At 61.1% G+C, this 49,242-nt stretch carries 44 protein-coding genes and 4 pseudogenes; 27 read left to right on the top strand and 21 right to left on the bottom strand.

Going from position 1 to position 49,242, the window contains the following annotated elements:
* Positions 1–351: 351 nt before the first annotated feature.
* A pseudogene (locus AA309_RS19900) lies at positions 352–1,965 on the top strand (DUF1254 domain-containing protein).
* Between the two features lie 322 nt (positions 1,966–2,287).
* Here the strand turns inward: AA309_RS19900 and AA309_RS19895 are convergent.
* From AA309_RS19895 to AA309_RS19870, 5 genes are all read right to left on the bottom strand, one after another.
* Entirely contained in the window at positions 2,288–3,010 is a 723-nt protein-coding gene (locus tag AA309_RS19895; protein WP_052954867.1) for a DnaJ domain-containing protein, read from the bottom strand.
* A complete protein-coding gene (locus tag AA309_RS19890) occupies positions 3,010–3,738 on the bottom strand; it encodes a vWA domain-containing protein (protein WP_047190756.1) in 729 nt (242 codons plus the stop codon). The genes AA309_RS19895 and AA309_RS19890 overlap by 1 nt, the downstream gene beginning before the upstream one ends.
* Before the next feature lie 412 nt (positions 3,739–4,150).
* On the bottom strand, positions 4,151–4,384 hold the full coding sequence (locus AA309_RS19885) for a hypothetical protein (RefSeq protein ID WP_047190755.1): 234 nt from the start codon (positions 4,382–4,384) through the stop codon (positions 4,151–4,153).
* A gap of 16 nt (positions 4,385–4,400) precedes the next feature.
* On the bottom strand, positions 4,401–4,949 hold the full coding sequence (locus tag AA309_RS19880) for a L,D-transpeptidase (protein WP_084731431.1): 549 nt from the start codon (positions 4,947–4,949) through the stop codon (positions 4,401–4,403).
* A gap of 514 nt (positions 4,950–5,463) precedes the next feature.
* Complete coding sequence (locus tag AA309_RS19870; RefSeq protein WP_047190753.1) at positions 5,464–5,940, bottom strand: YbaK/EbsC family protein; 477 nt, start codon at positions 5,938–5,940, stop codon at positions 5,464–5,466.
* A gap of 261 nt (positions 5,941–6,201) precedes the next feature.
* Between AA309_RS19870 and AA309_RS19865 the strand changes: the two genes are divergently transcribed.
* The 6 genes from AA309_RS19865 to AA309_RS19840 all read left to right on the top strand — a co-directional run bounded on the left by AA309_RS19865 (position 6,202) and on the right by AA309_RS19840 (position 12,352).
* Entirely contained in the window at positions 6,202–6,909 is a 708-nt protein-coding gene (locus AA309_RS19865) for a FadR/GntR family transcriptional regulator (protein ID WP_084731437.1), read from the top strand.
* Positions 6,906–8,078 (top strand): PLP-dependent transferase, encoded by a 1,173-nt coding sequence (locus tag AA309_RS19860; protein WP_047190751.1) that lies wholly within the window; start codon positions 6,906–6,908, stop codon positions 8,076–8,078. Before AA309_RS19865 ends, AA309_RS19860 begins: the two co-directional genes overlap by 4 nt.
* Before the next feature lie 62 nt (positions 8,079–8,140).
* Positions 8,141–9,406, top strand: a complete 1,266-nt coding sequence (locus AA309_RS19855) for an ABC transporter substrate-binding protein (protein WP_150117659.1) — start codon at positions 8,141–8,143, stop codon at positions 9,404–9,406.
* Between the two features lie 70 nt (positions 9,407–9,476).
* On the top strand, positions 9,477–10,409 hold the full coding sequence (locus tag AA309_RS19850) for a carbohydrate ABC transporter permease (RefSeq protein WP_047190750.1): 933 nt from the start codon (positions 9,477–9,479) through the stop codon (positions 10,407–10,409).
* Between the two features lie 10 nt (positions 10,410–10,419).
* On the top strand, positions 10,420–11,259 hold the full coding sequence (locus tag AA309_RS19845) for a carbohydrate ABC transporter permease (RefSeq protein WP_047190749.1): 840 nt from the start codon (positions 10,420–10,422) through the stop codon (positions 11,257–11,259).
* A 13-nt stretch (positions 11,260–11,272) separates the two neighbouring features.
* Positions 11,273–12,352, top strand: coding sequence for an ABC transporter ATP-binding protein (locus AA309_RS19840; protein ID WP_047190748.1), 1,080 nt, complete (start codon positions 11,273–11,275; stop codon positions 12,350–12,352).
* 581 nt (positions 12,353–12,933) lie between these two features.
* Here the strand turns inward: AA309_RS19840 and AA309_RS19835 are convergent.
* From AA309_RS19835 to AA309_RS19825, 3 genes and pseudogenes are all read right to left on the bottom strand, one after another.
* Positions 12,934–13,272 (bottom strand): annotated as a pseudogene (locus AA309_RS19835) (NUDIX hydrolase); the annotation flags it as partial.
* Between the two features lie 72 nt (positions 13,273–13,344).
* On the bottom strand, positions 13,345–14,349 hold the full coding sequence (locus tag AA309_RS19830; RefSeq protein WP_047190746.1) for an inorganic phosphate transporter: 1,005 nt from the start codon (positions 14,347–14,349) through the stop codon (positions 13,345–13,347).
* A gap of 19 nt (positions 14,350–14,368) precedes the next feature.
* A complete protein-coding gene (locus tag AA309_RS19825; protein ID WP_047190745.1) occupies positions 14,369–15,013 on the bottom strand; it encodes a DUF47 domain-containing protein in 645 nt (214 codons plus the stop codon).
* A gap of 607 nt (positions 15,014–15,620) precedes the next feature.
* Between AA309_RS19825 and AA309_RS19820 the strand changes: the two genes are divergently transcribed.
* Positions 15,621–16,397 carry a hypothetical protein gene (locus tag AA309_RS19820; protein ID WP_047190744.1) on the top strand — a complete coding sequence of 259 codons (777 nt, stop codon included), beginning with the start codon at positions 15,621–15,623 and terminating at the stop codon, positions 16,395–16,397.
* 189 nt (positions 16,398–16,586) lie between these two features.
* Positions 16,587–17,024, top strand: a complete 438-nt coding sequence (locus tag AA309_RS19815) for a hypothetical protein (RefSeq protein WP_047190743.1) — start codon at positions 16,587–16,589, stop codon at positions 17,022–17,024.
* Positions 17,025–17,128: 104 nt separating this feature from the next.
* On the opposite strand, the gene AA309_RS19810 is transcribed toward AA309_RS19815, so the two are convergent.
* The 5 genes from AA309_RS19810 to AA309_RS19790 form a co-directional block, all read right to left on the bottom strand.
* Positions 17,129–20,383, bottom strand: coding sequence for an error-prone DNA polymerase (locus tag AA309_RS19810; protein WP_047190742.1), 3,255 nt, complete (start codon positions 20,381–20,383; stop codon positions 17,129–17,131).
* Positions 20,384–20,403: 20 nt separating this feature from the next.
* Positions 20,404–21,903, bottom strand: a complete 1,500-nt coding sequence (locus AA309_RS19805) for a Y-family DNA polymerase (RefSeq protein ID WP_084731429.1) — start codon at positions 21,901–21,903, stop codon at positions 20,404–20,406.
* A complete protein-coding gene (locus tag AA309_RS19800) occupies positions 21,821–22,573 on the bottom strand; it encodes an ImuA family protein (protein ID WP_047190741.1) in 753 nt (250 codons plus the stop codon). Before AA309_RS19800 ends, AA309_RS19805 begins: the two co-directional genes overlap by 83 nt.
* Positions 22,574–22,864: 291 nt before the next feature.
* On the bottom strand, positions 22,865–23,569 hold the full coding sequence (locus AA309_RS19795) for an SDR family oxidoreductase (RefSeq protein WP_047190766.1): 705 nt from the start codon (positions 23,567–23,569) through the stop codon (positions 22,865–22,867).
* An 84-nt stretch (positions 23,570–23,653) separates the two neighbouring features.
* Entirely contained in the window at positions 23,654–24,373 is a 720-nt protein-coding gene (locus AA309_RS19790; RefSeq protein ID WP_047190740.1) for a GntR family transcriptional regulator, read from the bottom strand.
* Positions 24,374–24,573: 200 nt separating this feature from the next.
* On the opposite strand from AA309_RS19790, the gene AA309_RS19785 reads away from it, so the two are divergent.
* From AA309_RS19785 to AA309_RS19720, 14 genes and pseudogenes are all read left to right on the top strand, one after another.
* On the top strand, positions 24,574–25,404 hold the full coding sequence (locus AA309_RS19785) for a substrate-binding periplasmic protein (RefSeq protein WP_047190739.1): 831 nt from the start codon (positions 24,574–24,576) through the stop codon (positions 25,402–25,404).
* A gap of 71 nt (positions 25,405–25,475) precedes the next feature.
* Positions 25,476–26,255: an amino acid ABC transporter ATP-binding protein gene (locus AA309_RS19780; protein WP_047190738.1), complete on the top strand. Its 780-nt coding sequence runs from the start codon at positions 25,476–25,478 to the stop codon at positions 26,253–26,255.
* A gap of 9 nt (positions 26,256–26,264) precedes the next feature.
* Positions 26,265–26,927, top strand: coding sequence for an amino acid ABC transporter permease (locus AA309_RS19775; protein WP_047190737.1), 663 nt, complete (start codon positions 26,265–26,267; stop codon positions 26,925–26,927).
* A gap of 10 nt (positions 26,928–26,937) precedes the next feature.
* Positions 26,938–27,603 carry an amino acid ABC transporter permease gene (locus AA309_RS19770; RefSeq protein WP_047190736.1) on the top strand — a complete coding sequence of 222 codons (666 nt, stop codon included), beginning with the start codon at positions 26,938–26,940 and terminating at the stop codon, positions 27,601–27,603.
* A 31-nt stretch (positions 27,604–27,634) separates the two neighbouring features.
* Positions 27,635–28,510 (top strand): dihydrodipicolinate synthase family protein, encoded by an 876-nt coding sequence (locus AA309_RS19765; RefSeq protein ID WP_047190735.1) that lies wholly within the window; start codon positions 27,635–27,637, stop codon positions 28,508–28,510.
* 145 nt (positions 28,511–28,655) lie between these two features.
* Positions 28,656–29,687 (top strand): annotated as a pseudogene (locus tag AA309_RS33325) (proline racemase family protein); the annotation flags it as partial.
* Between the two features lie 52 nt (positions 29,688–29,739).
* Positions 29,740–30,975 carry an NAD(P)/FAD-dependent oxidoreductase gene (locus AA309_RS19755; protein WP_047190765.1) on the top strand — a complete coding sequence of 412 codons (1,236 nt, stop codon included), beginning with the start codon at positions 29,740–29,742 and terminating at the stop codon, positions 30,973–30,975.
* Positions 30,976–31,017: 42 nt separating this feature from the next.
* Positions 31,018–32,508 (top strand): aldehyde dehydrogenase family protein, encoded by a 1,491-nt coding sequence (locus tag AA309_RS19750; protein ID WP_047190764.1) that lies wholly within the window; start codon positions 31,018–31,020, stop codon positions 32,506–32,508.
* Positions 32,508–33,542, top strand: coding sequence for a proline racemase family protein (locus AA309_RS19745; RefSeq protein WP_047190733.1), 1,035 nt, complete (start codon positions 32,508–32,510; stop codon positions 33,540–33,542). The genes AA309_RS19750 and AA309_RS19745 overlap by 1 nt, the downstream gene beginning before the upstream one ends.
* Positions 33,543–33,554: 12 nt before the next feature.
* A complete protein-coding gene (locus AA309_RS19740) occupies positions 33,555–34,322 on the top strand; it encodes an SDR family NAD(P)-dependent oxidoreductase (protein WP_047190732.1) in 768 nt (255 codons plus the stop codon).
* Between the two features lie 20 nt (positions 34,323–34,342).
* Positions 34,343–35,098 (top strand): SDR family NAD(P)-dependent oxidoreductase, encoded by a 756-nt coding sequence (locus AA309_RS19735; protein WP_047190731.1) that lies wholly within the window; start codon positions 34,343–34,345, stop codon positions 35,096–35,098.
* 183 nt (positions 35,099–35,281) lie between these two features.
* Entirely contained in the window at positions 35,282–35,728 is a 447-nt protein-coding gene (locus tag AA309_RS19730) for an Lrp/AsnC family transcriptional regulator (protein ID WP_047190730.1), read from the top strand.
* A gap of 196 nt (positions 35,729–35,924) precedes the next feature.
* Entirely contained in the window at positions 35,925–37,079 is a 1,155-nt protein-coding gene (gene alr / locus AA309_RS19725) for an alanine racemase (protein WP_084731435.1), read from the top strand.
* Between the two features lie 12 nt (positions 37,080–37,091).
* Complete coding sequence (locus tag AA309_RS19720) at positions 37,092–38,372, top strand: D-amino acid dehydrogenase (RefSeq protein WP_047190729.1); 1,281 nt, start codon at positions 37,092–37,094, stop codon at positions 38,370–38,372.
* Positions 38,373–38,445: 73 nt separating this feature from the next.
* Here the strand turns inward: AA309_RS19720 and AA309_RS19715 are convergent, their stop codons facing one another.
* On the bottom strand, positions 38,446–38,994 hold the full coding sequence (locus AA309_RS19715) for a cupin domain-containing protein (protein WP_047190728.1): 549 nt from the start codon (positions 38,992–38,994) through the stop codon (positions 38,446–38,448).
* A gap of 153 nt (positions 38,995–39,147) precedes the next feature.
* On the opposite strand from AA309_RS19715, the gene aptA reads away from it, so the two are divergent.
* Positions 39,148–40,485: an omega-aminotransferase AptA gene (gene aptA, locus AA309_RS19710; RefSeq protein WP_047190762.1), complete on the top strand. Its 1,338-nt coding sequence runs from the start codon at positions 39,148–39,150 to the stop codon at positions 40,483–40,485.
* Between the two features lie 170 nt (positions 40,486–40,655).
* Here aptA and AA309_RS19705 read toward each other — a convergent pair whose 3' ends face one another.
* Positions 40,656–40,811 carry a DUF1127 domain-containing protein gene (locus AA309_RS19705; RefSeq protein WP_084731433.1) on the bottom strand — a complete coding sequence of 52 codons (156 nt, stop codon included), beginning with the start codon at positions 40,809–40,811 and terminating at the stop codon, positions 40,656–40,658.
* A 1,142-nt stretch (positions 40,812–41,953) separates the two neighbouring features.
* On the opposite strand from AA309_RS19705, the gene AA309_RS19695 reads away from it, so the two are divergent.
* Positions 41,954–43,036, top strand: a complete 1,083-nt coding sequence (locus tag AA309_RS19695; protein ID WP_084731426.1) for an alpha/beta fold hydrolase — start codon at positions 41,954–41,956, stop codon at positions 43,034–43,036.
* Between the two features lie 99 nt (positions 43,037–43,135).
* Here the strand turns inward: AA309_RS19695 and AA309_RS19690 are convergent, their stop codons facing one another.
* Positions 43,136–43,510: a DUF6894 family protein gene (locus AA309_RS19690; RefSeq protein WP_047190725.1), complete on the bottom strand. Its 375-nt coding sequence runs from the start codon at positions 43,508–43,510 to the stop codon at positions 43,136–43,138.
* Between the two features lie 272 nt (positions 43,511–43,782).
* On the opposite strand from AA309_RS19690, the gene AA309_RS19685 reads away from it, so the two are divergent.
* Entirely contained in the window at positions 43,783–44,538 is a 756-nt protein-coding gene (locus AA309_RS19685; protein ID WP_052954868.1) for a dienelactone hydrolase family protein, read from the top strand.
* Between the two features lie 179 nt (positions 44,539–44,717).
* Here AA309_RS19685 and AA309_RS19680 read toward each other — a convergent pair whose 3' ends face one another.
* From AA309_RS19680 to AA309_RS36640, 3 genes and pseudogenes are all read right to left on the bottom strand, one after another.
* Positions 44,718–46,433, bottom strand: coding sequence for an adenylate/guanylate cyclase domain-containing protein (locus AA309_RS19680; protein ID WP_047190724.1), 1,716 nt, complete (start codon positions 46,431–46,433; stop codon positions 44,718–44,720).
* A 177-nt stretch (positions 46,434–46,610) separates the two neighbouring features.
* Positions 46,611–46,664, bottom strand: coding sequence for an integrase core domain-containing protein (locus AA309_RS37800; protein ID WP_425286894.1), 54 nt, complete (start codon positions 46,662–46,664; stop codon positions 46,611–46,613).
* Between the two features lie 8 nt (positions 46,665–46,672).
* Positions 46,673–46,786: pseudogene (locus AA309_RS36640) on the bottom strand (IS3 family transposase); the annotation flags it as partial.
* Between the two features lie 221 nt (positions 46,787–47,007).
* Here AA309_RS36640 and AA309_RS19675 point away from each other — a divergent pair.
* On the top strand, positions 47,008–47,271 hold the full coding sequence (locus AA309_RS19675; RefSeq protein WP_047190723.1) for a DUF6894 family protein: 264 nt from the start codon (positions 47,008–47,010) through the stop codon (positions 47,269–47,271).
* A 138-nt stretch (positions 47,272–47,409) separates the two neighbouring features.
* On the opposite strand, the gene AA309_RS19670 is transcribed toward AA309_RS19675, so the two are convergent.
* Together AA309_RS19670 and AA309_RS32265 are read right to left on the bottom strand one after the other, a co-directional pair.
* Complete coding sequence (locus tag AA309_RS19670) at positions 47,410–47,835, bottom strand: cupin domain-containing protein (RefSeq protein ID WP_047190759.1); 426 nt, start codon at positions 47,833–47,835, stop codon at positions 47,410–47,412.
* 392 nt (positions 47,836–48,227) lie between these two features.
* Positions 48,228–48,644: a response regulator gene (locus AA309_RS32265; protein WP_052954865.1), complete on the bottom strand. Its 417-nt coding sequence runs from the start codon at positions 48,642–48,644 to the stop codon at positions 48,228–48,230.
* Between the last annotated feature and the right edge of the window lie 598 nt (positions 48,645–49,242).

Below are 49,242 nucleotides of genomic sequence, written 5' to 3'. Positions count from 1 at the left end.
AATTTCCAGACACCCTCTAGAGCATCGGACGATTTGTCGGAACCGCCCGGTTCCCAACTCTGCCCAGCGGACCGGGAGTAGGCGTCGAGGATGCGCATTTTCGTCCGATGCTCTAGCCATGGCGGGCCGTCGCTGACGCGGAGCGCTGCCTCGGCCGCGACGACAGGGGGTGCGACCTCTGGAGACCCGCACCACGGGTCGTCTCAATCGGCCAAGCTGCTGTCCTGTCCGGTCAAGCAAGCTGTCCCGGGCCTGTTTAGAGTGAAAGCGCGCCTGCGGTGCCCCGGCGAGATGCCTCTTCCCGGGAGCCGCACTCCCGCACCCTTTCGAACCCGTCTGAGGATCGCAGCCATGAAAGCAACGTCACTCACGCTCTCCCTGATCGTCGTCAGCGTCCTCACGCTTGGACATGAGACCGCGGCCCAGACGCCCCCCGCCATTCCTCCGCAGATCAGCACGCCGGACAAAGTCGAGACGCGCCTCGGCATCCTTGAATTTAAGGACGGCGTGCCAAGCAAGGCGACGCTGGACAAGGTCTACGACAACCTCGACGCCACCTACGCGTATCGCGCGTTCATGGACAACATGCGCGGCGTCAGCATCCATGCGCTGCGCAAAGGCATGCGGGAGATCGGGGTAAAGGACAATGAGGTGCTCGTCTTCTCCGAGCTGATGGACGCCAAGTCCCTGTTCCTGACGGCTAACGCCGACACGATCTACGTCATGGGCGCCCTCGACCTCACCCACGGCCCCGTGGTGCTGGAGGCGCCCCAAGTTTCTGGGTGTCGTGCAGGACGCCTGGTTCCGCTGGATCGTTGACCTCGGCCTGCCCGGCCCCGACCGCGGAGAGGGCGGCAAGTACCTGATCGTGCCGCCGGATTACAGCGGTCCGCTGCCGGACGGCGGGTTCTTCGTCGCACGCGCCCGGACCAACCACATCCTGTGGTTCGGCCGGTCGTTTCTGGAAAACCACAGCGACCCCAAGCCGGTGGTCGAGACCATCCGGACCTCCACCAAGGTCTATCCCTACGAGCCGGGCGGCGTCGGCACCCCCATTGCCGAGTTCCTGGAGGGCAAGGCCAAGCTTGGCCGGGTTACGCCGCCGCCATCGACCGTGTTCCATGAAGGCAGCGGCAAGGTGATGAACACCATCCCGCCCAATGACTGGAGCTACTTCGAGATGCTCAACGAGGTGGTGCAGCAGGAGCCGGCCACCTCGCTCGACCCGGAACTGATGGGGCCTCTGGCTGCCATCGGCATCGTCAAGGGCAAGCCCTTCGCCCCCGACGAGCGCATGAAGACGATCATGACCGAGGCGCTCGCCGTGGCCAACGCGACGGCACGCAGCCTGTTCATGAGCCCGCGTGATCCGGGCTGGTTCTACTATCCGAACTCGGCGTGGTTCAACTATCTGTTCGACACCGGCTACGAGTTCGAGACGCCGATCCCGCTGGTCACGCCCGAGGGGGCCAAGCCGTTCCCGGCCACCGGCTACCGACGATGGATGCGCGCACGAACTTCTTCTACGGCGTTACCGGCATCACACCCGCCATGGCCATGCGCCTGCCCGGCATCGGCTCGCAATATCTCTTGGCGATGTTGGACGCGGACAAGAACCACTTCGATGGCGCCAAGACCTACAAGGTGACGCTGCCCAAGGGCATCCCGGAGGCCAACTTCTGGTCGTTCACCGTGTACGATAACATGACGCGCTCGATGCTCGACACGCCGCAGCGTTATCCCCGCGCCGGCAGCCAGAGCTATCCGTCACCGGCCGCCGAGCCGGATGCCGACGGCGCGACGACCATCTACTTCGGCCCGACGCAACCGGCGGGCGTGAAACGCGGCAACTGGATCCAGACCACGCCCGGCAAGGGCTGGTTCACGATCCTGCGTCTCTACAGCCCGCTTGAGCCGTTCTTCGACAAGAGCTGGCGACCGAGCGAGATCGCGTTGGTGCGCTAGGAGCCATTAGAGCGTCGGACCTAAAAGTGGACGCACCCCGGCGGGTTCGAGATGACTTCAGGATTACTGAGGTGCAGAACTCATTGGATCCGACTTCTCGTCCGATGCTCTAGAGCATCGTGCGGAACCGGAGGTCCGCGTCAGTGAAAAGTGGATCCGGTTTTCCGCAATCAACGATGCTCTCGTTTAAGGAGAAAGCATCGGACCCAAAAGTGCAAATCCACTTTTCTCGTCCGATGCTGTAGAGCTGACGCTCGTTGAGCGGCCGGAATTTCAAAGTTTGACCCAATGGAGAATTCGAAAGCATCACCTCCGTGACGGATCACCTGTCATGCCGGCTCAACAGAATGTCCTTGGCTTGGTTGACGCGAGCTGCGAGATAGGTCGAACCGCCCTGATCCGGGTGGAGCTTCTTCATCAGGGTCCGGTGTGCCTGCCGGATTTCATCAGGTGTGGCCCCCGGTCTGAGGTTCAGGATCTGGTAAGCCTCCTCGGGTGTCATGACATTCGATGCAGACTGACGGTCTGACCGTGGCTGCTCCTCATGCCGAGTGTCTTCCCGAGTGCCTTCGCGCCAATGAGGAAAACGACGGTCGAGATAGGCCTCAAGAAGGCGAACGCCGTCCGGGTCGCCGGCATGACACTCCCTCAGCAGATCCCGCAGGCGTACTGTATCGAGTGAGGCCAGTTGCCGTCCGGCAAAAGCACCCGCAAGCACGCAGCCTTCAATGGCGCCGGTGTCGTGATCGAGCGTCATTTCGAGCAGCCGCGAGCGCACACGCGAAATACTGCCGGAGGCCCGCTGCGTACGCGAGCCGAAACTGGGGAGATTGAGGCGGCTCCAGCCGAGAAGCCAGGCTCCGAGACTTCCGATCAGCAGGGCCAAGTCGATCCGCCCCCGCACGGCGAGCAGTCCGGCAACGCCGAAGGCCACAATGCCGCCGATGATCTTGAGGACCTTCGCAAGGGTGGCAGGGTTCGCATGCGCAAAGTTGCTCAGAAACCACCACAGAACGGCAACAGCCGCGATGCCATACAGCAGCATCACGGCTTGCGTCCGGTGATGGCGGTGAGCAGGCCCCGGGCCTGCGCGCTGCCGGCAGTCAACTGCGCGAGGCCCTCGACGCCGCTGGCCGCGTAGGCGGCGGCGGCGCGCAAGAGTTCGGACAGGGTGTGGGGGGCTCCTGCATCGAACCGGGCATAGGCGCCGCCGCTCAGACGGGCGATCTCCTGAAAAGCGCGGGCCGCCTCCGGGTCATGCCCCTCGTGGAACATGAAGGTCTTGACCCCGAGGAGACCAAGCTCGCCCGCGACGGCACAGAGATCGTCGATCGGCTCCTCCATGGCATCGCCGACATAGACGAGTACTTTCACTGGAGCTTGGCGCGCCTCTGTCCGGACGTGACGGAGCACCCGCCCGATCTGGGTTTGGCCACCCCGGCAACTGATCTTTGTCATGAGATCGGTGAGAGCCCGCGGATCGGCCACCCAGCGGGAGGCGCGGCACTCACCGAAGCCTCGGAAGTAGACCAGTTGCACCGAGAGGCCCCCGGCATCACTGGTTGCGGCGAACATCTCGCCTTGCACACGACAGGCGAGATCCCAGGTAGGCTGTCGGCTCATGGTGGCGTCGAGAGCGAACACGAGCCTCGCCCGGGGCGCCTTGCCCGCGAGCGGTCCAAGACGCTTTGCCTCCGCCAGGAAGGTGTCGATCATCGAAGCTGGACTGCCAGCAGTTGTGGGCGGTTGTGTGAGATCCTTCTTGTCAGTCATTGTATCTCCCTCCCCAAGGATGTGGGGTTCGTGGGAGCGGCTGTAAATCCTGAGAACAAAGGCACAGTTTCATATGGCCTGGTTCGGAGACCTGCACAGATGGGGAGGACAGGTAGGTAGAGTAATCGATGCATCGGGCGATGAAAGTACTGCGAAACGGCTTGTGAGTTGAAGTAGTCGGAATGTCTCCCAATGAACCCTTTGAGACGCTTGCTGATGGTCCACTTTCTCCTGTGACGCGGAAGTTCGCTCAATGCATCAAGTTGCTGCCTCCGTCGGACCACGAATGCATTCGTGATCCTCGGTGGGTCCGCACCTCCGCAAAAGTCTGCGCATCTTCGGCGAGCCTGTCCCTGCAAGGGTGAATGGCTTTGCGTAGTTATCAGCCGGTGGAGATTGCTGGGATGGATGTTCAATGCTTCCCGGTGATGACACTCAGTATGCTCTTACCTGAAGTCCCGTGTGGCGACTTTGATTGCCGGAATACTCTCTTGAGCATGCCGGGGCTCGGGTGGCGGCGGAGCGTCAATCCGATCGAGCGGTAGTCCTCCACGATCTCGCGGCCCTCGGTCATGGGAACAAGATCGACCTGCGGCTCAACGATCTTGGATCGGATCGTGCGGCCTCGCTCGTCGGCGGCCGCCAACAGCGGATCACTTCAATCATTGTGTTGGGGAACTGCCAGCCATGATCCCGTCCTTGAGCGGATCGAAGCTGATCAGGCGGCTGTAATTGAGCCCACCGCCGTGCGCGCTGCCAAAGGCCGTTCCAATAGGATCGAAGCCGGTGACTTCAATCCTGGTGTTGCCGAGGCTTTCGGCCTGTACGAGATTGAAGAGAATACGGGCATTGGTCGGCGACAGTCGGATACAGCCGTGCGAGGCCGGCGAACCCAGACGGCCCGTGACCCGGCTCCCATGAATGGCGTGCCCGGCATCGGTGAAAAAGATCGAGTGCGGCATGGGGGCGTTGTCCCACTCCCGGGAGAAATGCTCCCTGGACAGGCGCGATGGCGTAAACGCTCCTGTGGGCGTGGAATAGTCGGTCGTCCCTGTCGAGACGGGCCAGGAATAGCGCTCCACTCCGTCGACCAAGACGGTCATGCGCTGCGTCGTCTTGTTCACCGAAATGGATATTTCGGCGCTCAACGCGGGAGCGGGCAGGGCGATGGCTCCGAGGAGGAGCCATGTGGATGGGATCCATTCTCGCATCGGCTGCCTCCCTGGGGTGACAACGTCCTCAACGGGGGACGCTCCTAAGATGATGATCAGAAACGGCTGAGGTTCCCGATGCTGCTCATTTTGCAGCCGGGCGACAACTCGACGGGGCAAGGCAGGCGAGCCCCTTTCCACAGTTGTGCTGAGTGACAGATCGGCAACGGGTTGGCTGAGTGGCGGCTGTTGGGGTGTCTATGCGTACTGCCTCTTTGCCGTTACCATTGCGATTTGTGCGTTCAGTTCATCGGCCCTGGCGAATTCCTGCACACTCTCGGGCGACCCCGCTGGATTGCCTTGGCGAGCCGGCAGAGCCTCGATGAAGCCATCGGCGTCGCCCACGCCTGCCGCTGGCGCTTTCCGGTCCTGTCCGGGCACGCGAACGGCCGCCTCACCTTCACGGCGCGTCTTGACCCGGCCAGCTCGGAGCCTCAGGTGGTCTTCCCGTCCTTCTGTTTGACCCAATTCGGACATTCGAGAGTAATGCCCGGACTCATCCGTTCAAGCGGTCTCAGCCTTGCGCTGTGGGCGTCTGGCAGATATCCACCCAATCTGCGCCGGCAAGATCCGCCATGCGTTGTGGAGAGATGCGCACCGCTGCGTGGATCGCGCCCGCTGCGGGCACGACCTCGTCGAAGGCCTTCAACGAGATATCACAATAGATGGGCAGAGGCTGAGCTAACCCGAACGGGCAGACGCCGCCTACCGGATGCCCCGTTATGGCCTGAACCTGCTCGGCATCCAGCATCGAGGCTTTGCCGCCAAAGGTCACCTTGACCTTGCGGTTGTCCAGGCGGATGTCGCCTCGGGTTACAACCAGAAAGGTGCGCTCGCCCACGCGAAGGGAAAGCGTTTTGGCAATCCGTCCCGGCTCCACGCCGTGAGCCTCGGCAGCCTGGGTGACGGTAGCCGTGCTTGTGTCCATCTCGATGATCTCGATATCCGGGGCATTCTCGGCGAAAAAAGCACGAACGGATTCAAGGCTCATGTTTGGGGGCTCCTGAGCAGGTGGGAGGGAATGACAGAAATAGACGAGGTGGTCAGACGAAGAAAAGCCTGCCGGACGGATTTTAACGCCGCAGACCACTGGGGGGCATCGTCAGGCGAGACAGTTTGCGCCGCCGCATCGCCCGATGCGGTCCCTGTAGCTTGACAGGGTCCAACCATTCCTCCAGCTTAAAGTTGTCAGACCAATTTACTGATCGAAGGTGCCTTGGCCCCTTCGTAAAACCGGAGGTTCGGACGCATGATGCAACCGGACTGGAGGCCGCAGCCTCCTCGTGCAGCATCCGCCAGGATGTCGATGGTGATGAGGGCTGTTGCCGAATATATCGGCCGTTCGGATCTTCAACCTGGCGATTGCCTGCCGGCCGAGCGCGTGCTGATGGCGGAACTTTCGGTCGGCCGCTCCACCCTCCGCGAGGTGATCCGTCACTGGCAGGCCCTGGGTGTCGTAGAGAGCCGCAGGGGAAGCGGCACCTACCTGCTGCGCCGGATTTCGCCCGAGACCATGCACCTTCCGCTTGTCGTCAACACGGGGGGCAACGGCCTTCTGCAGATGATGGAGGTACGGCGCGGACTGGAGGTGGAGGCGAGCGCTCTCGCGGCCATTCGCGCTAGCGCAGCCGATCTGGAATTAATTGAGTCGAAGCTCCTGACCATGGAAGCCGTCTTCCGCGAAAATGGTTGTGCCGGTCCCGAGGATCTGGAGTTTCACCTCTCGATCTACGATGCCTGCGGCAATCCTCTCTTCGGCCAGCTGCTCTCCCAAATGCGCGAGAGCGTGCAGACGCTTTTCGCCATGTCCCGCGTGCGCACCGATTTCGCCTCGCGCTCCTTTCCGTTCCACCGCGAGCTGTTCGAGGCCATCGCCGCCAAGGACCCGGACGCGGCCCGCGCCAAGACGCTCTCGATCCTCGCCATCGTGGAGGAGGATATCAAGGACATGATCACATGAGCACTTCTGCCGATCCGATAGCCCGCGCCATGGCTGTTCTCGCCCATGACGGAAACCACGCCTACGATGCCGTCGTGCCGCCGATCGCGCAGACTTCACTCTTCACCTTCGGCTCCTATGCGGAGATGGAGGAGACCTATCGGGGCCAGAAGGTGAGGCCCACCTACACTCGTGGCTTCAATCCTACGGTCCGGTTGTTCGAGGAAAAGGTGGCTGCCCTTGAATATGGCGAGGATGCCATCGGCTTTGCCAGCGGCATGGCGGCAATCTCGTCCGCTGTCCTTGCCTTCGTCCAGCCCGGCGACCGGATCGTGTGCGTGGAGCATGTCTATCCGGACGCGTATCGTCTCTTTGAGACCTACCTCAGGCGCATGAGCGTCACCGTCGATTATGTCGACGGCCGCGATCTCGATGCGGTAAGGCGCGCTCTGCCCGGGGCGCGCCTTTTTTACATGGAGAGCCCGACGAGCTGGCTCATGCACGTCCACGACGTGGCGGCGCTTGCGCGGATCGCCCGCGACAACGGCGCGATATCGATCATCGACAACAGCTGGGCGAGCCCGATCTTCCAGCAGCCGCTGACACAGGGCGTCGATCTCGTGGTTCATTCCGCCTCGAAATATATCGGTGGCCACAGCGACGTGGTTGCCGGTGTGGTGATCGGATCCAAGCAGCTCGTCGGAGAAATCCGCTCCCGCACCTATCCCTATCTCGGCGGCAAGCTGTCTCCCTTCGACGCCTGGCTTCTGCTGCGTGGCCTTCGCACGCTGCCGTTCCGCATGAAGGCGCACGAGGCCGCTGCGCTCCATGTGGCGCGCAAACTGGCGGAGCGCCCGGATGTGGTGACGGTCCACCATCCGGGTCTCGGCAACGCGCTGCCTGGGGGATTGCAGGGAACATCCGGCCTCTTTTCGTTCGAGTTTGACGACAGCGTGGACATTCCAAAATTCGCGGATGCGCTGCGTTTCTTCAAACTGGGCGTCAGCTGGGGCGGGCATGAAAGCCTTGTGGTTCCCGCGCAGGTCGTCAGGGTGCAGGCGGCAGGTCCCAACTCCGCCATCGACTTCGGGGTCTCGGAGCGCGTCGTGCGCCTTCATGTCGGTCTCGAAGGGCAGGATGCTCTTGTCGCCGATCTCTCCCAGGCCATCAAGGAGGCGAAGATGAGCTAGACGAAGCCTCAGATAGGAATGGCCTGACAAGTCCGAAACAAAGGAAACACAGAGGGAAGACCATGATTCAACGCTTGTTACTCGCCACCGCGCTCGCCACCGCCTTCACCGGCAGCGCTCTTGCCCAAACGACCCTGAAACTCACGGAAGTCATCACCAGTCCCGAGCGCACGGAAACGCTCAAGAGCATCGTCAAGACCTTCGAGGACGCCAATCCGGGCGTTAAGGTCGAAATCACGTCCTTGCCGTGGGGACAGGCTTTCGAAAAATTCGCCACCATGGTCTCGGCCGGCGATACCCCCGATGTCGTCGAGATGCCAGACCGCTGGCTTTCGCTTTATGCCAACAACGGCGCCCTGGAGAGCCTCGAGCCTTATCTGAAGGCATGGCCGAACACGGCAGGTCTCACCGACAAGACCCTGGAGGTCGGCCGCACCGTGAAGAATACCGCTTATATGCTGCCCTACGGCTTCTATCTGCGCGCGATGTTCTACAACAAGAAGCTCTTCGAGCAGGCGGGCGTGAAGGAGCCGCCGAAGACGCTCGAGGAATTCGAAGAGGCTTCAAAGAAGGTCTCGGCCATTCCGGGCAAGTACGGTTACTGCTTGCGTGGCGGCCCCGGTGGCCTCAACGGCTGGATGATGTTCGGCGCCACCATGGCGGGAGACAACACCTTCTTCAAGCCGGATGGAACCTCTACCGTGAACGAAGAGGGCTGGGTGAAGGGCATCACCTTCCTCACTGATATCTACAAGAAGGGATATGCTCCAAAGGACAGCGTCAACTGGGGATTCAACGAGATCGTCGCAGGGTTTTATTCCAGCACCTGCGCCATGCTCGATCAGGACCCTGATGCGCTGATTGCCATCGCCGAGCGCATGAAGCCGGATGAGTACGGCGTAGCCCCGATGCCGAAGGGGCCGGCCGGAAAAGCCTTCCCGACCATCGGCTATGCCGGCTGGTCGATGTTTGCGAGCAGCAAGAACAAGGAACTCTCTTGGAGGTTGCTCGCTACGCTCGCCGGACCTGAGGGCAACATCGCCTGGAACAAGAAAACCGGTGCTCTGCCGATCTACAAGTCAGCGGAGAACGATCCGTTCTATTCCGGCCCGCAGTTCAAGGGATGGTTCGAGGAGCTGGCGGACAAGAATGTCGTGCCGACCATCATGCCAACCTACCTGCAGGAATTCGCCTTCTTTGCCGACTCGCTCGCGGTGAAAACAACCCAGCAGGCACTCCTCGGGCAGCTTTCTCCGAAGGACATGGCGGATCAATGGGCCGATTACCTGACCAAGGCCCAGAAGAAGTATCTCGCTTCGAGGAAGTAAGGACCTGGGCGGCGCGGCTCTTATGAGCCGCGCCGTTTCTTTTTCGGCTGCGCACAGGGTAGGAGTGCCGATGACAACCGTGCCCTTGTACGAGGAGTCTGCACATCGCAAGCACACTCCCTGGCGTCGGATCATGCTCGCGGTGGAGCCTTACATCTATATTGCTCCATCCGTGTTACTGATCACCATGATCATGCTCGTCCCGCTGGTCATCGGATTGTCCTATGCCTTTCGCGACATCCAGCTGATCAATCCCTTCAGCGGCGGCTTCATCGGCCTAGAGCATTTCCGGACTCTCTGGACGGATGCGGCCTTTTGGCATTCCATGAAGAATACGCTGGTCTGGACCTTCGCATCGGTCGTGCTGCAATTCGCGTTCGGCCTCGTGCTGGCGCTGCTGCTCAACAATCCCTTCCCAGGACGCGGCATCGTTCAGGCGCTGGTTTTTCTTCCCTGGGCCGTTCCGACCTTTTTATCGGGCCTGAACTGGGCATGGCTCTTCAATCCGGTCGTGGGCCCACTGCCGCACTGGATGGCCGCCCTCGGGATTCTATCTGCCCCCGAAAACATCTTGTCCGATCCGAGCCTGGCCATGTGGGGGCCGATCGCAGCGAATGTCTGGTGGGGAATACCATTCTTCGCCATCACACTTCTGGCGGCTCTCCAGTCGATTCCGCAGGACATCTACGAGGCTGCTTCCATCGATGGAGCTGGCCCGTGGCGGCGCTTTACCGACATCACTCTTCCGTTCCTGGCGCCCACCATCGCGATTACCGTGCTGCTGCGGACGGTGTGGATCGCAAATTTTGCCGACCTCATCATCGTGATGACGAACGGCGGACCGGCGGACCAGACCCAGATCGTTTCCAGCTACATCTTCACCCAGGCCTTCCGGCGTCTCGATTTCGGCTATGCGTCCGCAGTCGCAATGGTCCTTCTCATCCTCCTGCTGGCCTATTCTTTCGTCATCATCCTGCTGCGGCAGGCTATGCTGAAACGATGAGAAACGCTCCATGAAGTCCTCCGCTTACAGCAGGTCTTATCGGTTCCTTCACTACGGGCTGCTCGCCTTCTATGTGATCTTCGCGCTCTTTCCCCTGTACTGGCTGCTGAAGGTCTCGGTGACGCCCAATGACCTTCTCTACAGCGAAGGCATTCGGCTGTGGCCGTCCCGTCCATCGCTTGCGCATTACACATTCGTGCTTGCCCACAGCGATTTCCCTCTGTTCTTCAAGAACAGCGTGATCGTCTCAGGCAGCACTGCCGTTCTCGTGACGCTCGTTGCGGCGCTTTCAGGCTATGCGATGTCTCGGTTCGATTTCCGCGGAAAGATGTGGCTCGTTGGGCTCATGCTCGTCACCCAGATGTTTCCGCTCGTCATGTTGGTGGCCCCGATCTTCAAGCTCTTCTCGCCGCTCGGCCTCACCAACAGCCTCACCGGGCTGGTCATCGTCTATACTGCCTTCAACGTGCCTTTCGCGACTTTCCTGATGCAGTCCTTCTTCGATGGTATTCCGAAAGATCTGGAGGAGGCTGCCATGATCGATGGAGCGTCGCGTTTTCGCGCCTTCCAGCAGATCATTCTGCCGCTTACTCTCCCAGGCGTTGCCGCTACCTTAGGTTTCGTGTTCACCGCAGCCTGGAGCGAGCTTCTCTTTGCTCTGATGCTCGTCTCCAAGGCAGGGGCCAGTACTTTCCCTGTGGGGCTTCTGAGCTTCGTGTCGAAATTCTCGGTCGATTTCGGGCAGATGATGGCGGCCGGTGTCCTGGCCCTGATCCCAGCCTGTCTCTTCTTCCTCCTCATTCAACGGTATCTCGTCCAAGGCCTCACGGCCGGCGCGGTCAAAGGGTGAAGGTTCGCATCACATGGCTTCCATCGAAATCCAGGGTGTCGGCAAATCCTACGGGGCTATGCCTGTTCTCCATCATGTCGATCTGTCGATCCAGGATGGGGAGTTCGTGGTGTTGATCGGGCCGTCGGGGTGCGGCAAGTCCACGCTCCTGCGCATGATCGCGGGACTGGAGGGCATCACCAGCGGCGCGATCCGCATCGGAGGGCAGGTGGTGAACGAGCTTGCCCCGAAGGACCGCGACATCGCGATGGTCTTTCAGTCTTATGCCCTTTATCCGCACATGACCGTGCGGGACAACATGAGTTACAGCCTCAGGCTTCGGGGAACGCCCGTCGAGCGCATGACCAGTGTCGTTTCCGCTGCGGCGTCCAAGCTCGGTCTCGATGCGCTCTTGGACCGCAAACCCCGCACTCTCTCGGGTGGTCAGCGCCAGCGCGTCGCCATGGGCCGCTCCATCGTGCGGCAGCCGAAGGCATTTCTCTTTGACGAGCCCTTGTCAAATCTTGATGCGCGGCTGCGCGAGCAGATGCGGGTTGAGATCAAGAAGCTCCACCGGGAGCTCGGCACCACGTCGATCTATGTCACGCACGATCAGGTCGAGGCCATGACCCTCGCCGACCGCATCGTTGCCATGAACGGCGGCGTCATCCAGCAGGTTGGAACGCCGCTGGACCTTTACGAGCGCCCGACGAACCTGTTCGTGGCTGGATTTATCGGCTCACCCGCCATCAACATCCTCGAGGGCAGGTTGCGTTGCGACGGAGAGCGGCGATCCGTCGAGATCGGATCGGGGGAACGAATTTCAACAGCTCCGCTTGCCCACGGCCATGACGGCCAGGACGTGAGGGTCGGGATCCGCCCCGAAGACGTTCAAATCTCCCCCAAGGCGGACGGGGGCCCGACCGCCCATGTCGAACTGGTGGAGCCGATGGGGCTGGGAACGATCGTCCATATCAGAGCAACACATCATGCTCTGAAGGCATTTGTCCTGGAACGAGTCGACTATCCCGTCGGCACGAGCATCTCTTACGAATTGCCCGCGTCCAAGCTCCACATCTTCGATGCCATGACAGGGCAAAGATTCCCGGAGTAAGTGCTTTCCAACTGCGTTCTGCGCTGCACGTCGTTCAAAAACCGGCCCGCGAAGCTCCGGCCTCGGAATGTTCCGGAAGTAGGCTGAACTTCTGCAAAGGCGCAGTGAACAGACCTTGACAGGAAGCGCTGAACGATCGTCTTTGCCCTGATGCGGACCTTGCGACGCATCCCGAATGGCGGCTGAATGCCTACTCACCACTCCAGGCTTGCCGAATACAACTATCCAAAAGCACGGGCCGCATGAGCGTGTTGATACCTGAGAAGCGACTCTCGAGCTCCGACCGGCCAAAGGCAAGCGACGCCCGTGCACCTTCCGGGTGATGAAGGTGGCTTTAGCGATGCCGCACCGTTGCGCAATGAGCTTGGCCGCGCCTTCTGCCAGAAGAGCCAAGTTGGACATGCCTCTGAAATCTTTGGCAGCTTACCGGGGCAAGCCGGACGTCGGTTTTCTTTCATCAATTTGATACTTTGCGCACAACAGCCCCGACTGTCAGAGGAGTAGCCGTCGGTAGAACGCGCGCAAGCGTCGCGGATGCGCGGTAAGCTTCGTCGCCGGGGCCGTCCGTCAGAGGTCCAGCTCTATGCAGTATCCTTGGTGGTGAGAAGCAGCTTCGCTTTCCAGAGAATGCCCTTCAGCTCCGGTTCCTCAACTGCCGCAGCCGCAGCCGCTGGGTCGAACCACCGCAAACTGCGTTGGCCCTTCTCCGGCCAGCGCTTGCGCTGGCTTTTCACCTCAAGCGGGAAGACCTCCACCTGACACGGGACCACCTCGCCGCTCTTGAGCCGTTTACCATAGCGATAGGTGCCAATCGGCACCTTGCCGACTTCGCCGACCAAACCAGCCTCTTCCAGAGCCTCACGCGCTGCCGAGGCATGCGGTTTTCGCCCTTTCATGGGCCAGCCCTTCGGGATGACCCATGAAAGGGCAGGCAGGCGTACTGAATGACGGGCGGCTGCAGCAAATCTGGTCAGCTCCTGCGATAGTCATTCTTAATCAAATACGCCTGCGGCAGCGTAGGCTGCGGCGCCGATCAGGGCTGACGCCGGCAGCGTCACGATCCAGGCCACGACAATGTTGCTGGCCACATTCCAGCGCACGGCCGAGACCCGGCGCGCGGCTCCCACGCCCACGATCGCTCCTGTGATGGTATGGGTGGTGGAGACCGGGACCCCCAGATAGGTCGCCATGAACAGGGTCAGGGCTCCGCCGGTCTCGGCGCAAAAGCCCTGCATGGGGCTCAGGCGGGTGATCTTCGACCCCATTGTATGGACGATCCGCCAGCCTCCGAACAGCGTGCCGAGCCCCATGGCGGCCTGGCACGTGATGACCACCCAGAACGGCACATGGAACTCCGTCCCGAGATGGCCCTGGGAAAAGAGCAAAACGGCGATGATCCCCATGGTCTTCTGGGCGTCGTTGCCCCCATGACCCAGCGAGTAGAGGGCCGCTGAGACGAATTGCAGGGTCCGGAATGAGCTGTCGACAGCGAAGGGCGTCGCCCGGATCAGAGTCCAGGACACGATCAGGACAAGCACGAGAGCCAGCACGAAGCCGGTCAAGGGTGAAAGGACGATTGCTGCTGCGGTCTTGCTCAGCCCCGCCCAGACAACCGCGCCGCCGCCAGCTTTCGCGATGCCTGCCCCGACCAATCCGCCGATCAGGGCATGCGAACTGCTCGACGGAATCCCAGCCCACCAGGTGATCACGTTCCAGGCAATGGCGCCGGTAAGGGCGCCGAAGATCACCCGCGGATCGACGACGTCCGGGGCAATGATGCCGGTTCCGACCGTCTGGGCGACGTGCAGACCAAAGAACAGAAACGCGATGAAATTGAAGAAAGCGGCCCAGAAGACCGCATATTGCGGGCGCAGGACCCGGGTCGAGACAATGGTCGCGATGGAATTGGCTGCGTCGTGGAGGCCGTTGAGGAAGTCGAACAGGAGTGCGACGCCAATCAGTCCGACGAGCAGGGGAAGGGCAAGGGGAGCATCCATGGGGTGGTTCCGGCCCTTGTCAGACGTGCTCGATCACGATGCCGTGGATCTCGTTGGCCACGTCATCGAAGGAGTCTGCCACGCGCTCGAGATGGTCATAGATTTCGGTTCCAATGATGTAAGCCATCGGGTCGGACGAGCCGTGGGTGCGAAAGATGTGCTTGAGACCCTCCTCGTGGAGGTCGTCGGCCCGACCCTCGATCCGGGTGATCTCCTCGGTGAGGCTCATGAGACGGCTGGCGTGCTTGCCGACCGATGACAGAAGCGGGACGGCCTCGGCGGTCAGTCGGGCCCCCTGGATGATGATCTCGCCCATCTCCCGCATGGCCGGATCGAACGTGCGAACTTCGAACAAGGTGACGGCCTTTGCGGTCTGGTGCATCTGATCGATGGCGTCGTCCATCGAGTTGATGAGATCCTTGATGTCACCGCGGTCGAAGGGCGTGATGAACGTCCGCCGGACCGCCAGAAGCACTTCGCGCGTGATCTCGTCGGCCTCGTTTTCCCGCTCCTTGATCTCGCGGCAGTACCGGGGGACGCCCTCGCCACCTTCCAGAAGGCGCCTCAGCGCTTCAGATCCGGCCACGATGACTTGGGCATGGCGTGCGAACAGTTCGAAGAACCGCTCTTCTTTTGGCATCAAAGCCTGGAACCAGCCGAGCATCGGAGCCTCCAAGGTTGACGAAGTGACAGCCTAACATCGCTGCTCGGCGCACAGTTCCCCTGGCGGGGTCGATCCTGCTGCCGACCTGCCAGAAACTTGGGCTCGGGGATCAACGGAGATTGGCTCCCTCCAGAGTGGTGGGGCGGCCGCCTCACTCGTCGGATAAGACTGGAAAGGTGGCCCGACCCCGGCTGCTGGAAGCAACAGAGTTTCTTTCAGGATCAGGCTGGCCGATATAACTTGCAGGTCCGTCGCTCTAATGCCGATCTTTTGCTCTGCTCGCGATAGGCGGCCGCTTTGTTGGGGCGTGATTCACCCACGGCGCCTGACTGCCGACGCAGCTTCTCGCCCACCAAATACCGAAGGAGGCCGTTGGCTGCTATTCCATAGAGCGTCCTCTGCGAAATTCATCTGTAGTCCGTCGAGGCTTCGGCGTCTGGGACGGTGTGAACCCGGAATGTCTCTTAATGGCATTCTCGGACGAAAAAGCTTGGTCCGCTTAGTGGGCGACAAGGGGACCTTCGTAAAACCCATCCTGCCCAGTTCACCTCGATGGGCATCGCCGGTATAGCCCTGACGGCAATTGACGCGAGCGGGCTGATCCGGGATGTCGACTTGGCGAGACGAGAAGAACCAGAAGGCGAGAGCCCGGCTCGAAAGGCGCCTTTCCGAGGCCTTTCCCGCCTGGGTTCTGTCGCATGCACTCAGGCAGCCACTGATCCCGCCGACCCAGCGGAGAGCCGTGGAATCGTACTGGCGGCATCGACCGCTCCTTGCCGACAGGCTGGCGCGGGCGCTTGCGGCCAAAAGCGGACAACCCGCAGGATGGCAGTGGCGTCTCGGACGTGACAGAGAATCTGGTCTGCCGATGTCCTTCCGCATGCCGCCTGCTCCCTATAGGGAGACCGCCTTCACACGAGGGCCAGGCCATTGCTGCGTCTGCGGGCAGCCAGTTTACAGATTGGGTTGGCACCGCGATCTCTGGGGCGACGACAAGCCGAACAGGAACGCCACCTGGCATGCCGCCTGCGTTGTGGCCTGGCAGCTTTGGACTGCGCCGACCGAGCATGTCAGGACGCTGAAACTGCGCCAGAACAGGAGATGCGCAACGACCGGGCGCCGCCTCTTGAGGTCTGCTGAAGTGGATCACCGCGTTCCGCTCTTCGCAGTCTGGTCCGAGCATCGCTCACGAACCTGGCCCGAGCTCCTGGCTTTCTGGGGCGCCCCTAATCTCCAGGTGATCAACAAAGCGGCTCATCTTGAGAAGTGTGCCGAGGAAGCGGTGGAGCGGTCCCGGCGTCGCGTCGCCGTGTCAGATCCAGTTGCCAACGATGCTGGGTCCCGTAATCTTGAGGTCGATAAGGTCTGCCTAGACCCTTTGTAGGAAGACCGAAGTTGGCACTCCCCGGACCGAAGAGCCGGGTCGGCTTCGACGGCCAAAGCGGATGTTCGTTGAGCGGCCGGAATTTCAAAGTTTGACCTGAAGGCGACTTTGAGTTCAGCGAGGTTTGAGGAAAGGTGCTAGAATTCCCGGCAATGCGGTTGCACCCGACCATTCCGGTGGATCTGAAGCATGAGCGATCAGTGGCAATACCAGTTGCGGCTCTACTTAGCTGATGAGCTTGCCGAGGCTGCACGACGCGATGCAGGCGCTCCGGTACTCGGAGCGCTGCCCCGCATCCTGGCAAAGCACGGCGCGACGATGAAATGTCAGCTCGACGCCTTTGCAGGCTATGTTGCGGAGGCTGAAGCGCAGGGGATCGACGGCTACCCTCTTTATGCATGGACCAAGGCGACCATCGAGGATCCCGTAAAAAAGGCGAAGCATCTCAGGTCGTTTGCTCTCCACGTCAAAGACAGAGAAGTGTATCCGAAGGAGGAAGCTGACGCCCTTGAGGCTGATTTACAGCCCTTGGTGGATGGCACACGGATCACACGATTGTCGCGCCACGACACAAACCCCGCCAATAATCCGCAGATGCCAGAACGCTTTCGCAAGCCCCAAGCGTAGTTGGTTTCAGCCGCCAGAGGACGCTCGGTTGCATGGCCGAATGTCCGCTCAGGCAGGGGACACCGGACGCTCCGTTAAGGGCAGGGGATTTCCTGGTTTGATCCTTAGCGGAAGTCTCGCGTTGCAACTCTGATCACGGGGATTTGACAGTCCTCCGATACGTCGAGTGTTGGTCGTTCGGGAGCACCTTGCGTACCCATGCGCAACGTTTCGCGCATTCCAGCTTTGGCTTCGTCCCCGCGGCCATGTCTCAGGCGCAGCTCGCCGCCACGATCTCCAACTGAGCGTAAAAGATCCGACAGGTCGATGAAGTGTTCGGCGATGAGATGGGTGACGCGGCCTTCGCGCTGGAGCCGCCCCCGGCATCCGATCATGCCCGAAGAGAGGATCAGCCGCCGATGCTTCTCGAACACGGCAGACCAGATCACGAGATTGGCGACGTCGGTCTCGTCCTCGATGGTCATGAACGTGACGCCCTTGGCGGAGCCCGGCTTCTGACGCACAAGAACAAGCCCTGCCGCCGTGATCCGCTGCCCGTCCCGGGCGCGGTGAAGATCCCCGCAAGAACTGATCCGACGCCCGGTGAGCTCCTGTCTGAGGAAGGAGAGGGGGTGGCGGCGGAGCGTCAATCCGATCGAGCGGTAGTCCTCCACGACCTCGCGGCCCTCGGTCATGGGAACAAGACCGACCTGCGGCTCAACGATCTCGGGTCTGATCGTGCGGTCTCGCTCGTCGGCGGCCGCGAACAGCGGCATCACCTCGTTCGACAGGCCTTCGATGGTCCAGAGCGCCTTGCGGCGTTCCACACCAAGTGAGCCGTAGGCATCGGCCTCGGCAAGGTGCCTGAGGGACTTCACTGGAAGCCCAGCACGCCGCCAGAGATCCTCAATGGACGAGAACGGCTGCTCCGCGCGGACGATCGGGATCAGGGCGCCGTCCGCATTGGCAAGGCCATGCACCATCCGAAATCCGAGGCGCACGGCAAAGCGCCGTGGGTTCCTGGCCGGCTCCAGGGTGCAGTCCCAGCGCGAGTGGTTGATGTCGATGGGCAGGACTTCGACCCCGTGAGCTTGCGCGTCCCGCACCAACTGTGCCGGCGCGTAGAAGCCCATGGGCTGGGAATTGAGGATCGCGCAGCAGAACACGTCCGGATGATGGCACTTCATCCAAGAGGAGGCATAGGCGATCTTGGCGAAGCTCGCCGCATGGCTTTCGGGAAAACCATAGGAGCCGAAGCCTTCGAGCTGCTTGAAGGTGCGTTCGGCAAAGGCCGCGTCGTAGCCGCGAGCGGTCATACCTTGGATTAGCTTCTCACGGAACCTGGAGACGCCAGCCGTGAACTTGAAGGTCGCCATGGCGCGCCGGAGCTGATCGGCTTCCGAGGGTGTAAACCCGGCGCACTCGATCGCCACCCGCATGGCCTGCTCCTGGAAGAGCGGCACGCCGAGCGTCTTCTCCAACACGCGCCTGAGTTCGGGCCTTGGATATTCCGGCGCTTCGCGCCCCTCACGACGGCGCAGGTAGGGATGCACCATGTCGCCTTGGATCGGCCCTGGCCGGACGATCGCCACCTGGATGACGATGTCGTAGAACGTCCTCGGCTGCATGCGCGGCAGCATCGCCATCTGGGCACGGCTCTCGATCTGGAACACGCCGATCGTGTCGGCTCTCCGGATCATGGCGTAGGTCTTTTCGTCCTCGCCCGGGATCTTAGCGATGTCGTAGTCCTCACCCTTGTGCTCGCGCAGGAGATCGAAGGCTCTCCGCATGCAGCCCAGCATGCCCAATCCCAGCACATCGACCTTCATGAACTTCAGGGTGTCGATGTCGTTCTTGTCCCACTCAATGACCTGGCGGTTTTCCATGGCAGCCGGCTCGATCGGCACGAGATCATCGAGGCGGTCCTGCGTGAGCACGAACCCGCCCGGATGCTGGGACAGGTGACGCGGGGCACCAATCAGTTCGCTGGCCAGTTCCAGCGTCATGCGCAGGCGCGCATCGTCGAGATTGAGGTTGAGTTCCTTGGCCTCCTTGTCCGACACGCCGTCATTGCCCCAGCCCCAAACGAGACCGGCCAATCCTGCAGTCACATCCTCGGGAACGCCAAGCGCCTTGCCGACCTCGCGCACGGCGCCCCGGGCACGATAACAGGAGACAACCGCCGTCAGGGCCGCGCGATACCGGCCATAGGTGTCGTAGATCCACTGGATCACCTCCTCGCGCCGCTCATGCTCGAAATCGACGTCGATGTCCGGCGGCTCGCGCCGCTCCTGTGAGACGAAGCGCTCGAACAGGAGATCATGCTCGGTCGGGTTGATCGACGTGATGCCGAGCACGAAGCACACGGCGGAGTTCGCCGCCGAGCCGCGTCCCTGGCACAGGATGCCGCGAGACTTGGCGAACGAGACGATGGCATGGACCGTGAGGAAGTAAGGCGCATACCCGAGTTCCTCGATCAGCCCCAGCTCATGGCGGCAGGTGGCGGCGACCACATCAGGGATGCCGTCGGGATAGCGCTGCCGGGCGCCCTTCCAGGTCAGCCGCTCCAGCTTCTCCTGGGCCGTCTCGCCAGCCTCCGTCTCGGAGGGGTATTGGTAGCGCAGCTCGTCGAGCGAGAAGGTGCAGCGTTCGAGGACTTCACGCACACGATGGAGCGCTTCTGGATGACGCTCGAACAAGCGCCCCATCTCGATCGGATCCTTGAGATAGCGATCGGCATGACGTTCGAGGCGGCAGCCGGCCTCGTCGATGGTACAGCCCTCCCGGATGCAGGAGACCACGTCCTGCAAGCGGCGACGATCCGGATGATGGTAGAGCACATCGCCCATGGCGACAGTCGGCACTCTGGCTGCCTGCGCCGCTTGCTCGATGGTATGGAGCCGCAGGTGCTCGTTCGGCGCAAAGCGCCGGATCAGCGCCATATAGGCACGGTTGCCGAAGGTCTGTCTGAGACGTTCGAGGTTCTGATCAAGCACATCGTTTGCTTCATCGCCGAGGAGAAGGGCGAGGAGGCCCTCGTTCCAGACCGCCACATCATCCCAGGTGAGATGGCATTGTCCCTTGCCGCCGCGGCTCTTGCCGAGACTGAGCAGCCGGCACAGACGCGAATAGGCGGCGCGATCGGTCGGGTAGACGAGAAGCGACGTACCGTCCATGAGATCGAGCCGGCAGCCGACGACGAGACGGACGCCTGTTTCCTTAGATGCCTCGTAAGCGCGGACGACCCCGGCGAGCGAGTTGCGGTCGGTGATGCCCAGTGCCGTGATGCCGAGGATCTTGGCCTGCTCGAACAGTTCCTGCGGGCTTGAGGCCCCGCGCAGGAACGAGAAGTGGGTCGTGACCTGAAGTTCCGCGTACATCGGTTAAACAGAACGTCTGGTCATGCGAAGAACCCGTGCATCCACCAGCGTCCGCCTTCAGCGGTGGGCGCGTCGCGGAAGATCCAGAAGCGGCCGCCTTGCTCCGTCTCGACGCGGTAGTAGTCCCGGGCGGCAGAACCTTTGTCGCCGTTCCACCACTCCGGTGTGATGCGCTCCGGCCCATCGGCCTTGGCGACCTTGTGACGAACTTTGCGCCAGATGAAGAAAGCGGGTGGGTGATCGGGCAGGAGGGCGGTCGCCACGACGGGCTCCGGCGGATCGAGCAAGCGCGTGGGTCGCGGCAGGTTCTCCGGCCAGACCGAGCCTGTCGGCGGTGCGAGCGCCGAGATCCTGCGCGCCATGCGTTCCGGCACGAGGCTTTGGACGGGCGTGAGACGATAGACTTGTCTCATGCCGATGCGAGCGCCGAGGCGATCGACGAGTTGGCCCATGTCCGCTTCGATCACCTCATCGCCAAGGCCGCGCGCCTGAACCTGCTTCTCCGTCATAGGTTCGACCTTGCTCGCGACAAGGACGATCTCCTCGATGCCGAACCCTGGATCGACAGTTTGAAGCCGCTCGTCGAAGAGCCTTGCGAGATGGACTGCGTCCCTGTTGGCCTTGGCGGTTCCGACCCGCAGGCAGGCGCTCTTCTGATCGACGCGCTGGCAGATGAGATCGATCCGACGCGCGCCTTCGCCGCGGCGTTCCAACTGCCGGCACAGATCCTTGGCAAGACGCAGCACGACGGACTTGAGATCCTCAAGCCGGCCGATTGGCTCTGCGAAGGCGACGGAGGCTGTCAGAGTGTCCTTCGGGATCAGTGGTGTGATCGGCTCGAACGCATGACCCATGACCTGATCGAGCCTCAGCGCCACGTCCCGTCCGAAGCGACGGACCAGAGGAGCACGCGGCATGGCGGCAAGCTGGCCAATCCGCTCGATGCCAAGTCGATGCAAAGTACTGAGCTTGTCGGCAGCGATCCTCAGGGCGCGGATCGACAGGGGCGCGACAACATCCACGGTACGGCCCGTCGGCACGACGCCACCTGCGCCGAAGCGGGCCACCGCCCAGGCCGCTCCCGGAGCATCCGCTACGGCCGCTTTGGCGGCGATGCCCTGCCGCGTCAGACGGCTCGTGAGATCGTTGAGCAGTTCCTCCTCGCTGCCGAACAGATGCGCCACGCCGGCAATGTCGATCCAGAGTCCGTCCGGCGGATCGGGGGCAACCACGGGCGAGTACCCGATGGCCCAGCGTGCCAGCTCCCGCAACGAGGCCTCATCCTCCTCCGGTGTGGCCTCGGCCACGTGCAGGTTCGGCACCAGAGCCTGCGCCTGCGCGAGTGCCATGCCGGCATGCAGACCAGCTTCCTGCGCAGCGGTGCAGGCTGCGCGGATGACGCGGCGCGAGCCGACCATGTGCACGGTCACAAGCGGATCATGACGCGACGGCTCGCCGGTCCGCCGCCTGATCCGATCGGTCGGCCAGGTCGGCAGGTAGAGCGAGACGACCCTTCGCATCGCAAGCCTCCAGAATCCAGGTACGGGGTGCAGCGCCTCGGCAGCGCAGAAGTTCGACCTGCCAGCGCTCCCGTCCGAGGCCGGGTGCCGGCATGAGTTCGGATGGGGCAGGGGCGATGCGCCAGCGGGTCACGGCGGCGGTCGGAAGATGAACCAAGTCCTTCTCGGCGACTGTCCACCAGCGTCGGATCACCAGGGCAGTGACGCCTGTGGCCTCAGCCGCCAGTTGGAGACGTCGCGAGGCTGTCAGGCCCATCCGCGTGACTTCGCCCACGACGGCCGCCAGTCCTTTCTCGCGCAGGCCTTCCTCGATGAGCGGCAGGATCTCCCGGTCGCTCTCGGCCTCGGCATAGATCACGCGGTCCGGATGAAGACCTGCGCGCAGGAGACCGGGAGCGAACAGATCGCGACGCGTGAGGCACCAGAGCACGGGCCCCTTGAGGCGGGCTGCGATCCCAGCCGTGAACAGGGTCGTGCAGCCCGCGAATTCGGAGGCAAGCCCCGCCTCGATCATCTCGTGCAGAGCACCCCGGGCGAGGCCGCCTCCCGGCAGATGACCGTCGAGGTCACAGAGCCCAAAAGAGAGGGGCTTGACCCTGTGAGAGCAGCCTTCGAGCCGGGCAATCTGGAGCCGTAAATCGGCAAGCCTGTCCTGTTGCCCGGCATGCATGATTCCGTGCCCATCCAAGTTCGCGTTGAGGATGTTCCTATTATGTTCTCGTTACGTCATGAGTCAAATGCACGCACCAGTAGTTGTGAATTTTGGGGAGAAGGGTGTTACGTGCTGCCTCTAGCAGCTTCAAAGGGATCAGCTTCCGAGCGGCATGCGGATATTCAACAGGGCAGGAGGACTTCCACTGATGCCCCGGTTCGGACATCGAGAGCGCGCTCGGACGCAAGTACCGTTTGGAATTCGTCGCGACTTGAGGCTTAGCCTCGCAGAGGCGACCTCTAAGGGTGTTCAGACCGATCGCATCAGGCCACCATCAACGCGGAGGTTCTGACCTGTGATATACGCTGCACCCTCTGAAGCGAGAAAGGCGATGGTCGCAGCGATCTCCTCGCTCTTTCCATACCGTTGCATCGGAACGGACTGCCGGCGCTCTTCGGTTGCCTGCAGACTATCGATCCATCCCGGAAGGACATTGTTCATCCGGATGTTTTCGGCCGCATAGGTATCGGCAAACAGCTTCGTGAAGGAGGCGAGTCCTGCGCGGAAAACGGCGGAGGTCGGAAACATCGTCGACGGTTCGAAAGCCCAGGCAGTCGAGATATTGATGATCGATCCGGACTTCTGTGCCTGCATAATCGGCGTGACAAGGCGCACGGGCCGGATCACGTTCATGAGGTAAATGTCCATGCCCTTGTGCCAGTCTTCATCGCTGATCTCCAGAATTGGCGCCCGGGGGCCATGACCTGCACTGTTCACGAGGACATCGATGCGACCCCAGTTCGAGAGTGTCAGGTCGACCAGCTTGCGGAGGTCGTCATTAGATTGGTTCGACCCGGTTACACCGACGCCCCCGAGCTCATGAGCCAGAGCCTCGCCTTTTCCCGATGATGAAAGAATAGCGATCTTATAGCCTTCGGCTGCAAGCCGTTTCGCCGTTGCGGCGCCCATGCCGCTTCCGCCCGCAGTGACAACTGCAACTTTTTCTGATGCCATGACGACAAACCTATAATGTGAAGATCCATTGATATCCTCCACGCCCATTGAGACCGTGGAAGCCGATACTCATCTCCGGTCTTGCTATTCTGCTGCCTTCAACGGAGTCAGTGAGACATCGGTCGTGTAGTTCTCCCGCATGAAGCTGATGAAGTTATCCTGGAATTGGCGGGTATGAGCGTGCGCCAGTTCATCCGCGAGGTCGACGTTCTTTGCCGCGATTGCATCCAGCATCAATTGATGCTCGTCGGTCAGAAGATAGCCGTCATGAGTCCGCTCCAAGTACTCGAAGTGCAGATGGAGCATCCGCTGACCTTGGTTCAGCAGCCGCTCATAGAATGAGGCGAGGTACGGGTTCCTGCCCGCATGAGCAATTGCCATGTGAAATTTCTTGTTTGCCTCAGACATCTGCAAGTGGTTTCCCGTCCCGACTGCAGCTTCGAACTCCTTCTGGCGGCGTGCGATAGTCTTGAGGTCTGCATCCGTGCGGAGCGCCGCTGCCAAGCGTGTGTTCATCCGCTGCGCAATGTCGAGCGCCTCGACATACTTCGGGAAGGTCGCGATCTCGATCGGTGCGACGATCGTGCTCCGGTTCGGAAGCGTGACGACAAGCTCGTCACCCGCAAGCCTGATGAGGGCCTCGCGTATAGGCGAGCGGGACATGTTGAACCGCTCAGCCAATGTCGTTTCGTCAAGGAGCTGGCCCGGCGCCAGCGCCAAGGTCAGAATCTCGTTGCGCAGCGTCTCGTAGACATTTTTCCGGCCGCTGCCCCTGGCGCGCGAAACCTCTGAACTGTCAGACACTTAAGTCTCTCCCCGATTACCCGACCCATAGGGCCAGAAAAACCCTGTGACGGCAATGTACGATTTCCACTTGACTTTGTCGACTGCGTGTCGACAACTTAACTCAGTCGACAAAAAGTCGACACGGACAGAGTAACAGAAGATCGGTCTTAACCGGCCATTGGAACCGCGCTGCTTGCGCATTTCGGAAGAGGAAGAAAATGCTCTCAACGATGCTTTCACCCGTTGCCCGGGCGCTGCCCGCGCTTGCCCTGATGGCAGGCCTTTCAACGACCGCCGCGTTTGCACAGACTACCGAAGGCTACTGGCAGGGTGTCCAAAAGGCAGGCACCTTGCGTTGCGGCGCCGCCGTTGCCCCGCCTTATGTCATGCGCGATCCCGCCACAGGGGAGTATTCCGGGTTCTACGCCGATCTCTGCCGCGAACTCGCCGAGGTTCTAAAGGTCAAGCCGCAGTTCGTCGACACAACCTGGGATAATATCGTCGCTGGTCTCCAGGCTGGCAAATGGGACGTTTCGCTGGCGCTGAATCGAACCCCGCCGCGTGCCATGGCGGTGCAGTTCTCCATTCCTGCGATGGAGTATCAAATTTCTCTCGCCTACAACAAGAACAACCCAAAAATCCCTGCTGGCGCGAAGTCCGTCGCTGACATCGACAAGGAAGGCGTCACGCTCGCGGTCATGTCTGGAGCTGCCCAGGACAAGGCGATCTCGGCCGCGGTTAAAAAGGCAACCGTTCTGCGCCTCCCCGGCAACGACGAAACCCGCCTCGCCGTGGTCTCGAAACGCGCCGATATTCTTGTTGATGCCTCCGATACCAACTTGTTGTTCACCCAGTCCAATCCCGAATGGGTCGCGTTGAATCCGACGCCCGCCCTTGCCAAGCAGGGCGTCGCGTTCGGCCTGCCGCGTCAGTTGTCGACCGCCGACGTCGAGGTCGTGAACATCTTCCTGGAAGAGAAAGTCGCGACCGGCCACGTGGATGAATTGATCCGCAAAGCTGCCGACAAGGTCCTCAAGGGCACGAACTAGCTCCCCCAGGAGCCGGTTCGGCCTGCGGGCAACCGGCTCCTCCTTTCCGGCTTTGACTTTCAGGATCGGCCATGACCATGTCATTCAGTCCTCCACTTGTAAAAGTTGAAAGTCTTCACAAGAGCTACGGCCCGAATATACAGGTGCTTAAAGGGCTAGACATCGAGATGAAGCCAGGCGAGCGGGTCGTCGTTATCGGCCCGAGCGGTGGCGGGAAAAGCACTCTCCTGCGCGTGATCATGGGCCTCGAAAAGATCGACAGCGGGTCGATCACGTTCGGGGGCAAGCCTTACATATCCTCGGCAGGTCGCGACAAGAAGACGATCATCGACACTGAGGTCCGGCGTTCGATCGGCATGGTGTTCCAGCACTATACGCTCTTTCCCCACCTGAGCGTCCTCCAGAACCTCATTCTCGCTCCATGCAAGGTACGAGGAGAGAAGAAGGAAATCGCGATCAAGCGCGCCCAGGCGCTCCTCGAGCGCTTCGGCCTCGCGGCGAAGGCCAACAGCTATCCTGCCCAGCTTTCCGGCGGTCAGAAGCAACGCGTGGCGATCGCTCGTGCTCTGATGCTCGATCCGAAGCTTATGTTGTTCGACGAGGTGACATCCGCTCTCGACCCGGAACTCGTCGCGGAAGTCGAGCAGGTCATCCTGCAGCTCGCCGCTCAGAACATGCCGATGATGATCGTGACCCATGACATGTGGTTTGCCAGGAACATTGCGTCTCGCGTCATCTTCTGTGCTGGCGGCGCCGTGGTGGAGGACGGCCCGCCAGAACAGGTACTGGGGTCTCCGAAGGAAGAGCGTACGAGGGATTTCATCGATCGCGTGTTTCATATCCGGCAGTAGGAGACGGAGATGAACTATTCGTTCAATTTCAATGCTGTCTCGTTCGAGCCACTCCTCAAAGGCCTTATCGTGACCTTGGAGCTGACGCTCGCGGCAAATGCAATCGGCCTGACTTTCGGATTTCTGGTCGCGCTTCTCATCATGAGCCGGATTGCAGCGATCCGGCTTCCCGCGATGCTGTCCGTCGAGTTTTTCCGCTGTACGCCTGCAATCGTTCAGATCGTATGGTTCTTCTACTGCGTGCCGATGCTGTTCGACGTCTATCTCGACTCGATGACCATGGGCATTCTGGCACTTGGACTCAACCTGACTGCGTTCAATGCGGAAGCCTATCGCGCGGCGATTCAAGCAGTTCCCCGCGAGCAGCTCGATGCTGGGATCGCGCTCGGTCTCAACCCGTTCCAGCGTGTGCTTTACATCGTCCTCCCGACGGCGTTCCGGGCTTCCATTCCCGTTCTCCTCACGAACGGCATCGGCATCTTTCAGCAGAGCGCTTTGGTTGCCATCGTGGCCATCCAAGACCTCATGTATCAGGGCAAATCGCTTGCGACCGAGACCTATCGGCCCATCGAGACCTTCACGGTGGTCGCCCTCATCTATTTCGCCGTCTCCTTCCCGGTGACCCAGATCGTCGGCTACCTCGAACGCCGCCGCCAGCTGCTGATGAGCTAGGAGATTCAACATGGAACTCGATTTTTCCATTGTCGCTCGGTTCCAGAATGCACTCGCGCTCGGCCTATGGACGACGATCCAGCTGACCCTGATTTGCATCGTGCTGGGATGCGCCTTAGGGTTCCTTATTGGGCTTGCGCGTACGTCGCGTAGCGCAGTCGTGCGCGCCGTCTCGAGCGTGTACGTCGAGTTCTTCCGCGGCACCCCGGTGTTGATTCAGTTGTTCTGGATCTTCTTCTGCCTCCCGCTGATCCTCGGCGTCGAGTTGCCTAACTTTGCGTCAGGCATCATCGCTCTGACCCTGTACATGGGGGCGATCACCAGCGAGACGTTCCGTGCGTCGCTGAAGTCGGTTGGACGCGAGCAGCTCGATGCCTGCATCGCGCTCGGCCTTCCCCGGCGGGTTCAGGTGACCAGCGTCATCCTTCCGCAGGCGGTTCTGCGCGCCATCCCTACGCTGTTATCGAACTGCGTCAGCCTCTTCAAAGAAAGCGCTCTCGTGTCCGCAGTTGGAATCGCCGACCTGATGTTCATTGGCCAGAACATCTCGAACAATACGGCGCGGCCCGTCGAAGTGCTCACTATCGTAGCGCTCATTTACTTCATCATCGCATTTCCGCTCGCCCGGGCCGTCTCCCTCGTCGAGCGCAGGATCTTGGCGAAATTGGCGATCTAGAACAACCGACTTCATGAACAGGAGAAATCTCATGAGACTCAAAGGCGTCATGCCGGCCCTCGTCACGCCCTTCGATGCTGACGGCGAAATCGACTTCAAGGCTTTCGAAAAGCTGCTGACGAAACTCCGCGCTGACGGGGTTTCCGGCTGGGTTCCCTGCGGGTCGACCGGCGAGTACAACGCTTTGACCTCGGACGAGCGGGTATCGGTTCTCCAGTTCGTCAAGGAATTCGCCAACAAGGACGAACTCCTGATCGCTGGCACGAATGCCGGTTCGACCTGGGAGGTCATCGAGCACACCAAGCGTGCCCGGGCCATCGGGTATGATACCGTGCTTTTGTCGTCGCCGTTCTACGCCACGCCGGCCCCGAACGAGCTCATCGCGCATTACCAGTCGGTCCTCGATGCGGTTGACGTCAATATCGTGCTCTACAACTATCCGCCGAAAGTCGGCGTGGAGGTCGGCCTCGACGTGCTCGATGCCTTCGTCGACAATCCCCGCATCCTCGGCATCAAGGAATCGAGCGGCAATCTTCTGCGGGCCATCGATATCCGGTCGCGCTACGGTGACCGCTATCAGGTGACTAACGGCTCCGACGATCAGACACTCGACTTTTATCTCTGGGGCGCGACGTCCTGGATCTGCGGTCCGGCGAATTGCATGGCCAAGGCCTGCGTCGATCTCGTCAACATCATCGAGGCCGGCGACTGGCTTGCGGCACGTGACAAGATGCAGGTGATCTATGGGGCAATGTCGAGCCTCGAAAGCGGCAAGTTCGTCCAGAAGGTGAAGTATGGCTGCGAACTGGCCGGAACGCCCGTCGGCGTCGGCCGCAAGCCATTGCTTGAACTGACCAGCGAAGAGAAGGCGGCCTTCAGGAAGGCAATGGAACCGGTACTCGGCTGAACGCGGCCGTCGAGAGCATTGGTGCAGGAGAGCTGCCTGTGCCAATGCCTTAGGTAAGCGTATGCATTTTCAGCTCGTTCCCGTAGTCGCAGCCAGGTTCCCGTCTCGAAAGACGAAATCGTGCGTACAACATGGAGCCAGATCGATGCGCTTCAATAAAGTCCTGTCCGTGGTTGACTGTCATGCGGAAGGAGAAAGCGGCAAAGTGATCATCGGAGGCGTCGGACAGGTTCCCGGCGAAACGATGTTCGACAAGCGCGTCTATCTCGAAACCCACATGGACGATATCCGGAAGATGGTCCTGTTCGAGCCTCGGGGAGCGGTCTGGCACAATGCCAACATCGTCCTCCCTTCCAATCACCCCGATGCCGACATGGGATATGTGATCCTCGAAACGACCGAGTATCCGGCGATGTCGGGCTCGAATACGATGTGCGTGGCGACGGTCCTTCTCGAAACCGGTATCCTGCCGATGAAAGAGCCCGTAACCGAGTTGACTCTCGAGTCTCCCGCGGGCTTGATCAAGGTCCGTTGCGAATGCTCCAACGGGAAGGTGACAGGCGTCCGGCTCGTGAACCGGCCCGCATTTTGCTACTATGTCGATCGTCACATTGAAGTCGCTGGTCTCGGCACCGTCAGGGTCGACATCGTCTACGGTGGAATGACTTACGCGATGGTCGACGCCGCCGAGCTCGGTTTCTCGATTGGGCCTTCTGAAGCACGTGAGTTGTGCGAGAACGGGCAGAAAATCAAATCTGCAGCAGTGCAACAGCTCGCCGTCGAGCATCCCGAAAACCCTGCCATACCGGGAATAACGAACACGCAGTTCATGGGACCGCTTCGCCGAGCAAATGGCCAACTGATCTCGAGAAACTGCGTAGTCGTGTCACCGGGCCGCTGCGACCGCTCGCCATGCGGAACCGGCTCGTCGGCCAGACTGGCCCTGCTTCATACCAAGGGTCTCATGGAGTCCGGCGACACCCTCATCCACGAGTCGATCACCGGGAGCCGCTTCATCTGCACGATCGATGGTCTGGCAACTGTCGGAAAGTACAGCGCCGTCATACCGGCGATCACTGGTCAGGCATGGATCACGGGTCTTTATCAGATGGGCATGGATCCGACGGACCCTTACCCCGAAGGTTTTACCGTGGCCGACACGTGGATGACCGCCGTTTGCACGCCGTGCCACGCACTGTCCGAGAGCAGGAAACATCATGAGCAACACCATGGGCCATGTCGTGGTTGTAGGCGCCGGCATCATCGGCGTCGCCATCGCGTTCGAGCTTCAACGTCGTGGGCGCAACGTCGTCCTGATCGACCGGGGCGCTCCGGGGCAGGGCGCGTCGTACGGGAACATGGCCAGCATAGCGGTGACGGAGTTCATGCCGGCCTCCCGGCCCTCGATCTGGGCCCAGATGCCAAAGTGGCTGCTCGACCCGGAAGGGCCGGTGAGGATCAGGCCGTCCTATCTGCCAAGGCTCTCTCCTTGGTTCCTGCGTTTCCTGGAAGCGAGCCGTCCCTCCCGCGTCCGGGAACTGGAGGCCGCCGGTGCGGTCCTTTGCTATCGTGTCCATGAGGACCTCGGGTTCCTTCTCAAAGCGACGGGCCTTAGCGACATGCTCAGCGCCGAGGGATGTCTCAGTCTCTATGCAGACGAAGCCGAATTCCGCGCCGACCGGGAACATATCGAGGTTCTGGAACGGTTCGGCTTCCGGCACGAAATTCTTGGCGGCAATGCCATTCGTGACCTGGAACCAGCGCTGACGACGAAGATCGCCAAGACGGTCCTCTTTCCCGACAACCGCTCTATCAGGGATCCCTACCAGCTCGTGCTGAAACTCAGCGAGAAATTCCTGTCGTTGGGCGGACGGATCGAGCAAGGCGAGGTCGTGGGCTTCGACAGAAGCGACGGCGTCAGGGCTGTCCGCCTCAAGGACGGCCGTTCCATCGACGCTTCACAAACCGTGCTTTGCGCGGGCGCTCATACCGGCAGACTATCCCGCCTACTCGGCGAACCGATCCCGCTCGAAACGGAGCGCGGCTACCATACCCAGATCATGGATCCCGGCATCTCAATGCGCCATTCTATCATATGGCCGGCAAGGGCGTTCATGGTCACTCCCACCGCCGGAGGAATCCGTGTCGGCGGTACGGTGGAGATGGCTGGCCTTGATGCCGCTCCAGACTACCGGCGGGCGAAGGTCCTGGTGAAGCGAGCGAGGGAAGCTCTGCCCGAACTCCGCGCCAATGAGGTCACCGAATGGATGGGGCACCGTCCTGCGCTGCCGGATACGGTTCCCATCATCAGCCCGTCCGCGAAGCACCACGGCGTGTTCTACGCCACGGGACATGGACACCTTGGCCTCACCTATGCAGCCACGACCGGCCGCCTCATTGCTGACCTTGTTACGGGCGTCGAGCCTCCCATCGATCTCAAGCCATATCGTGTGAATCGGTTCTGACGGCTGGCCGGACCAACGCGACAACATTGAACTGGAATGATCATGCGCAGCGAACTCTACATCGACGGAAAGTGGGTCTCGCCAGTGAAGGGCGGAACCTTCGACATCATCAACCCGGCCACCGAGGAAGTGATCCACAAGGCTGCAGCAGCGGGCGCCGACGACGTCGACCTTGCTGTGAAGGCCGCACGTCGCGCCTTCGACACGGACGGGTGGCCGAAGCTCCCAGGGCGCGAACGTGCGAGGTATCTCAGGGCTATCGCCAACGGCATCCGCGCTCGACAGGAAGAAATCGTCCGCCTGGAAGTCATCGACAACGGCAAGCCGCTCCCGGAGGCAGACTGGGACGTGACAGACGCAGCCGGCTGCTTCGATTTCTATGCGGATCTTGCGGAACAACTCGACAACAATCCGGAAGAACCGATCACACTTGCAGATGCCCGCTTCACCTCGAAGGCCGTGAAAGAGCCAATCGGCGTCGCGGGTGCGATCATCCCCTGGAATTATCCGCTTCTCATGGCTGCCTGGAAGGTCGCACCGGCGCTTGCAGCAGGCTGCACCGTTGTTCTTAAGCCCGCCGAGCTGACGTCGCTGACAGCCCTCGAGCTTGCAGCTGTCGCGGACGAAGCGAAGCTGCCGGCGGGTGTCTTGAACATCGTCACTGGTGCCGGCTCAGTGGCAGGCCAAGCAATCATAGATCACAAGGGCGTCGACAAGCTGGCCTTCACGGGGTCCGGCCCGGTTGGCTCGAAGATCATGGCGGCTGCCGCCCGCGACATCAAACGGGTCAGCCTTGAGCTTGGTGGAAAGTCTCCGTTCGTTGTGTTCGATGATGCGGATATCGAAAAGGCCGTCGAATGGATCATGTTCGGCATCTTCTGGAATCAGGGACAGGTCTGCTCGGCCACGTCGCGCGTCCTGGTGCAGGAAAGAATCTATGACAACCTGATGGCCCGCCTCGTCGAGGAGACCAAGAAGATCACGATCGGCAACGGTCTCGATGACGGGGTTCTTCTGGGGCCGCTGGTCTCGAAGCGCCAATACGAACAGGTTCTCGCTGCGATCGAGGCGGCAAGAGCAGCCGGAGCGACGGTCGCTTACGGCGGACAACGCCCGGAAGGATTCGAGAAGGGCTACTATCTGCAGCCGACAATCCTGACGGACGTTCCGTTGGAAAGCGATGCATGGCGCGAGGAAATCTTCGGTCCCGTCGTCTGTGTCAGACCGTTCTCGACCGAGGAGGAAGCGATCGAACTCGCCAACGACTCCCGCTATGGTCTCGCCGCCGCGGTTATGTCGCAGGACGATGTCCGGGCCGAGCGGGTTGCCGCCGCCTTCCGCGCCGGCATCGTCTGGATCAACTGCTCGCAGCCAACCTTCACCGAAGCCCCATGGGGCGGCTACAAGGAGTCCGGCATCGGCCGTGAACTTGGGCGGTGGGGCTTGGAGAACTACCTCGAGACCAAGCAGATCACCAAGTACGTCAGCGAGGATCCATGGGGCTGGTATATCAAGTCGACGGAGAAGGCATGATGAACTGGGACCGTTCGCTCGATCTACTCCAGGTGCATTGCCAGGGCGAAATCGGCAAGGTGATCGTCGGTGGCGCTCCGGAGATCCCCGGCGCGACCATGCTCGACAAGATGAACCACATCAACAATGTGGACGACAGTCTCCGGCGCTTCGTGACCTTCGAGCCTCGCGCGAGCGTGGCGATGTCGGTCAATCTTCTCATCGAGCCGACACGCCCCGACGCGGATGCCGGCTTCATCGTCCTGCAGGCCGACCGTGCCCATCCGATGTCGGGCAGCAACTGCATCTGCGTGGTGACCGCCCTGCTCGAAAGCGGCAGGGTTCCGATGCGCGAGCCGGAGACGATCATACGGCTCGACACCCCCGCTGGCCTCATTATCGCGCGTGCGACATGCCGGAACGGCCGAAGCGTGTCGGTCAGCCTCGACAACGTGCCGAGTTTCACTGAGGCCCTCGATAGGATCGTCGAGACACCCCGATGGGGTCGCATCATGGTCGATGTCGCTTTCGGCGGCGTCTATTATGCCATCGTCAATGCCGATCAGATCGGACTCGACATCGCGCCGGCCAAAGCGCGCCAACTGGCCGAAGCCGGAATCGAACTCAAGTCTCTGCTTGCGGAACAGGTGACCGTAAAGCACCCGGAGCTGATCGGCGTTGATGAGATCGCGTACGTGATGTTCAGGGGGCGTGATCCGGATGGTGCCGTCCGGACCTGCACGACCCTGAAACCAGGCCGCGTCGACCGCTCGCCATGCGGGACAGGCAGTTCGGCAAACCTGGCGACGCTCTTGGCTCGCGGAGAGATCTCGGTCGGAGCCCGTCGGACGTCGCGCTCAATCATTGGGGGCGAGTTCGTCGCAGAGGCTATTGGAGAAACCGAGATTGGCGGGCGTCGCGCCGTGCTGCCGAGGATCACCGGCCAGGGCTGGATCTATGGACGAGAGACACTCCGGCTTTCCGATGATGATCCATTCAAAAGCGGTTTCGCCCTGTCTGACAGCTGGGGCCCGCGGGTCGATCTGCTGGGTTAGAGGCGCAACGATATGCCTGGATCCCATCGTATTCTTTCAGGACAAAACATTCTTGTGACCGGTGCTTCGGGAGGAATAGGCTCAGCTATTGTGGAGCGCCTGGCCGGGGAGGGGGCACGTCCGATCATTCAATATGGCCGCGACAGAGCCGGCGCAGAGGAGCTGCTGGCTCGGATCCAGGGGCATGGGTGGATTGTTCAGGCTGACCTGTCCGATGCCGAGGGTGCATTCCGGCTTTGGCGGGATGCCGCAGAGCGATGCGGCCGCATCCACGGGCTGGTGAACAACGCGGGCATCCGCACGGAAATTTCGATCGAGGCTGAACCTGACGTTTGGCAGGCGGCGTGGCGAAAGGAGTTCCAGGTGAATTTCTTCGCCGCCGCCGACCTCTGCAAGGAGGCGCTCCGGCATTTCAAGGCGCATGGCGGCGGGACAATCATCAACATGGCGAGCCGCGCCGGTCAGCGCGGCTATGCGGCCGACGCGATGCCCTATGGCGCGACCAAGGCGGCGCTCATCAATCTCACGAAATCCATCGCGCGGAGCTTCGGCCCAGATGGCATCGTGGCCGTGGCAATTGCACCCGGTTGGGTGCAGACCGAGATGGCCGAGGACTTCATTTCGAAGTTCGGCAAGCAAGCCGCCGTCGCTGACATTCCGATCGGTGAAATGGCGCTGCCCACTGAAATTGCCGAACTCGTTTCCTTCGTGCTCCGTCCTTCCCAGCGTTCGCTTAATGGCGCTACGCTCGACGTGAACGGCGGTAGCTACATCCGATAATCAAGGCCTGGGAGAGATCAATGAAAAGGTTCGAGGGCAAGGTCGCGATCGTCACGGGAGGCGGCGGTGGTATTGGCTCGGCCATATCGCGGAGATTCGCGGAGGAGGGAGCTTTCGTTGTCGTGACCGACGCGAAAGGCGCCGCTGCAAGCGATGTTGCCGCTGGTATCGAAGAGAACCGCGGCTCCGCAATTGCCATTGCCGTGGACATTTCAAACGGCGACGATTGCGCCAACCTTATCGAGCAGGTTTTCAGCAGGACGGGACGGATCGACATCCTCGTCAACAACGCCGGAATCAACCGGCGCGGAAACCTTCTCGCGCTGACGGAGGATGACTGGTACACGACTTTCGCTGTCAACCTGCACTCGATGTTCCATCTGTGCCGTGCCGCCATACCTCATATGATCGAGGCAGGCGGTGGCGCGATCGTCAACACCGCCTCCCAATGGGGGCTGTATCCGGCACCGAACCACATCGCCTATAACACGAGCAAGGCAGCGGTCGCAGCCTTTACCCAGAACTTGGCACGGGACTATGCTCCGCAGAAAATCCGAGTGAATGCAGTCTGCCCCGGGGAAATCCACACACCAATGCTCGAAGCTGGCGTCAAGAGATCGGGCAGAACAATCGCGGATCTCGACAAGCTCGTCCCATTCGGCCGCATCGGAAAGCCGGAGGAGGTTGCGGCGCTTGTCGCCTTTCTCGCATCCGACGAAGCCGCATTCATGTGCGGCTCGCTGGTCGAGATCACCGGAGCCCAGGCAGTTGCCTGAGTAAGCGGCAGCATCATGGACGTTTGATCCGCGCACACTCGCACTCGACCCCTCACCAGGCATGCTTTAAAAGCTTCCTCTGTGGCCGAACGCAGATTTGGATCCTGTGCGAACGGACCATTGCTAAGACAGGGTCGCGCATCGACACTGAGGATCGGCGACACTGCAAACTCTTGGGCGGCCATGGACGCAATAGACCAGCGCATCATCAGCATCCTCCGGGCGGATGGGAGGATCACGAACGCAGACCTAGCAGAGAAGGCTGGCCTGTCGCCGTCAGCCTGCCTGCGGCGCGTGCGACTTCTCGAGGAGAGTGGCACGATTCGGGGTTATACAGCGCTGATCAACGACCGGGCTACGGCATCCGAAACGGTCGTCATCGTGCAGATTTCACTTGAGCGACAGACGGACGAGTACCTCAGACGCTTCGAGAAAGCGGCCCGCCAGTGTCCCGACATTCGGGAATGCTATCTCATGACCGGAGCCTCGGATTACCTTCTTCGCGTGGCCGTCCCTGATGCGGCCAGCTACGAGCGCATTCATACGGATGTCCTCTCCTGTCTGCCTGGTGTGGCTCGAATCCAATCGAGCTTCGCAATTCGCACTGTCATCAAGCCACGGGACATGTAGCGTCCGGCGCCAGCACGATTGTCTGCTTGTCTGCCATCTCCAGCGCCGGCTAGAGCTGTCTTCGGTGGCGAAAGAAAATTCAATTCTGTCGAATATCGTGCGGCAAGGACGCTGAAGATCCGTGATCAATGCGACTCTTCAGCAGGATATTCGCTGAAGACTGCATCACAGTAGAGTACCTTCTTTGGTGGCTCACATGCAGACGCTCCGGTTACTCAACCAAGAACAAGTCCGCCAACACCCATCGACGTCAGTTGCTGACCGCGCTGGCGCGATACTCACTATCGACGTGGCTGCTATCGCCGAGAACTACCGGCTTCTTCAAGAGCAGGCCCAACCGGTTATCTGCGCTGCTGTCGTCAAGGCCGATGCTTATGGGCTGGGCGCGGAAGAGATCGCTCCGACTCTGGCGAGAGCCGGATGCCAGCACTTCTTTGTCGCCCATCTCGAAGAGGGGATCGCACTCCGCCGAATCCTCGGAGCAGGCGCGACTATCGCAGTCCTCCATGGCCCTCTGTCGGGTACGGAAGCTGACTTCATCGCCCATGATCTCGTGCCGGTCCTCAACAGTCTGGACCAGATCAGCCGTTGGGCCACCACTGCCTTGGGATCCGGTGGGAAGCTACCTGCCGTCCTGCAGGTCGACACAGGCATGGCCCGGTTCGGCCTGAGCGAAACCGACATCCGTGTCCTCGTCGATGATCGCCAGCAGCTGAACGCTTTCGATTTGCGGCTTGTGATGAGCCATCTGGCCTGCGCGGATGAACCAGATCATCCGGCCAATGCTATGCAACTCGCCTTGTTTCGGCAGATTCGGAAAATCCTGCCGTGCCGCCGGATGAGCCTGGCGGCCTCTTCCGGAATCTTCCTGGGACCTGAGTATCATTTCAATCTCGTCCGTCCGGGCGCGGCCCTCTATGGAATTGCCCCGCAGGCTGTCGGGCCCAACCCGATGCGGCCAGTCGTCCGTCTGCAAGGCAAAGTGGTGCAGGTTCGGGAGGTGCCGACGAATACGCCCGTCGGTTACGGCCACAGCGCCAAAACCACGACATCCTCCCGACTGGCCACCGTCGGCCTCGGCTATGCGGACGGATTCCTGCGCAGCCTCTCCGGTCACGGCAGTGCCTGGTTCAACGGCAGCCAATTGCCCATTGTTGGGCGCGTGTCCATGGACAGCATCATCCTCGATGCCACCGCTCTTCCGGCCGGTTCGTTGCTGCCGGGAGCCATGGTCGATCTGATCAGTCCCGACCAGGACCTCGATGCCCTCGCGCGGGATGCCGGCACGATCGGCTACGAACTGCTCACCAGTTTGGGATCCCGCTACCACCGTCAGTACATCCATTCGTGAGGATCACACACCATGCGCGTTCTCGTTCTCGGCAGCGGCGTCGTCGGCGTCGCATCGGCCTATTATCTCGCCAAACAGGGTCATGAGGTGACGGTGGTGGATCGCCAGCCCGCCGCCGGCATGGAGACCAGCTTCGCCAATGCGGGACAGGTCTCCCCCGGCTACTCCGCACCGTGGGCCGCTCCCGGTATTCCGATCAAGGCCATGAAGTGGCTGATGATGAAGCATCGACCTCTGGTGCTCTGGCCGCGCACCGAGTTGCGCCTCTGGGGCTGGCTCGCGCATATGCTGGCCAACTGCAGCGAGGAAGCATACCGGCGCAACAAGAGCCGGATGGTCGCTCTCGCCGAATACAGCCGGGACTGCCTGCGCGACCTGCGGCAGGAGACCGGCATCACCTACGATCATCGAGAGAAAGGACTGCTCCAGCTCTTCCGCACGCAAAAGCAGCTTGACGGAATCGGGGATGACACGGCTGTTCTCGATGCCTATGGCGTTCCCTACGAGATCCTGGATCCCAAAGGATGCGTCGGCGTCGAGCCGGCGCTGGGTCTCGTCAGGGACAAGGTTGCCGGCGGCCTGCGTCTCCTCGGCGATGAGACTGGGGATGCCCACCTGTTCACCCAGCGGCTCGCCGCGATTGCGGAGCATCTGGGTGCCCGGTTCCGGTATGGCACATCTGTCCAGAGGCTGCTCAAGGAAGGCGGTCGGATCTCCGGCGTTCAAGTGACCGGGGGTGAGGTGCTTGCCGCGGACACCTATGTGGCGGCGATGGGCAGCTACACGCCCCAACTGGTGAAGCCCTTGGGCATCCACCTGCCGGTGTATCCGGTGAAGGGCTATTCCTTGACGATGCCTATCGTGAACGCAGATGCCGCCCCTGTCTCGACCGTGATGGACGAGACCTACAAGGTCGGGATCACGCGCTTAGGCGACCGGATCCGGGTCGGTGGCACAGCAGAGCTAGCAGGCTTCAGCCAGCGCCTGCGGGCGCCACGGCGGGCGACGCTGGAGCACTCGGTCACGGACCTGTTCCCGCAGGGTGGCAACGTCAAGCAGGCCAGTTTCTGGACCGGGTTGCGGCCAATGACGCCGGACGGCACACCGGTGGTCGGCCCGACGCGATACAGGAACCTGTACACGAACACGGGCCATGGCACCTTGGGCTGGACCATGGCCTGCGGCTCCGGGCGCGTGCTCGCCGACCTGATCTCCGGTCGGACGCCGGAGGTGTCCCACAAGGATCTCGCCGCCGATCGCTATAAGGATGAATGGCGCTTTCAGGCCGCATGAATCTCTGCTTCGGCTGCAATCAATCCTGAAAAACCAGCACACCTCGAAGGCTGCTCTGTGATAGGGAGCAGCCTTAGAATGTCGGCGGCGTACAGGCACTCACGACTTCGCAAGCCACGGGGCCAACGCATCGAAAGCGATGCGGCCTCCAGCTTTCAAAGTAATAGGCATCGCCAGGCCCCAGAATCCGACGCTCGTCATCCACGGTGACTTCCAGGCGCCCGCTCAGGATAATGCCACCTTCTTCCCCCTGGTGCGTCAGGGGAACCTTTCCGGTATCTGCGCCAGGTTCATAGCGCTCCTTCAGGATCTGGAGCGCACGACCGAACAGGTTGTTGCCGACCTGGCGGAAGGAGATCTTGCCCTTTCCGATCTCGATCAGCTCATCGGAGCGATAAAAGGCCTGCTTCGGCTTCTCTGGTTCCAGAGCGAAGAACTCGGCCAGACCAATCGGGATGCCATCCAGAATGCGCTTGAGCGCACCAACCGATGGATTGGTCTGGTTGGATTCAATCAACGAGATCGTCGAATTGGTGATGCCTGCGCGCTTGGCGAGCTCGCGCTGGGACAGGTTGTGCAGCCCCCGCACATAGCGCAGTCGGCCGCCTAGATCGAATTCCATCTCAGCACCGCGATCCGTGTGTTTCGGTTGTTCGACATAAGACAAACACACTATAGTGGAGTTAACAATATCAGATACTTAGCTGAGCAAAGAAAAGGACTTGTTGGCCTCTCTTGATCCTGACCATGATCCGTCATCGAAAGGATCATGGTCATGAACGCTCCTCAAAGACACAACAGCTTTCGGCTCGACAGTTACTGGATGCCCTTCACGGCAAATCGCCAGTTCAAAGCCTCGCCTCGTCTGCTCGCGAGGGCGGAAGGGATGTACTACACGAGCGATGACAACCGTCAGATCCTCGATGGCACCGCAGGCCTGTGGTGCGTCAATGCCGGTCATGGGCGGCGCGAAATTGCTGAAGCGGTCGGACGCCAGCTCTCCACGATGGACTACGCCCCATCGTTCCAGATGGGACATCCGATTGCGTTCGAGTTTGCCGAGCGTCTGGCCGCCATTGCGCCGGGTGGGCCGAGTGCAGACCTTGACCATGTGTTCTTTACCGGATCAGGGTCCGAATCCGTCGACACCGCTCTGAAGATGGCGATCGCTTATCAGCGCGCCATTGGCCAAGGCACGAGAACGCGCCTGATCGGGCGAGAACGCGGCTATCATGGCGTGGGCTTCGGGGGCGTCACTGTCGGCGGCATCCTGAACAATCGCCGCGTGTTCCCGCAGCTTCCCGGTGCTGACCATCTGCGGCATACCCATGACCCGGTTCGCAATGCGTTCGTGAAGGGCCAACCTGAACATGGTGCAGAACTCGCGGATGATCTCGAGCGCCTCGTGGCTCTCCATGGGGCGGAAACGATTGCAGCCGTCATTGTCGAGCCGGTTGCAGGCTCGACCGGCGTTCTCATCCCGCCCAAAGGTTACCTCGAACGCCTGAGAGCAATCTGTGACCGCCATGGCATCCTGCTGATCTTCGACGAGGTCATCACGGGCTTCGGACGTCTCGGTGCGCCGTTCGCGGTTGACTACTTCGGCGTCGTTCCCGACCTCGTGACCACGGCCAAGGGCCTGACCAATGGTGCCATTCCCATGGGTGCCGTGTTCGCCAGCCGTAAGGTGCATGATGCCCTGATGCAGGGGCCTGAAAGCCAGATCGAGCTGTTTCACGGCTATACGTATTCAGGCCATCCGGCAGCTTGCGCTGCGGGACTGGCGACCCTTTCCATCTATCGCCAAGAAGGACTGCTCACCCGGGCCGCCGAGATCGAGTCCTATTGGCATGAAGCGATCCACACGCTGAAAGGACTGCCGAATGTCATCGACATTCGGACCATCGGTCTTATCGCGGGCATCGAGCTGGAAAGCCGCGCCGGAGCCCCAGGGAGCAGGGCGTACGATGCGTTCGTCGACTGCTTCGAGAAAGGGCTGTTGATCCGCGTCACAGGCGACATCATCGCCCTGTCGCCGCCGCTGATTATCGAGAAGCCTCAGATCGACGCCATCATTGAGACCTTGTCTGATGCCTTGAAGCGGGTTGCATGATCTGCGTGCTAGTTAATGAGTCTGAGCTCAGCGCGTAACGAATGGAGGCCGTGTCCGGATCGGGACACGGCCTCTAATTTTCTTGGCTCTGATAAGTGGACAGGTGCGGTCCCGACAAGCGAACGCGCGTCATAGGGCGGGCGCGTCTTGAGGACGAGGACCGTAGCTTCTTATGCGAAAGCACTCTCACGGGCGACACGGGCGATATCGAAGCGGGCAATGCCCAGATCGGCCAGTTCACGGTCGGAGAGCTCCGACAATTCGCTGACAGTCTGACGGTAGAGCTTGTAGGCGCGGATCTTCGACAGGATGTAGGTAACGAACATGGAAAGCCCCAGCAGTTGGCCGGTCACCATGACCAGCGATCGTTGCTCTTGTTGCAGTGCTGCATATAGTGATGCACAAGCGCCCAGGGAGCGGGGTTTCCTGATGGCTGTTATGCTTTAGTAGCATACCACTCGATCGAGTAGTGATGACACCCGACAAGGGCGCAGGGCAACTTTGGCTTACTCTCCTCGCCTTTTCGACCCTGTTGCGAGTTCACGGCGGTCAGCGATCTCTCCGCATCTTGTGATCTGCTCAGCTTGACGGACGAATGACCGGTTTGGGATGCTTCGCTGCTATTGGAAGATACGCAGCGGATAGGGCGAACGAACGACCAATTCTGGCACTTTTCGGACCTTGATCCTTGGTCAGCTTTCGAGCGGTAAGCGGACATTCAAACGGGGAGGGGAGTTTTCGCTTATGACCCCCGGCCTGACCTTGGGCCCACTGACCAACAGGGGCTGGGCTTTCGATCATCGCATCAGCGGAGAATCACGAGCAATATTCTAGCCGATGAAACCTCCTTGCCGTCGCCCCGTGTTACCGTCTGGAGTTCTTTCATCAGCTGAAGGAACTTCAGCTCGCTGAGGCGCTTACAGGAGGTGAATGAGTGCGTTGCTCTGGGGTAGGCGCGGGACGATTGCTAAGTCAGACGAAGGTGCCCCATGCGCCACAAGTTCCAGGTTGGTCAACCCGTTGTGCCGGCAAGCCCCCGCCAGGACCGCCATCACATCTACTACATCATCCAGTTAATCCCTGAGACCTCTCACACTCCGCAGTACCGTGTCCAAGAAGTGACAACCGGGGTCACGTGCGTTGTTCTCGAAACGGATATCAACGCGGTTGAAGCTCAACCGACGTGAGGCCGGTGCCTTGCCCCTGAGAAGCGGTCGTCCCTGAGGAATGGCTTTGAGCCAGATGGACCTCAATGGGATTTCCGCAGTGGCTGTGTGGGCGGAGCTTCATTGAGCCCACTCTACTTCTTGGATTGATTCTAAGCCGACCTTCACGGCTATGGCCTGAGATTGAGAAAGGTCGCTTTTAATGTCGCGCTGGCTCACAGCGACGATCTATCCTTGTGCAATGCAGCAACCCATCCGCAGGCCCGGCGTTGTCCGTCCTGGCGTCCGAACGGAGAAAGTGCATGCGCAACCTAGAGGCAGAGGCCAACCTGAGACCATCCTTTGCTGACGGAACGGCTGGAGCCGGCAGTGTCACGCGGGATGATGCCCCTCGACATGGCCTTGGCCGAGATTCTGCCAGCCCACGCCGGTGGCTCGTTCCCGCTCTGGCGGGCGCGGCCGCCGCTCTGGCGGCGGCGGCCCTGTACAACCGCAAGCAGGCCCAGGATGCCGAGCGCCGTTATCCGCCCATCGGCGGATTCCTCAAGATCGATGGTGTGCGTCTGCACTACATTGAGCGCGGCCACGGCGATCCGCTGGTGTTGATCCACGGCAACGGCACGATGATCCAGGACTTCACCGTGAGCGGCCTCATAGACCGGCTGGCGGACCGCTACCGCGTTATCGCGATCGACCGCCCGGGCTACGGCTATAGTTCGCGCCCGCGCCAGCTTTGGACCCCGCGCGCCCATGCCCGGTTGTTCAAGAAAGCTCTTGCGCAGCTCGGGGTCGAGCAGGCGGTGGTCTACGGGCACTCCTGGGGCACCCTGGTCGCGGTGGCCCTCGCGCTGGAGGCTCCGGAACTCGTGCGCGGCCTCGTCTTGGGCTCGGGCTACTACTACCCGACCCTACGGGGGGATATCTTTCTTCTCTCGCCTCCGGCTATTCCGGTGATCGGCGATGCCATGCGTTACACCATCTCTCCATTGCTCGCGCGTGCGATCCTCCCAGGCATGATTGGGCGGGTGTTCCAGCCGGCTCCGGTACCGGAGCGCTTCGACCGTTTGTTCCCGAAGGCGCTGATGCTGCGCCCCCTGCAGCTTCGCGCGGCGGCCGAAGACGCGGCGCTCATGACTCCATCAGTGATGGAGCTGGAAGAGCACTATAGGGAGCTGAAGGTTCCGGTGACGATCATCACGGGCGCGGACGACCAGATCGCGGACGTCGGCCGCCAGTCCGAGCGCCTGCACCTGGAGCTGCCCGGCAGCGAGTTCATCGCCCTCCCGGGCCTGGGCCACATGGTGCATCACCTGGCTCCGGACGCTGTCGCTGATGCTATTGATCGCACCGCGCAGCGATCCCGCCCAGTGCAGAGCCTGGATTAGGATGAGCCTTCGTTGTTCTCTGAGCCGGCTGTTGCAGCCTTCTGCCCGTTCAATCGCTGCAACGGGTCGCTTATCAAGTGATGAAGGAGACGGCGCTGTTCACGCGCGGGCGCGATCCATCCGGCGAACTGTCGTAAACACCGCCACGGTCAGCACCTGCTGACCGTGTTCGTCTAGGACCTGCACTCCGACATCGGAGGTACACCCCCGCAGCATGTTCTCGCGGCTCAACTCATTGGCAGCGCGGGCAGCCTGGTGTTCAGCAGCGTCCGGGCTTTCAAGAGCGGTACCGTCAACATCGCGCGTGAAGCAGTTTCCTTCCCACATATCGAAGTAGAAGTGAGGCATTGCGCAGTCCCCTTGGATGCCCTCCAACGCCTCAAGGGGACGTTTGTTCGCTGCGCCATAAAACCCTTCCGCAGAAATCCACGGGCGTGCCGTCGCAGTCTTGCGCAGTCTTGCTTTGGGATACATGCGAGACTCGAATATCCCTGAATGGCACTGGGCGGACCTTGTCCGGATTTCTGCATTCGCGGCGTGAGCGGACCTTCGCACAATCGCCAGCGGACCTCTACGCTTGCACAACTGGTCAGATGATAGCCATGAGGCTCGGAAAGGGGCAAAATCACCGCGGGATGGAAGCTACGGCCCAGGGATCTGGGTATGTCAGGTTCGCCTCCGTCTCCCAAAACCTGCAGGAGATTTTCATGCGAACGATGATGGCAGCGGCGCTCTGCGCCTTGGCGATGACCGCGAATGCGCATGCGGCGATCAAGGAGGAGCCGGTCACCTACCAGAACGGGACAACCACCATGAAGGGATTCGTCGTCTACGATGATGCAGTTCAGGGCAAGCGTCCCGGCATCGTGATGGTGCACGAATGGTGGGGGATCACCGATCACATTCACAATGAAGCGCAAAAATTCGCGCAGCAGGGTTACACCGCCCTCATCGCGGACATGTACGGTGATGGCAAGGCCGCTGACAATCCGAAAGACGCCGGCGCGCTAGCGACTTCCGTGATGAAGGATCCGAAGGTGATGGAGGCGCGCTTCAACGCCGCCCGGACCCAACTTGCCGGACATCCGTCGGTCGACCCGACGCGCATCGGCGCCGTCGGCTACTGCTTCGGCGGCGCTGTCGTGTTGAACATGGCGCGTGCCGGTGCCGACCTCGATGCGGTGGCCGGCTTCCATGCCTCGCTCGGCCTCAACACCCCTGCGCCGGCACCGGGTACTGTCAAGGCGAAGATCCTGATCCTGAATGGTGCGGACGATCCTTTTGTGAAGCGCGAGGAGTACGAGGCGCTCAAGAAAGATCTCGATGCAGCGAAGGCAGAGTACCGGGTCATCGAGTATCCGGGTGCGGTGCACGCTTTCACGAATCCCGAAGCCACAGAGCTCGGCCAGAAGTTCAGCCTGCCACTTCGGTACGACGCCCAGCGGGACCGCGAGGCGAAGGCCGAGGCGTTGAAATTCTTCAACGCCAACCTCCAGAAGTAACGGGCGTTGCCTCGCGCCGCGGCGTCAGCCGACGCTACGGCGTAAGGCCTCATGTGATCCGAACGTCCACATGTGCGCAGTGAGCAGACCTCCAGACGACGACCTTTAAGGACCGCGGTTGACCCGATCCGGACGTTCGCGATCTGGTAAGCACGTTAGAGAAGGTCTGACACGGAGGTTCATGGAGGCAGCCCTGCGTCCTCCAGACGGCGCCGCAACTGCTGACGCAGCAATGGGTCACGATAGCGCTCCTGGAAGAGGAACCGTGACACGGTGAAGTTCGGCTTGCTCGCCAGTGCTTCCTTCACAAGCCTACCGGCCTCTTCCGGCCGGCCGAGGGCCATCAGGGCCGCCGCCCGATACAGCCGCGAGCGGAAGGTCTGGAACACGAGCCTGCCCAGCGCCTCAAGCGCCTCCTCGTAGCGGCCCAGTGCGTAGTCGGCGACGCCGCGCTCCTCAATGCACCACACCGGCAGGAGTGGATCGAGCGCCTCCGCCTCGTCGAGCAGCCGCAACGCCTCCATCGGCTCTCCAATAAACGTCGAGACGGCCGCGCACCGGGCCTTGATGTAGGCATCGGACGGGTTCAGCTCCATCGCCCGCCGCATCAGCCTCGCCGCCTGATCGAAGTCGCCCTTGAGCAGCTCGAAGAAGGACGTGATCCGGTTGGCTTCGGCATCGCAAGGATCCAGTTCCAGCGCCCGGCGGATGTCGCGCTCGCCGCTCTCGGGAAAGCTGAACTCCGGGAGATCGGAAGCCGCGCACACCCGCCAGGCGTAGGCCGCCGCGTAGCTCGGGTCGAGCTCAATGGCGCGGGTGAACCACTTCACCGCCTCGCGGGAGTGCTCCTCCAGCACGCCGCCGAGACGATGGTGCTCGATGCCGCGCAGCAGGCACTCGAACGCGGACATGTTCTCGGGCGGCTTGCGGCGGGCCGTGATCATGCTGGCGTCTTCCATACGGCCGAACACGGTCGCCGCGATCCTCGCCGCGACGCTGTCGAGCAGGTCCAATACCTCCGTGAACGGCCGGGTGATCTTGTCGCTCCATACCACCGAGCCACTCTCCGTCTCCGTGAGCGTAAGACCGATCCGCACCTGATCACCGAGCTTCCTGACCTGCCCCTCCAGGACATACCGGACACCCAGCGTGTTGCCCACGTTGACCGGGTCCGGGCTGGCGTCGGCAAGGGCAAAGCTGGCGCTGCGGGAACTGACGAACAGCCGCCGGAAGCGGGCCAGTTCGACGATGAGTTCATCCGTCAGCCCTTCGGCCAGGAACCGCTGGCCCTCGTCCCCGCCCATGACGCGGAAGGGCAGGACCGCCAATGACAATGGGCGCTTCTCCCCGGCGGTTGGAACCCGTGTCGGCGCGGATTGCAGTCTGTGCCGCGCCATCTCCTCCCGCACCCGGTAGATGCGGATCGGCTCCGACAGGTTCTTGAGGCGCCGCTCGCCGAGGTCCTCGAAGGCGAGCGGCGAGTTGCGCCGGATGTTGTCGAAGAAGGTCCCGCTCACGCAAATACTGTCCGGCTCCGCCTCCTGTTGAATGCGGGTTGCAACATTCACCCCGTCGCCGACGAGATCGTCATCCCGAACGACAACGTCGGCGAGATGGAGCCCGATACGCAGCTTCAGCGGATTACCATCTGAGCTACTGGCCAGCACATTGCGGATTTCGGCCGCGCTGCGCAGGGCGTTGATGGCGCTTCCGAACTCCGCCAGGCAAGCATCGCCTGCCGTGTTGAAGACCCTCCCGCCAAGGGAGGAAACGTTCTCCCTGATCAGCTCTTGGCAGCGTGCCACTTGCTCCGCAGTGTGCTCTTCGGCGGTTTCCATCAGGGACGAGTAGCCGACGATATCGGCAACCATGATCGCGGCCAAGCGGCGTTCCATGCCGAACTCCCAATGCTAGTGCGATCCGGGCTCCTTCTCCACTGCGGCGCAAAGCAGAAGCCGCTAGCTGACCTGACTGGGATTTTGAACCAGGCGGGTTGAGAGTCTACTGCATGATTGCGGATGTGGGTAGCTGGGATGCGAGCGCCTGCAGTGTCATCGGTGCGGGCGGTAGCCCTAGGCTGAATGGGGCCGCACGCGATTGTAATGATCCTGCCAAGCGCCGATCACGACCCGAGCCTCTTTCGGGCTGAGAAGATCTCCAGCTTCAGGCGCTTGGCCTCCTCGATCTGGAGCACGCCGTATTCCTTGCACCAGCGGTAGTAGCTCTGCTCAGAGATGCCGGCCTCCTCCATGGTCGTGTGGGACCGGGAGCGTAGTCCAGTCGATCTCAAACCCATGTGTCATGAGGCCAACCGTATCGTGATGGTCAGAGGTTTCAAAGACACTTGGCTAGTCCCTCGCGCGACGACAGTCCGCATAACTCCGACAAACGCGTTTATGGAACAGAGGTCGACACACTGAACACGGTCCTGGCTGCTGTGTTGACCCCGCACACCAGATGGAGGTCGCGATGCCCCGCTTTTATTTCGACGTGCGGAATGGGGCGAAGTTCACGCCCGATGATGCGGGCGTCGAACTCGACAGCCTGGAGGCTGCTCAACGCGTGGCCGCCGAAGCAGCGGCCGAGGCAGCGGCCGAGATCGGGCAGGATCGCTTACTCCAGGAGGACGCCCAGGACGTCAGGGTCGAGGTGCGGAACGAGCATCGTCAGCGGGTCCTGACCGTGACGGTGTCGCTGGAGATCCATCGGGTCGAGCCGCCCCCGTGCGCGTGAGGCGTTTGGTTCCATAACGCTGAACGCGCGACCGAGAATGTGATGCGTAAGGCTGTTAATGGAATGCGCAGCCCTGGCTCGGCGGTGCCTGTTGCATGTCACTCTCTAAATCAGGGCTGTCACTTGGTTAGGCCGACATCAACATGACAATGTGGCGGATCCGACGCCACTGCCGATGTTGGTAGCCCTATCCGTCTTGCCCTTCCCGCAGGTGTAGAAGTCGCCTTCCTTCACGGTATAAGGTTCTTTCCCGGCTTTCTTGATGCTGAACTCGCCCGCCAGGATGTAGCACAGCATGTCCGAGTTCATCACCGCCTCCGTGGGATCAGCGGCCCCGGGTTGATACACGACGTCGACGACCTTGATGCTCTTGTAAGCCTCCATCTCCGAGGGGATCTCGCCGATCTCCACCAACCGGCGCCTTGGGCTGAGTTCCCTGCCTTCATTGGGACCGTAGTTTGAGGCTCCTGCGGCCTTGGCGGACCTTGCCAAAGCGAAGAGCGGTGCCACGACGGCCGCTGACAAACCAAGGGTTACTGCATGGCGACGGTTAAGGTGCCCCATGGCTTCCTCCCGCCCAAGAGGCCGCCCCAGCACCACAAGTATGCACCCGATCCAGCGCAGGGACCAATATCTCCTCGGCGGCCTTCAAGCCTCGAATGCCGATCACGCCGCGGTCAATCGTCTTCCCGTTCTCGTCTTTCCGGCCATTGAAGAAGGCATCCCTCTGCTCCTTGGAATCTTCAGGATGGTACTGGCTTCAGTTTCGATCCGTCGTTTCTCGGACCAGGTGTTGACTGGCTGGCCAGGGAGTTCGGAGACGGCGGAGGTGTCGCGGGAGGAGGTGATGGTTGGCGTTTCATCCTAGATACCGGTGAACGGAAGGTTCCCAACCGCAGGGACGCTGATGCTACGCGCTTCAGGAGTGCCCATCCCGCAAGTGAAAATGAGATCGCTCAGGCCGCCTTTGACCTGCGGAACGGGAGCACACAAATCGGCTCTGGATTTTTCAACGCTTGAAGCACCTCAAGAACTCTCATAGGAGCCTCCGGTGGGACTAGCACGACTTGCTCAGACGATATCTTAGCCGGGTCGGGCATAGGTGAAATCAGCAGCACGGGACGATCAGGATGATGCTCGCGGTACTCATCTGTTAGGATCCATCCACACACGAGTCCTGGCAGGCTCACTTTGCTCACAAGCCAATCAATCTCACCTCCCAACTGACACAAGGTCAGCAGAGCCCTTTCTCCGGTCGATGTCGCAATTACCTCAAACCCGCCGGCCCGAAGAAGCTGAGTGAGCAGTTCGCGGGTGATCGCATCATCTTCAACGACAAGGACCGTCGCCTTGGATCGAGAAGCGGAGAGCATTGCGGTTTCTCCTGCATGATGCTGGAGTCTCCGCCTGACCAGATTAACGCCGGCTTAATCGAGCAAGCCCTTTTGAGGGATCCTCACAAAGGGTTTCGACAGCCTTTGAACATTGTGTGTCTCCGCAGCTTGCCGGAGAGGTAGGTAGAACTATGTTACTGACCGGTATGCGACAGTACCAGAGAAAGACCGGAACAGCCGACTTCACTAAACCAGGACAGAGCCAGGCCATTAAGACCTGAAATCATTTTGCTGAATGGGTTAGGAGCATCGGAGTTGGTGACCGTGAACTTCGCCCTAATCACGCATGGCGTCATACATTCAAACGGATTGCCAACCGTGCCGGGATCAGTGAGCGGATCTCAGACACCATCACCGGACATGCTTCCCTGAACGTAGCGCGTTCATATGGTCAGCCGACACTGGTCGATATGGCAGAGACGCTGAGTCGTTTCTCTTGGAACAGGACTTGAGAAGAAGTTGATCAGGCTCACGGCAGAAGCCTCAGTAATTACTCAAGCCGTCCTATGCCCCCATGCTGAGGCTTACCCAACCCGCGCCCCGTTGAACCTGCAAGCCTGACTACTCCCAAGCGATC

This window comes from Microvirga vignae, assembly GCF_001017175.1.
Lineage (GTDB): Bacteria > Pseudomonadota > Alphaproteobacteria > Rhizobiales > Beijerinckiaceae > Microvirga > Microvirga vignae.
This window is presented reverse-complemented; position numbering and strand designations above follow the sequence as displayed.

What these genes read in the sequence shown, in the direction of transcription:
- AA309_RS19690 (WP_047190725.1), bottom strand. Translation starts at nt 43,510, where the DNA reads ATGTATCCCAAAGCAAGACTGCGCAAGACTGCGACGGCACGCCCGTGG.
- AA309_RS19805 (WP_084731429.1), bottom strand. Translation starts at nt 21,903, where the DNA reads ATGCGAAGGGTCGTCTCGCTCTACCTGCCGACCTGGCCGACCGATCGG.
- AA309_RS19815 (WP_047190743.1), top strand. Translation starts at nt 16,587, where the DNA reads ATGAGCGATCAGTGGCAATACCAGTTGCGGCTCTACTTAGCTGATGAG.
- AA309_RS19780 (WP_047190738.1), top strand. Translation starts at nt 25,476, where the DNA reads ATGACCATGTCATTCAGTCCTCCACTTGTAAAAGTTGAAAGTCTTCAC.
- AA309_RS19850 (WP_047190750.1), top strand. Translation starts at nt 9,477, where the DNA reads ATGACAACCGTGCCCTTGTACGAGGAGTCTGCACATCGCAAGCACACT.
- AA309_RS19785 (WP_047190739.1), top strand. Translation starts at nt 24,574, where the DNA reads ATGCTCTCAACGATGCTTTCACCCGTTGCCCGGGCGCTGCCCGCGCTT.
- AA309_RS19730 (WP_047190730.1), top strand. Translation starts at nt 35,282, where the DNA reads ATGGACGCAATAGACCAGCGCATCATCAGCATCCTCCGGGCGGATGGG.
- AA309_RS19765 (WP_047190735.1), top strand. Translation starts at nt 27,635, where the DNA reads ATGAGACTCAAAGGCGTCATGCCGGCCCTCGTCACGCCCTTCGATGCT.
- AA309_RS19675 (WP_047190723.1), top strand. Translation starts at nt 47,008, where the DNA reads ATGCCCCGCTTTTATTTCGACGTGCGGAATGGGGCGAAGTTCACGCCC.
- AA309_RS19750 (WP_047190764.1), top strand. Translation starts at nt 31,018, where the DNA reads ATGCGCAGCGAACTCTACATCGACGGAAAGTGGGTCTCGCCAGTGAAG.
- AA309_RS19695 (WP_084731426.1), top strand. Translation starts at nt 41,954, where the DNA reads ATGCGCAACCTAGAGGCAGAGGCCAACCTGAGACCATCCTTTGCTGAC.
- AA309_RS19685 (WP_052954868.1), top strand. Translation starts at nt 43,783, where the DNA reads ATGACCGCGAATGCGCATGCGGCGATCAAGGAGGAGCCGGTCACCTAC.
- AA309_RS19820 (WP_047190744.1), top strand. Translation starts at nt 15,621, where the DNA reads ATGTCGACTTGGCGAGACGAGAAGAACCAGAAGGCGAGAGCCCGGCTC.
- alr (WP_084731435.1), top strand. Translation starts at nt 35,925, where the DNA reads ATGCAGACGCTCCGGTTACTCAACCAAGAACAAGTCCGCCAACACCCA.
- AA309_RS19880 (WP_084731431.1), bottom strand. Translation starts at nt 4,949, where the DNA reads ATGCGAGAATGGATCCCATCCACATGGCTCCTCCTCGGAGCCATCGCC.
- AA309_RS19855 (WP_150117659.1), top strand. Translation starts at nt 8,141, where the DNA reads ATGATTCAACGCTTGTTACTCGCCACCGCGCTCGCCACCGCCTTCACC.
- AA309_RS19800 (WP_047190741.1), bottom strand. Translation starts at nt 22,573, where the DNA reads ATGCATGCCGGGCAACAGGACAGGCTTGCCGATTTACGGCTCCAGATT.
- AA309_RS19795 (WP_047190766.1), bottom strand. Translation starts at nt 23,569, where the DNA reads ATGGCATCAGAAAAAGTTGCAGTTGTCACTGCGGGCGGAAGCGGCATG.
- AA309_RS19680 (WP_047190724.1), bottom strand. Translation starts at nt 46,433, where the DNA reads ATGGAACGCCGCTTGGCCGCGATCATGGTTGCCGATATCGTCGGCTAC.
- aptA (WP_047190762.1), top strand. Translation starts at nt 39,148, where the DNA reads ATGAACGCTCCTCAAAGACACAACAGCTTTCGGCTCGACAGTTACTGG.
- AA309_RS19830 (WP_047190746.1), bottom strand. Translation starts at nt 14,349, where the DNA reads ATGGATGCTCCCCTTGCCCTTCCCCTGCTCGTCGGACTGATTGGCGTC.
- AA309_RS19775 (WP_047190737.1), top strand. Translation starts at nt 26,265, where the DNA reads ATGAACTATTCGTTCAATTTCAATGCTGTCTCGTTCGAGCCACTCCTC.
- AA309_RS19810 (WP_047190742.1), bottom strand. Translation starts at nt 20,383, where the DNA reads ATGTACGCGGAACTTCAGGTCACGACCCACTTCTCGTTCCTGCGCGGG.
- AA309_RS19840 (WP_047190748.1), top strand. Translation starts at nt 11,273, where the DNA reads ATGGCTTCCATCGAAATCCAGGGTGTCGGCAAATCCTACGGGGCTATG.
- AA309_RS19770 (WP_047190736.1), top strand. Translation starts at nt 26,938, where the DNA reads ATGGAACTCGATTTTTCCATTGTCGCTCGGTTCCAGAATGCACTCGCG.
- AA309_RS19825 (WP_047190745.1), bottom strand. Translation starts at nt 15,013, where the DNA reads ATGCTCGGCTGGTTCCAGGCTTTGATGCCAAAAGAAGAGCGGTTCTTC.
- AA309_RS19670 (WP_047190759.1), bottom strand. Translation starts at nt 47,835, where the DNA reads ATGGGGCACCTTAACCGTCGCCATGCAGTAACCCTTGGTTTGTCAGCG.
- AA309_RS19705 (WP_084731433.1), bottom strand. Translation starts at nt 40,811, where the DNA reads ATGTTCGTTACCTACATCCTGTCGAAGATCCGCGCCTACAAGCTCTAC.
- AA309_RS19755 (WP_047190765.1), top strand. Translation starts at nt 29,740, where the DNA reads ATGGGCCATGTCGTGGTTGTAGGCGCCGGCATCATCGGCGTCGCCATC.
- AA309_RS19890 (WP_047190756.1), bottom strand. Translation starts at nt 3,738, where the DNA reads ATGACTGACAAGAAGGATCTCACACAACCGCCCACAACTGCTGGCAGT.
- AA309_RS19870 (WP_047190753.1), bottom strand. Translation starts at nt 5,940, where the DNA reads ATGAGCCTTGAATCCGTTCGTGCTTTTTTCGCCGAGAATGCCCCGGAT.
- AA309_RS19865 (WP_084731437.1), top strand. Translation starts at nt 6,202, where the DNA reads ATGCAACCGGACTGGAGGCCGCAGCCTCCTCGTGCAGCATCCGCCAGG.
- AA309_RS19895 (WP_052954867.1), bottom strand. Translation starts at nt 3,010, where the DNA reads ATGCTGCTGTATGGCATCGCGGCTGTTGCCGTTCTGTGGTGGTTTCTG.
- AA309_RS19735 (WP_047190731.1), top strand. Translation starts at nt 34,343, where the DNA reads ATGAAAAGGTTCGAGGGCAAGGTCGCGATCGTCACGGGAGGCGGCGGT.
- AA309_RS19745 (WP_047190733.1), top strand. Translation starts at nt 32,508, where the DNA reads ATGAACTGGGACCGTTCGCTCGATCTACTCCAGGTGCATTGCCAGGGC.
- AA309_RS32265 (WP_052954865.1), bottom strand. Translation starts at nt 48,644, where the DNA reads ATGCTCTCCGCTTCTCGATCCAAGGCGACGGTCCTTGTCGTTGAAGAT.
- AA309_RS19720 (WP_047190729.1), top strand. Translation starts at nt 37,092, where the DNA reads ATGCGCGTTCTCGTTCTCGGCAGCGGCGTCGTCGGCGTCGCATCGGCC.
- AA309_RS19715 (WP_047190728.1), bottom strand. Translation starts at nt 38,994, where the DNA reads ATGGAATTCGATCTAGGCGGCCGACTGCGCTATGTGCGGGGGCTGCAC.
- AA309_RS19740 (WP_047190732.1), top strand. Translation starts at nt 33,555, where the DNA reads ATGCCTGGATCCCATCGTATTCTTTCAGGACAAAACATTCTTGTGACC.
- AA309_RS19860 (WP_047190751.1), top strand. Translation starts at nt 6,906, where the DNA reads ATGAGCACTTCTGCCGATCCGATAGCCCGCGCCATGGCTGTTCTCGCC.
- AA309_RS19845 (WP_047190749.1), top strand. Translation starts at nt 10,420, where the DNA reads ATGAAGTCCTCCGCTTACAGCAGGTCTTATCGGTTCCTTCACTACGGG.